General features: G+C 71.9%; 50 protein-coding genes and 2 pseudogenes (1 of these 52 running past the window's edge). 24 read left to right on the top strand and 28 right to left on the bottom strand.

Annotated features, from left to right (window positions below; translation table 11 throughout):
• Both ACH4S8_RS22820 and ACH4S8_RS22815 read left to right on the top strand, forming a co-directional pair.
• On the top strand, positions 1–216 hold the 3' end of the coding sequence (locus ACH4S8_RS22820; RefSeq protein ID WP_398397355.1) for a PP2C family protein-serine/threonine phosphatase. It extends 948 nt beyond the left edge of the window; the window shows 216 of its 1,164 coding nt (coding positions 949–1,164); the start codon falls outside the window, past its left edge; its stop codon occupies positions 214–216.
• A 188-nt stretch (positions 217–404) separates the two neighbouring features.
• Complete coding sequence (locus ACH4S8_RS22815; protein WP_398396817.1) at positions 405–1,649, top strand: hypothetical protein; 1,245 nt, start codon at positions 405–407, stop codon at positions 1,647–1,649.
• Between the two features lie 57 nt (positions 1,650–1,706).
• Here the strand turns inward: ACH4S8_RS22815 and ACH4S8_RS22810 are convergent, their stop codons facing one another.
• Both ACH4S8_RS22810 and ACH4S8_RS22805 read right to left on the bottom strand, forming a co-directional pair.
• Positions 1,707–2,954 (bottom strand): amidohydrolase, encoded by a 1,248-nt coding sequence (locus ACH4S8_RS22810; RefSeq protein ID WP_398396815.1) that lies wholly within the window; start codon positions 2,952–2,954, stop codon positions 1,707–1,709.
• Between the two features lie 73 nt (positions 2,955–3,027).
• Positions 3,028–3,201 (bottom strand): hypothetical protein, encoded by a 174-nt coding sequence (locus tag ACH4S8_RS22805; protein WP_398396813.1) that lies wholly within the window; start codon positions 3,199–3,201, stop codon positions 3,028–3,030.
• A gap of 151 nt (positions 3,202–3,352) precedes the next feature.
• Between ACH4S8_RS22805 and ACH4S8_RS22800 the strand changes: the two genes are divergently transcribed.
• The gene (locus ACH4S8_RS22800; RefSeq protein WP_398396811.1) at positions 3,353–4,696 is read left to right on the top strand and encodes a tetratricopeptide repeat protein; all 1,344 of its coding nucleotides are present in this window, start codon (positions 3,353–3,355) and stop codon (positions 4,694–4,696) included.
• Between the two features lie 73 nt (positions 4,697–4,769).
• Here the strand turns inward: ACH4S8_RS22800 and ACH4S8_RS22795 are convergent, their stop codons facing one another.
• The gene (locus ACH4S8_RS22795) at positions 4,770–5,546 is read right to left on the bottom strand and encodes a L,D-transpeptidase (RefSeq protein WP_398396809.1); all 777 of its coding nucleotides are present in this window, start codon (positions 5,544–5,546) and stop codon (positions 4,770–4,772) included.
• On the bottom strand, positions 5,536–6,093 hold the full coding sequence (locus tag ACH4S8_RS22790; RefSeq protein ID WP_398396807.1) for a SigE family RNA polymerase sigma factor: 558 nt from the start codon (positions 6,091–6,093) through the stop codon (positions 5,536–5,538). The genes ACH4S8_RS22795 and ACH4S8_RS22790 overlap by 11 nt, the downstream gene beginning before the upstream one ends.
• 111 nt (positions 6,094–6,204) lie before the next feature.
• On the opposite strand from ACH4S8_RS22790, the gene ACH4S8_RS22785 reads away from it, so the two are divergent.
• The 3 genes from ACH4S8_RS22785 to ACH4S8_RS22775 all read left to right on the top strand — a co-directional run bounded on the left by ACH4S8_RS22785 (position 6,205) and on the right by ACH4S8_RS22775 (position 8,571).
• On the top strand, positions 6,205–7,158 hold the full coding sequence (locus tag ACH4S8_RS22785; protein ID WP_398396805.1) for a L,D-transpeptidase: 954 nt from the start codon (positions 6,205–6,207) through the stop codon (positions 7,156–7,158).
• A 124-nt stretch (positions 7,159–7,282) separates the two neighbouring features.
• Positions 7,283–7,903 (top strand): hypothetical protein, encoded by a 621-nt coding sequence (locus ACH4S8_RS22780; RefSeq protein ID WP_398396803.1) that lies wholly within the window; start codon positions 7,283–7,285, stop codon positions 7,901–7,903.
• A 446-nt stretch (positions 7,904–8,349) separates the two neighbouring features.
• Entirely contained in the window at positions 8,350–8,571 is a 222-nt protein-coding gene (locus ACH4S8_RS22775) for a hypothetical protein (RefSeq protein ID WP_037614735.1), read from the top strand.
• 93 nt (positions 8,572–8,664) lie between these two features.
• On the opposite strand, the gene ACH4S8_RS22770 is transcribed toward ACH4S8_RS22775, so the two are convergent.
• Entirely contained in the window at positions 8,665–9,513 is an 849-nt protein-coding gene (locus tag ACH4S8_RS22770) for a hypothetical protein (RefSeq protein WP_398396800.1), read from the bottom strand.
• A 199-nt stretch (positions 9,514–9,712) separates the two neighbouring features.
• On the opposite strand from ACH4S8_RS22770, the gene ACH4S8_RS22765 reads away from it, so the two are divergent.
• Both ACH4S8_RS22765 and ACH4S8_RS22760 read left to right on the top strand, forming a co-directional pair.
• A complete protein-coding gene (locus ACH4S8_RS22765) occupies positions 9,713–10,027 on the top strand; it encodes a MerR family transcriptional regulator (RefSeq protein ID WP_398396798.1) in 315 nt (104 codons plus the stop codon).
• 302 nt (positions 10,028–10,329) lie between these two features.
• Positions 10,330–10,533: a cold-shock protein gene (locus ACH4S8_RS22760; protein WP_053661143.1), complete on the top strand. Its 204-nt coding sequence runs from the start codon at positions 10,330–10,332 to the stop codon at positions 10,531–10,533.
• Positions 10,534–10,695: 162 nt separating this feature from the next.
• Here ACH4S8_RS22760 and ACH4S8_RS22755 read toward each other — a convergent pair whose 3' ends face one another.
• Together ACH4S8_RS22755 and ACH4S8_RS22750 are read right to left on the bottom strand one after the other, a co-directional pair.
• Positions 10,696–11,118: an ATP-binding protein gene (locus tag ACH4S8_RS22755; protein WP_398396795.1), complete on the bottom strand. Its 423-nt coding sequence runs from the start codon at positions 11,116–11,118 to the stop codon at positions 10,696–10,698.
• Positions 11,119–11,309: 191 nt separating this feature from the next.
• Positions 11,310–11,768, bottom strand: coding sequence for a cupin domain-containing protein (locus tag ACH4S8_RS22750; RefSeq protein ID WP_398396793.1), 459 nt, complete (start codon positions 11,766–11,768; stop codon positions 11,310–11,312).
• Between the two features lie 81 nt (positions 11,769–11,849).
• Between ACH4S8_RS22750 and ACH4S8_RS22745 the strand changes: the two genes are divergently transcribed.
• A complete protein-coding gene (locus tag ACH4S8_RS22745; protein WP_398396791.1) occupies positions 11,850–12,782 on the top strand; it encodes an FkbM family methyltransferase in 933 nt (310 codons plus the stop codon).
• 96 nt (positions 12,783–12,878) lie between these two features.
• On the opposite strand, the gene ACH4S8_RS22740 is transcribed toward ACH4S8_RS22745, so the two are convergent.
• The 3 genes from ACH4S8_RS22740 to modA all read right to left on the bottom strand — a co-directional run bounded on the left by ACH4S8_RS22740 (position 12,879) and on the right by modA (position 15,904).
• Positions 12,879–13,961 (bottom strand): ABC transporter ATP-binding protein, encoded by a 1,083-nt coding sequence (locus ACH4S8_RS22740; RefSeq protein WP_398396788.1) that lies wholly within the window; start codon positions 13,959–13,961, stop codon positions 12,879–12,881.
• Positions 13,958–14,839, bottom strand: a complete 882-nt coding sequence (locus ACH4S8_RS22735; RefSeq protein WP_398396786.1) for an ABC transporter permease — start codon at positions 14,837–14,839, stop codon at positions 13,958–13,960. Before ACH4S8_RS22735 ends, ACH4S8_RS22740 begins: the two co-directional genes overlap by 4 nt.
• A gap of 213 nt (positions 14,840–15,052) precedes the next feature.
• Positions 15,053–15,904, bottom strand: coding sequence for a molybdate ABC transporter substrate-binding protein (gene modA, locus ACH4S8_RS22730; protein ID WP_398396784.1), 852 nt, complete (start codon positions 15,902–15,904; stop codon positions 15,053–15,055).
• A gap of 217 nt (positions 15,905–16,121) precedes the next feature.
• Between modA and ACH4S8_RS22725 the strand changes: the two genes are divergently transcribed.
• Complete coding sequence (locus ACH4S8_RS22725; protein ID WP_398396782.1) at positions 16,122–16,619, top strand: molybdopterin-dependent oxidoreductase; 498 nt, start codon at positions 16,122–16,124, stop codon at positions 16,617–16,619.
• 22 nt (positions 16,620–16,641) lie between these two features.
• Here the strand turns inward: ACH4S8_RS22725 and ACH4S8_RS22720 are convergent, their stop codons facing one another.
• The 6 genes from ACH4S8_RS22720 to ACH4S8_RS22695 form a co-directional block, all read right to left on the bottom strand.
• A complete protein-coding gene (locus ACH4S8_RS22720) occupies positions 16,642–17,037 on the bottom strand; it encodes a molybdopterin-binding protein (RefSeq protein WP_398396780.1) in 396 nt (131 codons plus the stop codon).
• Between the two features lie 107 nt (positions 17,038–17,144).
• Positions 17,145–17,735, bottom strand: coding sequence for a hypothetical protein (locus ACH4S8_RS22715; RefSeq protein WP_398396778.1), 591 nt, complete (start codon positions 17,733–17,735; stop codon positions 17,145–17,147).
• Positions 17,736–17,793: 58 nt separating this feature from the next.
• A complete protein-coding gene (locus ACH4S8_RS22710; RefSeq protein ID WP_398396776.1) occupies positions 17,794–19,152 on the bottom strand; it encodes a dipeptidase in 1,359 nt (452 codons plus the stop codon).
• Between the two features lies 1 nt (position 19,153).
• Positions 19,154–19,591 (bottom strand): hypothetical protein, encoded by a 438-nt coding sequence (locus tag ACH4S8_RS22705; protein WP_398396774.1) that lies wholly within the window; start codon positions 19,589–19,591, stop codon positions 19,154–19,156.
• Entirely contained in the window at positions 19,588–21,057 is a 1,470-nt protein-coding gene (locus tag ACH4S8_RS22700; protein ID WP_398396772.1) for an APC family permease, read from the bottom strand. The genes ACH4S8_RS22705 and ACH4S8_RS22700 overlap by 4 nt, the downstream gene beginning before the upstream one ends.
• Positions 21,058–21,285: 228 nt before the next feature.
• A complete protein-coding gene (locus tag ACH4S8_RS22695; protein WP_398396770.1) occupies positions 21,286–22,818 on the bottom strand; it encodes a hypothetical protein in 1,533 nt (510 codons plus the stop codon).
• Between the two features lie 317 nt (positions 22,819–23,135).
• On the opposite strand from ACH4S8_RS22695, the gene ACH4S8_RS22690 reads away from it, so the two are divergent.
• Positions 23,136–24,419 (top strand): molybdopterin-dependent oxidoreductase, encoded by a 1,284-nt coding sequence (locus tag ACH4S8_RS22690; protein WP_398396768.1) that lies wholly within the window; start codon positions 23,136–23,138, stop codon positions 24,417–24,419.
• Between the two features lie 349 nt (positions 24,420–24,768).
• On the opposite strand, the gene ACH4S8_RS22685 is transcribed toward ACH4S8_RS22690, so the two are convergent.
• From ACH4S8_RS22685 to ACH4S8_RS22675, 3 genes and pseudogenes are all read right to left on the bottom strand, one after another.
• Entirely contained in the window at positions 24,769–25,746 is a 978-nt protein-coding gene (locus tag ACH4S8_RS22685) for a class I SAM-dependent methyltransferase (RefSeq protein WP_398396766.1), read from the bottom strand.
• Between the two features lie 428 nt (positions 25,747–26,174).
• A pseudogene (locus ACH4S8_RS22680) lies at positions 26,175–26,777 on the bottom strand (DUF2064 domain-containing protein); the annotation flags it as partial.
• Between the two features lie 2 nt (positions 26,778–26,779).
• Positions 26,780–27,574, bottom strand: a complete 795-nt coding sequence (locus ACH4S8_RS22675) for a glycosyltransferase family 2 protein (RefSeq protein ID WP_398396764.1) — start codon at positions 27,572–27,574, stop codon at positions 26,780–26,782.
• A gap of 307 nt (positions 27,575–27,881) precedes the next feature.
• Here ACH4S8_RS22675 and ACH4S8_RS22670 point away from each other — a divergent pair, with 307 nt between their 5' ends.
• Both ACH4S8_RS22670 and ACH4S8_RS22665 read left to right on the top strand, forming a co-directional pair.
• A complete protein-coding gene (locus tag ACH4S8_RS22670; RefSeq protein ID WP_398397353.1) occupies positions 27,882–28,700 on the top strand; it encodes a response regulator transcription factor in 819 nt (272 codons plus the stop codon).
• 14 nt (positions 28,701–28,714) lie between these two features.
• The gene (locus ACH4S8_RS22665; RefSeq protein WP_398397351.1) at positions 28,715–29,809 is read left to right on the top strand and encodes a sensor histidine kinase; all 1,095 of its coding nucleotides are present in this window, start codon (positions 28,715–28,717) and stop codon (positions 29,807–29,809) included.
• Between the two features lie 584 nt (positions 29,810–30,393).
• On the opposite strand, the pseudogene ACH4S8_RS22660 reads toward ACH4S8_RS22665, so the two are convergent.
• The 3 genes and pseudogenes from ACH4S8_RS22660 to ACH4S8_RS22650 all read right to left on the bottom strand — a co-directional run.
• Positions 30,394–31,386: pseudogene (locus ACH4S8_RS22660) on the bottom strand (NAD-dependent epimerase/dehydratase family protein); the annotation flags it as partial.
• Positions 31,387–31,476: 90 nt separating this feature from the next.
• On the bottom strand, positions 31,477–31,821 hold the full coding sequence (locus ACH4S8_RS22655) for a hypothetical protein (protein WP_398397349.1): 345 nt from the start codon (positions 31,819–31,821) through the stop codon (positions 31,477–31,479).
• A 313-nt stretch (positions 31,822–32,134) separates the two neighbouring features.
• Entirely contained in the window at positions 32,135–32,479 is a 345-nt protein-coding gene (locus ACH4S8_RS22650) for a MerR family transcriptional regulator (protein ID WP_398396762.1), read from the bottom strand.
• 585 nt (positions 32,480–33,064) lie between these two features.
• Between ACH4S8_RS22650 and ACH4S8_RS22645 the strand changes: the two genes are divergently transcribed.
• The gene (locus tag ACH4S8_RS22645; protein WP_398396760.1) at positions 33,065–33,718 is read left to right on the top strand and encodes a hypothetical protein; all 654 of its coding nucleotides are present in this window, start codon (positions 33,065–33,067) and stop codon (positions 33,716–33,718) included.
• Between the two features lie 66 nt (positions 33,719–33,784).
• Here the strand turns inward: ACH4S8_RS22645 and ACH4S8_RS22640 are convergent, their stop codons facing one another.
• Positions 33,785–34,450: a DUF4142 domain-containing protein gene (locus ACH4S8_RS22640; RefSeq protein ID WP_398396758.1), complete on the bottom strand. Its 666-nt coding sequence runs from the start codon at positions 34,448–34,450 to the stop codon at positions 33,785–33,787.
• Positions 34,451–35,102: 652 nt separating this feature from the next.
• Here ACH4S8_RS22640 and ctaD point away from each other — a divergent pair.
• Positions 35,103–36,887 carry a cytochrome c oxidase subunit I gene (ctaD, locus tag ACH4S8_RS22635; protein ID WP_398397347.1) on the top strand — a complete coding sequence of 595 codons (1,785 nt, stop codon included), beginning with the start codon at positions 35,103–35,105 and terminating at the stop codon, positions 36,885–36,887.
• A 3-nt stretch (positions 36,888–36,890) separates the two neighbouring features.
• Positions 36,891–37,466: a hypothetical protein gene (locus ACH4S8_RS22630; RefSeq protein WP_398396756.1), complete on the top strand. Its 576-nt coding sequence runs from the start codon at positions 36,891–36,893 to the stop codon at positions 37,464–37,466.
• Between the two features lie 146 nt (positions 37,467–37,612).
• Here the strand turns inward: ACH4S8_RS22630 and ACH4S8_RS22625 are convergent, their stop codons facing one another.
• Complete coding sequence (locus tag ACH4S8_RS22625) at positions 37,613–40,690, bottom strand: FG-GAP-like repeat-containing protein (RefSeq protein WP_398396754.1); 3,078 nt, start codon at positions 40,688–40,690, stop codon at positions 37,613–37,615.
• 453 nt (positions 40,691–41,143) lie between these two features.
• On the opposite strand from ACH4S8_RS22625, the gene ACH4S8_RS22620 reads away from it, so the two are divergent.
• The 3 genes from ACH4S8_RS22620 (at position 41,144) to ACH4S8_RS22610 (ending at position 45,551) form a co-directional block, all read left to right on the top strand.
• Positions 41,144–42,493: a hypothetical protein gene (locus tag ACH4S8_RS22620; protein WP_398396752.1), complete on the top strand. Its 1,350-nt coding sequence runs from the start codon at positions 41,144–41,146 to the stop codon at positions 42,491–42,493.
• 94 nt (positions 42,494–42,587) lie between these two features.
• Positions 42,588–43,127: a hypothetical protein gene (locus ACH4S8_RS22615; protein ID WP_398396750.1), complete on the top strand. Its 540-nt coding sequence runs from the start codon at positions 42,588–42,590 to the stop codon at positions 43,125–43,127.
• A 426-nt stretch (positions 43,128–43,553) separates the two neighbouring features.
• Positions 43,554–45,551, top strand: coding sequence for a hypothetical protein (locus tag ACH4S8_RS22610; RefSeq protein WP_398396748.1), 1,998 nt, complete (start codon positions 43,554–43,556; stop codon positions 45,549–45,551).
• Positions 45,552–45,790: 239 nt separating this feature from the next.
• On the opposite strand, the gene ACH4S8_RS22605 is transcribed toward ACH4S8_RS22610, so the two are convergent.
• Together ACH4S8_RS22605 and ACH4S8_RS22600 are read right to left on the bottom strand one after the other, a co-directional pair.
• A complete protein-coding gene (locus ACH4S8_RS22605; RefSeq protein ID WP_398396746.1) occupies positions 45,791–47,365 on the bottom strand; it encodes a cation acetate symporter in 1,575 nt (524 codons plus the stop codon).
• Positions 47,366–47,391: 26 nt separating this feature from the next.
• Positions 47,392–47,853, bottom strand: a complete 462-nt coding sequence (locus tag ACH4S8_RS22600; protein ID WP_398396744.1) for a DUF485 domain-containing protein — start codon at positions 47,851–47,853, stop codon at positions 47,392–47,394.
• A gap of 437 nt (positions 47,854–48,290) precedes the next feature.
• On the opposite strand from ACH4S8_RS22600, the gene ACH4S8_RS22595 reads away from it, so the two are divergent.
• Positions 48,291–48,719 (top strand): hypothetical protein, encoded by a 429-nt coding sequence (locus ACH4S8_RS22595; protein WP_398396742.1) that lies wholly within the window; start codon positions 48,291–48,293, stop codon positions 48,717–48,719.
• Between the two features lie 247 nt (positions 48,720–48,966).
• On the opposite strand, the gene ACH4S8_RS22590 is transcribed toward ACH4S8_RS22595, so the two are convergent.
• Together ACH4S8_RS22590 and ACH4S8_RS22585 are read right to left on the bottom strand one after the other, a co-directional pair.
• Positions 48,967–49,461: a hypothetical protein gene (locus tag ACH4S8_RS22590; RefSeq protein WP_398396740.1), complete on the bottom strand. Its 495-nt coding sequence runs from the start codon at positions 49,459–49,461 to the stop codon at positions 48,967–48,969.
• A gap of 216 nt (positions 49,462–49,677) precedes the next feature.
• Positions 49,678–50,466, bottom strand: a complete 789-nt coding sequence (locus tag ACH4S8_RS22585) for a calcium-binding protein (RefSeq protein ID WP_398396738.1) — start codon at positions 50,464–50,466, stop codon at positions 49,678–49,680.
• Positions 50,467–50,807: 341 nt separating this feature from the next.
• On the opposite strand from ACH4S8_RS22585, the gene ACH4S8_RS22580 reads away from it, so the two are divergent.
• The 4 genes from ACH4S8_RS22580 (at position 50,808) to ACH4S8_RS22565 (ending at position 55,832) form a co-directional block, all read left to right on the top strand.
• Complete coding sequence (locus tag ACH4S8_RS22580) at positions 50,808–52,289, top strand: hypothetical protein (RefSeq protein WP_398396736.1); 1,482 nt, start codon at positions 50,808–50,810, stop codon at positions 52,287–52,289.
• A gap of 1,081 nt (positions 52,290–53,370) precedes the next feature.
• A complete protein-coding gene (locus tag ACH4S8_RS22575) occupies positions 53,371–54,165 on the top strand; it encodes a calcium-binding protein (protein WP_398396734.1) in 795 nt (264 codons plus the stop codon).
• Between the two features lie 515 nt (positions 54,166–54,680).
• Entirely contained in the window at positions 54,681–54,962 is a 282-nt protein-coding gene (locus ACH4S8_RS22570) for a hypothetical protein (protein ID WP_398396732.1), read from the top strand.
• Between the two features lie 207 nt (positions 54,963–55,169).
• Positions 55,170–55,832 (top strand): hypothetical protein, encoded by a 663-nt coding sequence (locus tag ACH4S8_RS22565; protein WP_398397345.1) that lies wholly within the window; start codon positions 55,170–55,172, stop codon positions 55,830–55,832.
• The last annotated feature ends 96 nt before the right edge of the window (positions 55,833–55,928 follow it).

Below are 55,928 nucleotides of genomic sequence, written 5' to 3'. Positions count from 1 at the left end.
GACGGGGTGACCGAGGCCCGTGACGCGGCGGGCGAGTTCTTCCCGCTGCGCGACACCCTCATGAGGGCCCTGGCCCGGGACCCGCGCACCGCCGACCCGCAGCGGCTCGTCCGTCTCGTGCGCGACGGCACGCTGGACCACTGCGGCGGACGGCTCGCCGACGACACGACGATCTTCGCCGTACGGCGCCGGGCGGGCGAGGGCCGCAGGACGTAACCGGGGCGGCGGACGGGGTCCGAGAGGCCTCCGGCCGGGATCCGCCCGCTCCGAAGCCCTGGGCCGACCAGGGCGTTCGCCCGCGTCGAGGCCTTCGGCCGGACAGGGGGTCCGCCCTCTTCGCGTCCCCTCTTTGCATGCGCAGCCGTTACGGTGCTGCTGTGTCGGATCGATGGGGGAGGGAACCTGTGCCCGGAACCGTGCTGCTCCTCGCGGCCTCGCCGGTGGGCAAGGGGTGTCTGGTGGACGCGGCCTCCGTGCTCCCCGTGCTCGCGGCCGTCGCTCCGCCGGTGCTGTCGGGCACCGACACCGCGAACGTCGTCGAACTGGCCGACCCGCTGGAGCCGCAGGCCGTGCTGACCCGGCTGCGCGCGGCGGCGACGGCGTCAGGACCGCTGACCATGTTCGTGACGGGACAGCTCCAACTGGACCGCCGCCAGCGGCTTCCGCATCTCGCGCTGGCCCGCACCACCCCGGCGACGGTCCGGTACACGGCGTTCCCCTGGCGGTGGATCGCCGATGAACTCCGGCTGCGTCCACCGGGTTCGACGACCGTCTTCGTCGACCTCCACGCGGACACCGACACCTGGGAGTTCCTGGCCGGGCAGCCCCTGACGGCGGGCCCGTCGGCCGAGCTGTACGGCCGGGTCGCCGCCCCGCCGCCCCGCCGTACGGTGGCACAGCCGACGTACATGAGAGCCGTCGCCACCTTGCTCCGCAGCGGCCACCGGCCTTCGCCCGCCCAGCTCCATCAGCGGGCGCTGACGAGAGTGCCCGGCGAGGAGAGCGCCCGGCCGGGGACGGCGGACCTCGTGCTCGCGCCCGGACACGCGTGGGCCGGGCAGCCGTGGCCCCCGGCACCGGAGTTCACGACTGTCACGGCTCCACCGGCCGCCGCGCCCGCGCCCCCGCCGGCCGCCGTGCCCGTGCCGCTCCCGCCGGCCGCGGTACCCGCGTCGTCCGTGCCGCTCCCCGGCCAGGCGGATCAGCGGAGCGGCCGGCCGTCCCCCGCCGATCCCCACGGGGAGATCACCGCGGCCGTCCGGGACGGGCGCCACGACGACGCCCTCGCGCTGGCGGCACGGTGGGAGCGGGGGGCGCTGCGGACCCACGGGCCCGGGTCCGAACAGGTGCTGCACTGGATGGAGGTACGGGCGGACCTGGCGATGTTCGCGGGGGACGCGGAGCGCAGCTGCCGTGGCTGGCTCGCCCTCGCCGCGACCCGGCTGGACGCGGGGCAGGCCCCGGACGCCCCGGAGGTGGAGTCGGCCGTGGACCGCGCGCACCACCAGTGGGACCGGATCGAGGACCCGGTACGGGCCCGCGAACTCGGCGCGGAACTGGCCGGGTTGAGACGGCGCGTACCCGGACGCCGGGAGGGCGCGCTCGACCATGTCCAGCGCCAGCTGCGCCAGTTGCAGACCCAGACCTGAGCCGGCGCCGCCGCGTCCGCGCGCCCGGTCCGGGGCGGTCCCCCGGTCCGGGGGAGGTCAGCCCCCGGCCGACAGGGACGCCAGGGCCCCCGACACCAGGGTCCGTACGCCCGGCGCGACCGTGGACAGGTCGGGGGCGAAGCGGGGACTGTGGTTGCTGGGCACGGCCGCGAGCCTGGTCATGAGGTCGTCGCCGCCCGGGGCCGCGTTCCAGACGTCGGCCGGGGTGCCGGTCACGAACCAGTAGGAGTAGGGGATCCGGCCGTCCGCGAGCCGGGGGAAGTCCTCGCTGGCCATGGCCGGACCGGGGTCGAGGATCGCCGCGGCGCCGAAGACCTCGCCGTGCACGGCGGCGATCCGGCGGTCGGTGTCGGCGTCGTTGACGGTGACCGGGAAGTCGTCGCCGACGGTGACCGTGGGCTCGGCCGGGCAGCCGGCGGCCGCGCACTCGCCCGCCGCGACCCGCCGCACGGCGGCGATCATCCGCTCCCGCACGTCCGGCGACTGCGTCCGCAGGTTCAGGGCGATCCGGGCCTCGGACGGGATGATGTTGTGCCGGGTGCCGGCCTCGATCCGCCCCACGGTGAGCACGGCGGACTCCCGGGCCGCGATCTCCCGGCTGACGACCGTCTGGAGCCGCGTCACGATGTACGCGGCCGTCACCACCGGGTCGACGGTCGTCTCGGGCCGAGAACCGTGCCCGCCCCGCCCGTGCACGACGATGTCCAGGTCGGTCGAGGCGGACATGATCAGACCCGGGGAGTGCGGATACAGCCCGGCGGGGCCGGGCACCACGTGCTGGGCGAGCAGGACGTCGGCCACCGGGAAGCGTTCGTGGAGGCCGTCCGCGACCATGCGGGCCGCGCCCCCGCCGGTCTCCTCGGCGGGCTGCCCGACCAGCACCAGCGTCCCGGACCAGGTGTCCCGTCCGGCGGCGAGCGCCCGGGCGGCGCCCGCGAGCCAGGTGACGTGCAGATCGTGGCCGCAGGCGTGCATGACCCCGTCGGTCTCCGAGGCGTACGGCAGCCCGGTCTCCTCGGCGACGGGCAGCGCGTCCATGTCGGCGCGCAGCAGGACGGTGGGCCCGTCCCCGTTGCGCAGGACGCCGACGACGCCCGTACCGCCCACGCCCTCGGTCGTGTCGTACCCGGCCCCGCGCAGCCGCTCCGCGAGGGCGGCGGCCGTACGGTGTTCGCGCAGCGACAGTTCGGGATGCCGGTGCAGGTCCCGGTAGAAGTCCTCCAGGGCGGGGACCGGGAGGTCGGCGGTGAGGTCCAGCGCGGTGCGAGCGGCGGCAGAGGTCACGCGGTCACCGTAGCCGCCGTGGCCGCCGCGTACGGGGGACTCGCCGCTGTCGTATCGACGGCCGGGGAGCCCGTCACCGGCCCGCGGGGAGAGCCCGGTGCCCGGCCGTGCCGACGCCGGTGTGGGCCGCGGGGGTCTGTTCGGCCGCTCTCGCCGGGCCGACGTTCGCCGCCGTGACCAGCGCGGCGACCGCGATGACGGCGGCGAGGAGCCCTCTGGAGTAGCGCGCGGAAATACGTCGGAGCACGGTGACCTCGCAACAACAGCGGCGTATTAAGCATGCTTAATCCGGCGCTTAACGTAGAGGCTTCCGGGCTTTTGTCGCAAGAGGGCCCGGGGGATCGGACAGTAGTCAAAAGCCGGACCGGCTCAACTCGGCTTGATGGCATGCTTAGCCCATGGCGGAGCGGGACGACCCTGAGATCATCGGGCGCAGGGTGCAACAGCTGCGCACAGAACGCGGTCTGACGCAGAAACAGCTGGCGGAGCCCGTGTACACGCCCGCGTACATCTCCACCCTGGAGGCCGGCCGGGTCCGGGCCTCCGAGCCCGCGCTGCGGCACATAGCCGGTCGGCTCGGGGTGGCGTACGAGGAGTTGGCGACGGGGCGGCCCGCCCATCTCGCCACCGACCTGCGGCTGCGGCTGACGGACGCGCAGCGCACGCTGTCCACCGGAGAGGCCGAGGTGGCCGCCGGGACGTACGCCGCCCTGCTCGCCGAGGCGGAGGACCACGGGCTGGTCGCCGAACAGGCGGCGGCACTGCTCGGACTCGGCGAGTGCGCCCTGGACACGGGGGACCTGGAGACGGCGCAGCGGCGTTTCGAGGAGTCGGAGCAGCGGCTCGGGGACGCGCCGCTGCCGCAGCGGGTGCCCGCCGTGCGCGGCCGGGCGGTCTCCCACTACCTAGCCGGTGAACTCCGTTATTCCTGCTACCTGTTCGAGTCGGCCCTCGACGAGCTGAACCGGACGGGCCTGCACGATCCCGAGGCGCTGCTCCTCCTCTACACCGGGGTCATCGCGCCCTACATGGACATGGGGGCCCACGCCCGGGCCGCCCAGGCCGCCGAGTTCGCGCTCGCCCTCGCGCCGCAGGTCCAGGACCCGGCCCTGGTGGCGCGGATGCACCGGTCGGTGGCGCGGACGATGATCGCCGAGGGGCGCATCGCCGAGGCCGACGTGTCCCTCGCCAAGGCCGCCGAGCTGTACCGGCAGCTCCAGATCCGCACCGAGCTCGCCAACTGCCACTGGATGCGCGGGTACCTGTACGCCCAGAACGGCGAACTGGAGCGTGCGGAGGACGAGTTGCGTGAGGCGCAGGCCATGCTCTCGGCGAAGCGGGCCGCCCTCTACACCAGCCAGGTCGCGGTGGAACTGGCCGATGTGCTGCACCGGCGCGGCAAGTCCGACGAGGCCGGCGAACTGCTGCGGCGGGTGCTCGGCGACCTGAACTCCGAGCGGGGCGCCATCCACGCGGCCGCGGCCCACCGCCTGCTCGGGATCATCGCGGAGGACGCCCGGGACACCGAGGCGGCGGAGGAGCACTACGTACGGGCGATGAGCCTGCTGGAGCGGGCGGGAGCGGCGGGCGACCTCGCGGACCTGTGCCGGCTGCTGGGCGATCTGCTGCGTCGCACCGGCCGCGTGGAAGCGGCCCTGGACGCCTACCGTACGGGCCTCGGCCACCGCACCGCCCCGGGCACCACGACCCTCGGCCCGGCCCCGGCCCAGCCGCCCCTTTGACACCGGACGGGCCCCGGAGGGGGTGGTCTCCCCTCCGGAGCAGGCTAGAGCCGCCCGAGCCGCCCGAGCCGCTCTAGCCGCCCGAGCCGCCCGGGCCGCCCGAGCCCGAGCCGCCCGGGCCGCCCGAGCCCGAGGCTCCCGAGCCGGACGTTCCCGCGCCCGGGGCCCCCGTGCCGGCGACCGAGCCCGCCGTTGCCGTGCCCCTGTTCACCGACGCGGGGGGAGAGGCGTTGACCGAGGGCTTGATCTCGACCACCGCACCTGGCGGGAGCCGGTCGTACAGCTGCTTGGCATCGGTCATGTCCAGGCCGATCCAGCCGTGGTCCGGGTCGGAGATCTCCTTGCCGCCGGAGTCCATGGAGCCGACGTAGTCCGTCGTGCCGTCGGGCGCGGTGAGTTCGACCACCCAGGACGCCTTGAACGAGTAGCCGCCGGCGAAGCCGATCGTCTGGGAGGAGACCATCCTGACGGCCTCCTTCGCGCTGACCGTCGTCCGGACCGTCGGCGTGTATCCGGGCATGCTGTCGGAGTGGAGCGTCAGGCGGTGGCCGGCCACGGAGATCACCCGCTTGCCCAGATCGATCGTGGCGTCCGGCGGCGCGAGCGGCGGGCTCGGGGCGACGGTGGGGCTCGCGGCCGGCGGGGGCCTGTGCTGCGCCCCGCCGTCCAGGCTCACCGCGACGACCAGGGCGAGGGCGCCCGTGACACAGACACCGGCCGCGGCCAGAGCCGTACGGCGGCGGCGCCGGCGGCCCCTCGCCCGGCCGCGGATCTCCGCGCCGCTCAGCGCCGGAGGCCTCTCCGCATCGGTCGCCAACTCGCGCAGGGCGGAGGTGAGTTCATCGGACACGGTTGTCCTCCCTCTCCCCTGCGCCCGGCCCGGCCGCGGAGCCCGACGGGCGCGCGGAGCCGGCCAGGTCCGCCGAATCCTCCGAGAGCACCCGCGCCAGCGCCGCCCGGCCCCGCGCGAGCCGGGCCTTGACCGTGCCGACGGGAGCACCGGTTTCGGAGGCTACCTGCTCGACACTCAAGTCGCACAGATGGTGCAGAACGATCGCCATCCGCTGCGCCTCGGGCAGCGTGCGCAGCGCGGTCACGAGCGCGGTGCGCTCGGGCCCGGGGCCCGGCGTGTGGCCGGCGGGCGGGGTGCGCCGCACCAGCTCCAGCCAGCGGCGGGCCCGGCGCCAGCGGCTCACCGCGAGCCGCGTCGCCACCGTCCGTATCCACGCCTCGGGAGCACCGTCGGCGAGGAATTCCTGCCGCCGGTCCCAGGCGCGGACGAACGCCTCCTGGACGACGTCCTGCGCCTCGCCGTGGTCCCCCGTGAACGCGTACAACTGGCCGGTCAGCCGGGGGAACGCGGTCGCGTAGAACGCGTCGAACTCTTCCTCGGTCATGCCCCCCGCCCGAAGGTCCGCGGATTTCCCGGCCGGATGCAACCGGGCCGTCCCCGCCGCGCGTACAGGTCCCGTACGTCGCACATCGAAACACACCACAGGGGGATCACCATGACCACGGGACTGCGAGGCCGCAGAGGCCGGTTGGCCCGCGCCTGGAGCGCGGCGGCCGTGTGCGCGCTCGCGCTCGCCGGGTGCTCGGCGCAGGCGGCGGCCGACGGCGGGGGCGAGCGGACCGGGCAGGGCGGCAGGCCCGCCGCCACCGGAACCGCCGGTGCCACGGGCACGGCCCGGCCGAAGCCTTCCGCCACAGCGCCCGAGTCTTTGCCGGGCGCGCACGTCAACATCGCCGACGGGCAGACCGTGGGGGTCGGCATGCCGGTCTCGGTGACCTTCGACCGTCCGATACCCGTGGCCGAACGGGCCCATGTGGAAAGGCAGTTGAAGGTGACGGCCGATGTCGAGGGGTCCTGGGGGTGGGTCAAGGACCGTAACCTCGCCGACGGGCAGCGCGTCGACTTCCGGCCCCGCACGTACTGGAAGCCCGGAACGGCGGTCACCGTCCGGGCCGGAGCCGGAATCACAAGGCATTTCACGGTGGGCCGCTCCCTCGTCGCCACAGTGGATGTGCGTACACACTTCATGACGCTCGAAACGGCCGGATCGTCGCGCCGCGTCCCCATCACCGCGGGCGCGCCGGGCATGGACACCTGGAACGGCACGATGGTCGTCTCCGACAAGGCGTCGAAGGTCTTCATGGACTCGAGGTCGGTCGGCTACGGCGACCAGTACCACGGTTACTACTACTACGCCGTCCACCTCACCACCTCGGGCACCTACCTCCACCAGAACCCGAAGGCGAACACCTACGGCGGCCGTCAGAACGTCACGCACGGCTGTGTCGGACTCGCCACCGGCGGCCCCGCGAAGCGGTTCTTCGACGAGGTCATCCCCGGCGACGTCGTCAAGGTCACCGGCTCCAAGGAGACGGTCGCCGTCGGCAACGGATACGGCGACTGGAACCTGGACTGGGACCAGTGGCGGGCGACGAGCGCGCTCGCCTGACGCCCGTCCCCGCGGAACGTCCCCGGCCGGTGTCGTCCGGCCGGCGGGCGCCGGGAGTCTCCACGGGGGAGCGGCGCCCCTGCACCGTCCGAACACCGTCCCCATCACGAGGAGTTGTCCGTTCATGGCAGGTATGAAGAAGTGCGTGGCGGCCGCCGCGGTCGCCGTCGCGCTGCTCACGGCGCCCACGGCGGCGTACGGCGCCCCGGCCCGGAAGGCGGCGCCCGCCGCCGCCCGCACGGCGGCCACCGCAGCCCGGTCGGCGCACGTCAGCGTCCTCTCGGCGCACGCCCGCGCCCTCCCGGTCGCCAGGACCGCGCCCACGGCCCGGATCGTCGCCCCGGGCGAGCACGTCGAGGAGCCCGGCGGCGCCGAGTTCTGGCTGACGCCCGAGGGCAAGCACTGGACGACGCCCGACGACCCCGATCCCCGGTTCAGGAGCGTGGTCGACGGGAACATCGACCTCGGCACGCCCGGCGTCTCGGCGCAGACAGAGGGAACCGCCCAGGGGCACTACACGCTCTCCGGTCTGTACTACGGCGGCAAGGGCACCGCCTCGCGCGTCACGGTGCGGACCACGGCCGGGACCCTGCACGCCAAGCTCCTGGAGCTCGCGGGCGACCCCGGCTGGGGCGTCTGGTACGTCAGCACCGACCTGTCCGCCCCCGGCGAGGACTTCGCCGTCCACCACGTCGTCGTCCGCGACACCGCGGGCCAGGTCTACTCCCGGCTGGACCTGAGCTGATCCGATCCGAGCCGATCCGAGCCGATCCGAGCTGATCCGAGCCGGGCCGATCCGAGCCGGTCCGGGCCGATCCGGGCGCACGGGCGCGGGAGCCGGCCGCTCCGGCCGGCTCCCGTACCGGGAGTGCGCCGGCGTGCGCCCCTGGTGGCCGCGGCCGGGGCGGCGGCCCGGCGGTCCCGGGCCCGGCGATCCGGGCTCGGGACGCGCCGTCGTGGCTTGTCCGGTGCGCGACAGGCTCGCCCGGCGGACGGCTTCGCACACCGGAAAGATCGAGGAGTCGGCGCCCCGACGGCTGACCTCGGTGAACGCGCTGCCGGCCCGGCAGGGACGGCGCGAGAGGGGGCCGGCCCGCCGTGTTCCGTAGTCCCCGCGGACGCCGAGTCGGAGTGCGATCGAGACCATCGAGCCCTACCGCCCGCCGGAATAGGGCCCATACTGGATTCACGATGAGTAAATCCTCTGCGCCCCGGCGCCACCTGCCCACCAGCCCCTTCGCTGCACCCGTCGTCCCCGTGGCCAAGGAGTTCAGCCTCGGAGACCGCGTCTCCCACGACCAGTACGGCCTGGGCACGATCGTCGGCGTCGAAGAGGGCATCGCGATGCTCGTCGACTTCGGCGCCCGCCAGGTCCGCGTCCTGAGCCCCTACACCCGGATGGACCGGCTCTGAACCGCACACACTGACACCGCCGGCCCGCGGTAGCCGCTTCTTCGCAGGCTGCCCGGGCCGCGGTGTGTCCAGGGGGCCCGCGGGCGTCGTTCCTCAGCCCTGGGTCGGGGCGGGCGACTTCCCCGCCAGGACGTCCTGCAGCCGCTTCGTGCCCGCCTGGACCGCCTGCTCGGTGGACTGGTGATCGGTGCCCGAGAGTCCGCCGTTGGTGAGGGACAGGGCGCTGTCGCCGACCCGCACCGCCGCGAAGTCCAGCGTCAGCGTGTCGGGGTCGCCCTCCAGCTCACCGCTCATCGTGACCCGCAGACCCTGGCGGGCGTCCCCCGCATCGGGCAGATGCGTCTCGATGACCTGCACGGTCTGCCGGTCGCCCTTGCCGTTGACGGCCGTGAACTGGTCGCACACGTCCGGCAGCGTCGCCAGCCACTTCAGCTGGGCGTCCAGGGAGCTCTTCCCGTACGAGGCGACCTCGTAGCGCATCTGCGCGTCGTTGGAGCTGTCGTCGAAGCCGGTGACGGCACCGGCGCCCTGCGGCGTGCCCAGCAGGTCCTCCTTGTACAGGCCGTCCAGCAGCTTCTGGCACTGCGCCGCGTTCCCCTTGTCCGTGACGAACGCCGAGGCGTCGACCTTGCTCTTGAGCAGCACGTCGTGCCAGGCCGCCACGCCCTTCGACTCGTCCCACTGCGACCCCAGGTCGGAGTTGGTGATCAGCGCCGTCTGCGCCTCGCTCCTGGTGAGCGTACGGACGGACGCGGAGGGTGAGGGGGACGCGGCGCCCGGCTCCTCGGCCACGGGAGAGGCCGGGACCGTGGACGCGGGCGACGCGGGGGAGTCCGTACGGCCCGAGCCGCTGCCGTCGCCTCCGCCGTTCGAGCAGGCGGCCGTCGAGAGCAGCATCCCCGCGGTCAGGGCGGATGCGAGGAGACAGGACGGACGGATCATGCGAGGGCCTCCCGAGGACGGTCCCGAGGTCGGGCTGTGTCCCTCCACGCCACCACCGGCCACGGTCCCTCACCAGCCGCACCGGGCCGTCCGGGTGAGTGCGGAGCGCGGAGCTCACCGGCCCGGTGCCCGGATCCAGGCCGCCACCGGCCGGGATCTGCCAGAGTGGGAGGTGATGCATGCGCCCCAGGGAAGCACCATGAGCCCCACCGACCGGTTCGAAGACGACGACTACCCCGCCTACACGATGGGTCGTGCGGCCGAGCTGATCGGCGCCACCCCCGCGTTCCTGCGGGCGGTCGGTGAGGCCGGACTGATCACCCCCCTCCGTTCCGAGGGCGGCCATCGCCGCTACTCCCGCAACCAGCTGAGGGTCGCGGCCCGCGCCCGGGATCTCGTCGACCAGGGCACGCCCGTCGAGGCCGCCTGCAGAATCGTCACGCTGGAGGACAGCCTGGACGAGGCTCTGCGGATCAACGCGGAGCTGCGCGGCTCGACACCGCAGGACGCCTGAACAGGCCCTCAGGGGCCCACCGGGGGCGTTTCCCGGGCGTCCTCGAATACCTGCACCGGTCGACGCCGGAATATCTGTACCGGCCGGTGCAGAATTTGCTGCGCGAGCCCGCGAGGTTTTGGTATTCCCCATGGCGGGGTGAGATAGTGCGCCCGCTTCGAGACGTTCAGCGTGCTACTGTCGATTTCAGTTGCAGTTGTGGTTCCCAAAGATTTTCCGGTGCATTCCGGTTGGGGCTTCATTGCGGCGACGCGGGTCCGCGCAGTGTGGACCTTCGAGCTTAGCCCCCAAGGAGATTTGACATGGCTACTGGCACCGTGAAGTGGTTCAACGCGGAAAAGGGCTTCGGCTTCATCGAGCAGGACGGCGGCGGCGCCGACGTCTTCGCCCACTACTCGAACATCGCCACTTCCGGCTTCCGTGAGCTCCAGGAAGGCCAGAAGGTGAGCTTCGACGTCACGCAGGGCCAGAAGGGCCCGCAGGCGGAGAACATCGTCCCCGCCTAGTCAGGGACACCGGATGGCCGGGGTCCGCACCGCAAGGTGCGGGCACCGGCCATCCGTTTTTTGTGGTCATTGAAATTCCGATGAATTTTCGGTGCCCATTCCCCTTTTCGGTGACGCCAAACCCGGATCAGCGGCGTCAAACCCGGATCATGGGACGCCCCGTCACCGCACCGCCAGGACCGCGCGCACGGTCTTGCCGCCGAAACCCGTGCTGACGATCTCCAGGCTGTGGGCGAGCTGCTGGACCATGGCCAGGCCCCGGCCGCTCTCCGATTCCGCGTCCAGCGCCCCGATCCGAGGCCGCCCGGGACTGTCGTCGTGCACCTCGACCGTCACCCGCCCGTGTCCCAGCTGCAGCCGCAGCCGGCATCCGCTGCGGCCGTACCGCACGGCGTTGGCGACGAGCTCGGAGGCGATCAGTGTGGCGTCGTCGACCTGGTCCGCGGTCGGCGACGCGAGCCGCGGCCGTGGCCGGGTCAGGAACGCCGTCGTCAGCTTGCGGGCCCTGCCCGCCGAGACGGCCGTACGCGGCAGTGTGTACTCCACGCGGGCGGTCGGCCGGACGGTGCGCTGGTGCGCACGCATGACTGACACCTCTCTTCCCCCTCCCAGGACGACCGGTACCCGGCCGGCGGCTCCGTCCCCGCGGCCGGGACCCCGCGCTCGACGGTGCGCGGACGGCCCTGCTCTCGGGTGATGCCCCACCGGGGCGATCGGCAACCAACGACCTGCGTCACAAAGCCGCCACGGGATCCCCGGGGCGGCCCGACGGACCGTCAGCGCCCTGAGTCCAGAAGCCGGAAGTCGTCGTAGTCGAAGCCGGGCGCCACCACGCAGCTGACCAGAACCTCCTCGTCACCGGCCGGCCGGGCGGACTGCCAGACGCCTCCGGGGACGAGGACCTGGGGACGCTCCCCCGCCTCGACGCGGGGGCCGAGGCGCACGACCTGCGGGGTGGACTGGGGACTGTCGCCGTCGCCGCCGAGCAGGACGTCGAGCGGACCGCCGCGGTGCCACAGCCAGAGCTCGTCCGAGCGGACGGTGTGCCAGGCGGAGGTGTCACCGGGCGTGAGAAGGAAGTAGATGGCGGAGGCGGCGGCGCGGGGGCCGGGGTAGCCGTCGGGCAGGAACGCCTGCGGCGCGGTCCAGGTCTCGACGAACCAGCCGCCTTCCGGGTGGGGGCTCATGCCCAGTGCGGCGGCCAGTTCCGGGATCCCGGTCTCAGGAGAAGTCACCCCCTGCCTCTATCACGCGGCTGAAGGGCGGTTCAACCAACTGCCGGTGGACGCGCGGGGATGTCTGACAGGGTGTGGTTCATGGCGACCCTTCACAGAAAGCTGCTAGGTCTGCTTCCCCGGGTCGGGGTGCAGGTGCTGGACCTCGGATCGGGAGCCGCGGTGGTCTACCGGCGCGGGGTGCGCAGACGCGTCGCCCTGGGCAAGGGCGCCGATCTGGTGCTGCGCGGGCGGACGGCGGCCTGGAAGCAGGTGCCGCTCGGGGGCACCGGTGCCCGTCTCCTGCTCGACGAGAAGGAGACGGCGGCCGACGAACGCAAGTTCCAGCTCTCGGCCGCCTCCTATCTCTGCGGGCAGCACGTCACCGCCCTGCTGGACCGGTACGCGGTGAACTGCGTCCTCGACGTCGGCGCCAACTCCGGTCAGTACGGGCGCCAGTTGCGCCGCCTCGGCTACACCGGCCGGATCGTCTCCTTCGAGCCGACCGCGGAGGCCTTCGAAAAGCTCCGGCAGGCCGCAGAGGGCGACCCCGACTGGCAGGTGCACCGGATCGGTCTCGGCCGGGAGGACACCACCCAGTCCATCCACGTGGGCTGGAACACCATGAACTCCCTTCTTCCGCCCAGTGATTACGGCAAGGGCCGCTACAAGCGCTTCGCCAGGACCCGTACCGAGGAGATCGAGGTCCGCCGTCTCGACGGGATGATGGACACGGCACTCGCCGGGATCACCGACCCCCGTCCCTATCTGAAGATGGACACCCAGGGCTACGACCTGGAGGTGTTCGCGGGCGCCGGGGAGCGCGCGGCGGAGTTCGTCGGGATGCAGTCGGAGGTCGCGACGCTGCGGCTGTACGAGGGCAGTCCCCGCATGGGCGAGGCCATCGCCGTGTACGAGGAGCGCGGCTTCGAGATCACCGGCATGTACCCGGTGTCGCGGGAGGAGGCGACCGGCCGGGTGGTGGAGTTCGACTGCGTGATGGCCCGCGCGACGGCCGTCCCGGCGGACACGTAGCGGCGCACCGACGGGTGCGGCGGCGCGGGCCGCCGGTCCCGGTGGCGGGCGGCCCCCGCGAGGGGCGGACGTCGCGCCTGCCGCGGCACCGGCCTCCTAAGCCGGATAGGCGTGTGTCTGGGCCGCCTTCACCGTGGCCCAGACGGGCGAGCCCGCGTGCAGGCCGAGTTCCGCCGCCGCGACCGTCGTCAGGTCGGCGGCGAGCGGGAGTTCCCCGGTGAGGGCCACCCGGATCTGGTCCCCGTGCGTCTCCAGCCCCGCGACCCGGCACTGCCACAGGTTGCGGGCGCTGGAGCCGGTGGGGCGGTCGCGGTGGAGCGTCACGGCGCCCGGCGGGAACGCCACGAAGACGGGCCCGTCGAGCCGCTCGGTCGTGGTGATCGCGGGGCCCGCCTCCAGCCGTACGGTGTGGCCCCCGGCCTCGCCCCGGTAGAGGTTGAGCCCGACGAGCTGGGCGATGTAGTCGGTGCGGGGCCTGCGGGCGATGTCCGAGGGGCCGCCCTCCTGGACCACCCGGCCGTCCTCGACGACCACGAGCCGGTCGGCCAGCACCATCGCGTCCAGCGGGTCGTGCGTCACCAGGACGGCGACGGCCTCGAAGTCGGCCAGATGGTGCCGGAGCTGGGCCCGCACGTCCAGCCGCGTACGGGCGTCGAGCGCGGCGAGCGGTTCGTCGAGCAGCAGCAGCCGGGGGCGGGTGGCCAGGGCGCGGGCGACGGCGACCCGCTGCGCCTGTCCGCCGGAGAGCCGGCGCGGCCTGGTCCCGGCGAACTCGGCGAGGCCCATGCGCTCCAGCCAGACGGCCGCCTCGGCCCGGGCCCGCGCCTTGGGCACGCCCTGGCAGCGCGGCCCGAAGGCGACGTTGTCGAGCGCGGACAGATGCGGGAAGAGCAGGTAGTCCTGGAAGACGACGCCGACGGGGCGTGATTCGGGCGGCGTACGGTCCAGACGGGCGCCGTCCAGCCGCAGCCGGCCGCCCTCGGACAGCGGGGTGAGCCCGGCCAGCGCGCGCAGCGCGGTCGTCTTGCCCGCGCCGTTCGGACCGAGCAGGGCCACGACCTCGCCGGGGGCGGCGGACAGTTCGATGTCGAGGACGAACGTGCCGCGCCGGACGACGAGACGGGCGTCGAGACCCGTACCGGACGGCTCCGCGGTCGTGGCCGGCTCCGCCCCGCTCATGAGGCCGCCGTCATCCAGCGGTCCCGCAGTCCGGCGAGCACCGCGACGGACACCAGGAGCAGGACGAGACTCAGGGCGATCGCGGCGTCCGGGTCGCTCTGCAGGGCCAGGTAGACGGCCAGTGGCATGGTCTGGGTGCGGCCCGGGAAGTTGCCCGCGAAGGTGATCGTCGCGCCGAACTCGCCGAGGGCGCGGGCCCAGGCCAGGACGGAACCGGCGGCGACGCCCGGTGCGATGAGGGGCAGGGTGACCCGGCGGAACGCGGTGAAACGGGAGGCGCCGAGGGTCATGGCGGCCTCCTCGTACCGCGGGTCGGCCGCCCGCAGGGTGCCTTCCACACTGATCACCAGGAAGGGCATGGCCACGAAGGCCTCGGCCACGACCACCCCGGCCGTCGTGAACGGCAGGGTGATCCCGAACCACGCGTCGAGGAGCCTGCCCACGACGCCGTTGCGGCCGAGGGCCAGCAGCAGGGCGACACCGCCGACGACCGGGGGCAGGACGAGGGGCAGGGTGACCAGGGCCCGGACGAGTCCGCGCCCGGGGAACTCCGTGCGCGCCAGCAGCCAGGCGAGCGGCACCCCGAGCACCAGGCAGACCGCGGTGGCCGCCGTGGCCGAGAACAGGGAGAGCCGGAGGGCCTGCCAGACCTCGGGCTTGGCGAGCTGGTCCGGCAGGCTGCGCCAGGGCGCCCGTACGAGCAGCGCGAACAGGGGGAGGAGCAGGAACGCGAGCCCGACGAGGGCGGGCAGCAGCAGGGGAAGCGGTGTCCCGCCCCGCACCCGGCCCGGCGTCCGGCCGCGCCCGGGCCGCGGCCCACCCGTGAGGGTGTCGGCCGCGGCGGCGGACGTGTCGGGCGAGGTCACGGGATCACTCATGGCTTCAGGAGACGGGGTTCGGGCGACCGCTTCAAGAGGGCGGGCCGCACGGGACGGGTGCCGTGCGGCCGGCGCCGGGAGGCGGAGGGACGGAGAGGACGCGCGCCGGGAGACGGACGGCCGCGGCGCGCGCCGGTACGGCCGGCGAAGGCGCGCGCCGGTGCGGCCGGGCGGTGACGGCGCGTGCCGGGACGGGCGTACCGTCCGGTGGGGTCAGGACGTGGGCTTCAGGAAGCCGGCGTCCGTCAGCACCTTCTGGCCCTCCGCGGACCGCACCAGCTCGATGAACGCCTTGGCCGCGGCCGTGTTGGGAGCGTCCTTGAGCAGGGCGATCGGGTAGTCGTTGATGGCGTCGGCGGACTCGGGGAACTCCACGCCCTCCACCTTGTCACCCGCGGCCTTCACATCGGTCTTGTACACGACCGCGGCGTCGGCCTCCTTCAGCTCCACCTTGGTCAGGGCGCTCTTGACGTCCTGCTCGTAGGAGACGGGGGTGAGCTTCAGCTTGCTCGCGTCCAGCGCCTTCTGCGCGGCGGCGCCGCACGGCACGGTCTTGTCGCACAGGACGACCTTGAGGCCGGACTTGGTGAGGTCCTTGAGCGAGGCGACCTTGTCCGGGTTGCCGGGCAGGGTGGCGATCTCCAGCTGGTTGCGCACGAAGGTGGCGGGGGTGGTCGCCGCGTCGCCCTTGTCGGTCACGATGGCCATCGTCTTCGGGCTGGCCGCGGCGAAGACGTCCGCCGGGGCGCCGCCCGTGATGCTCGCCGCGAGGCTGTCGCTGCCGCCGAAGCTGAAGGTGACCTTGGTGCCCGGGTGGGCCTTCTCGAACTGCCGGCCGAGGGCGGTGAAGCTCTCCTTCAGGGAGGCGGCGGCGAACACGGTCACCGTGCCGGAGAGCTTCGGCGAGGAGGACGAGGAGGACGACTTCGTCGTGTCCGAGGAGCCGGACGACTTGTCGTCGGAGGAGGAGCAGGCGCTCAGGGCCAGCAGCGCGGCGGCACCGGCGCCGGCCAGCTGCAGGGTCCGGGTGGTGCGGCGGTTCCGGCGCGCGGGTCGGGTCGTCACGGATCTACTCCCTCGAAGACTCTGAGGCTCGCTGAAGCCTCCGTCGTGATCCTCAGTCCTGGGCTCACGTTCTGCTATGGCCTGATCATACTTCCGCATATGCAAGCTGTAGGTCTCCTGTCGCATTGCATGAGCTGTGCCCACAGGCTTCGGATGTACGCATGTGCGTTTGCCTCGGGCCGCCCGCGGGGTACGGTCCACCGGGAGGTGCTGTCCAGTGAGCCAGTCCCTGACCCAGCCGACGCCGCCGGCTCCCCCGCTCGCGGAACTCGCCCTGACCGGTGACCTCGCCCGTCCCGCCCTGCTGACCGTGCCCGATCTGTTCGCCTGGCCCCAGCACCGGGTGCGGGTCGCCTTCGAGTGCGCCACCAGCGGAGTGCGCCACCACGGGTTCGAGGGTCCGCTGCTGCACGACGTGCTCCGGGACGCCGGCCCCCGCTTCGATCCCTCCCGCCGCAAGGACCGGCTGCGCTTCCTCATCGCGGTGGCGGGCGCGGACGGCCATCACGCGCTGCTCACCTGGGCCGAGATCGACCCCGACTTCGCGGACGCCCCGGTGCTGCTCGCGGTCGGCATCGACGGCACCCCGCTGGACCGGGCCGGCCCGCAGCTCGTCCTTCCGCAGGACCGGTGCGGGGCCCGGCACATCAGCGGGATCAACACCATCAGGGTGGACGGCTGTTACCCGTCCTGGCCGGAGGGGACCACCGGCTGACCGTCGGCGGCGCCGGGCGGTCTCAGGCGCGGTCGATGTGCACGCTGGTCGACTTGACCCTGGCCGTGGCCTCCACACCGACCTCCAGGCCCAGTTCCTCGACGGCCTCCCGGGTCAGCAGCGAGACCAGCCGGTGGGGGCCGGCCTGGATCTCCACCTGGGCCGCCACGTCGCCGAGTTTGACGGCGGTGACGATGCCGGGGAAGGAGTTGCGGACAGAGGTGGAGGACGTGACGCCCTCCTCGCCACCGGTCCCGGCCAGCTCCACCGAGAACGCGGCGAGGTCGCGGCCCTCGATGAGGCGCCGTCCGCTCTCGTCCCGGTGCGTGGCCACCCGTCCGGCGTCCGCCCAGCGGCGGGCGGTGTCGGGGCTCACGCCGAGGAGCCGGGCGGCCTGGCCGATGGTGTAGGACTGCATGGGCGCGACGATAGGCAGGTGCTTCACGCCCCTGCAAGCCGAACCCCGGGCGCGGCGCGAGCCGTTGTGAACAGGGCGGAAGGCCCCGCGCCCGGTCGTGGCCGCCGTCAGCCGAGGCTCGGCGTCTCCGTGCGGATCACCTTGATGTGCCGCGCCCAGAACGCGCCGAAGGCCTTCTCGAGGATGGGCCCGGCCGTCGCCGGACGGTCGACGCCGAAGACCACGTAGCCGTGGACGTCGGGACCCACCTGGTTCAGCCGGAACCGGCCGTCCCAGCGGTCCATGTCGTCGCCGACCTCGTCGACGAAGGCCATGAGCCGCCGCTCGGTGATGTCCGTGTCGTGGATCCGCACCTTCAGCCCCTTCTCGGCGTGGGCGCAGAGGTCCGCGTCGAACGCCTTGGAAGGGATGCGGTACACGTCCACGGCGTTGTGGCGCTCGTCCACGGACACGCCGGTGTAGACGTTCTTGTGGCGTCCCTTGCCGATCCTGTCGGCGTAGGCCGCCGTCCGGAGCACCGCGGACTCCCTGCCGGGCAGCGTGTGCGCCGGCCGGGTGCCGGAGCACACGGCCGTGTGCTCCGCGACGGGTGCCCGCTCGCCCCCCGTGCCGGCGGCGGAGCCCTGAATCGCCACCAGTGCCACGGCGGTCGCCGCCACGACACCGCCGGCCGTCCTCATCCTGTTCCGTCCGTCCATGTGGTCCTCCCCGTCCGCCGTCCGGTCGGTACGGGGACGCGCGGGCCGGGGGATTCGTTCAGCGGCCGTGCTCCCCGGCGTCCGCGTAGGCGCGCAGGAAGAGCGCCTCGACATGGGCCATGTGCTCGATCTCGGCCGGGTCGACGCTCTCGTTCGGCGCGTGGATGAGGCACCTGGGCTCCTCCACGCCCATGAGGATGATCTCGGCGCGGGGGTAGGTCTCGGCGAGGACGTTGCACAGCGGGATGGAGCCGCCCTGGCCGAGGAAGGCCATGGGCCTGCCGTAGACCTCGTTCATGGCGCGGCCGAGCGCCGCGTAGGCGGGGCCGTCGGTGGCCGCCCTGAAGGGGGCGCCGGTGCTCTCGTCCTCGACGCCCACCCGCACTCCCCAGGGCGCGGCCTCGGTGAGGTGCCGGGTGAGGGCCGCGCGGGCGGTCGCCGGGTCCGTGCCGGGCGGGATCCGCAGGCTCACCCGGGCCCGTGCGGTGGGCGGTACGGCGGCGGTGGAGCCGACCACCGGGGGGCAGTCGATGCCGAGGACGGTGACGGCGGGGCGGGCCCACAGCCGGTCGGCGACCGTGCCGGTTCCGGTGAGCCGGACGCCGTCCAGCACTCCGGCGTCGGCGCGGAACCGCTCCTCGTCGTAGCCGGCGCCCTCCCAGGTGCCCTCGCAGTCGAGTCCTTCGACGCGGGTGGCGCCGGTGGCCGGGTCGCGCAGGGTGGACAGCAGCTGGATCAGCGCGGCGAGCGCGTCCGGGGCGGGGCCGCCGAACATGCCCGAGTGGATCTCTCCGGCCAGCGTGTCGACGGTGACGACGACGTCGGCGAGTCCGCGCAGGGTGACGGTGGCGGTGCCCGTGCCGACCTCGGCGTTGCCGGTGTCGCACACCAGCAGCGCGTCGGCGAGGAACTGCTCCGGGTGCTGGGTGACGTAACGCTCCAGTCCGCCCGTGCCCTGCTCCTCCGAGCCCTCGGCGACGAACTTCAGGCCGACCGGGATGTCGTCCCCGAGCGCCCGCAGGGCGGTCAGGTGCATCACGATGTTGCCCTTGCAGTCCGCGGTGCCGCGCCCGTACCAGCGGCCGTCGCGTTCGGTGAGGGCGAAGGGCGGTGTGCTCCAGGCGTCGTCGTCCAGCGGCGGCTGCACGTCGTAGTGGCAGTACAGCAGGACGGTGGGGGCGCCGGGCGGCGGCGGGCGGTGGCCGATGACGGCGTGGCTCCCGTCGGGCGTCTCGGCGAGATGGACGTCGCGCAGCCCGGCCCCGGTGAAGGCGTCCGCCACCCACTGCGCGGCCCGCCGGCACTCCTCGGGCGGGTACTGGCGCGGGTCGGCGACGGACGGGATCGCGACCAGCTCGGCCAGGTCCGTCCTGGCCCGGCTCATCAAGCCGGCGATCTTTCCGGCGAGTTCGGACATGTCACCGCCTCACCGTGTCGTCGGTCTTCAGGCTGTCGAGCTTGTCCTTGATCTTGTCCAGCTTCTCCGGGCAGTAGATCTCGATGATCGTGGCCTCCGCCCGGAGCGTCCTGCCGTCACCGATGACGGGCCGCTGTCCGACGAACGCGGCCCCGTTGGACACGTTGATCTTCCACAGCGCCGACTTGAGGGCGCTGGCCGGATCGTCGCAGACCAGACCGCCGTCGGTGCCCAGCAGGCCGGCGATCAACTCGGTGTCGGGGCGCGGGAGTCCGGCCTTCACCGCGGCGTCGGCGAGCTCGTTGGCCTTGCTCACGGCCCTGTTGTTCGTCGTGATGGCCTTGTAGCGCACGAGTCCGGCCACGACGAGACCGAGCAGTACGACGATCGCGCCGTAGTAGATCCACTTGTGCTCGGATGCGAACCGGGTGGGACTCATGCCCCCGCCTCCTCCTCGCGCGCGGCCTGTGTCTGCCAGCTCGGCTTGCGGAACTTCAGGAACGCCCAGGGGATCAGCAGACCGAGGACGCCGAGCCCGCAGCCGATGATGACGACGTACAGCAGGACGCTGTTGCTGCCGAACTGGGAGGGCGGCACGAAGCCGATGACCATGGCCGCGGCCGAGGCCAGGAAACCGACGACGCACACCAGGTTGAGGGCCGGGACGCGGTAGCCGCGCGGGTGGTCGCCCTGGTTCTTCCGCAGCCGGATCGCCGCGACGAACATCAGCAGGTAGACGATGAGGTACACCTGCGTGGTGATCGTCGAGAAGATCCAGTACACGTTGGAGACGTTCGGGATGAAGGCGTAGCCCAGCGCGATCACCGTGGTCACGACGCCCTGGGTCACCAGGATGTTCTGCTGGATGCCGAACCGGTTCAGCTGCTGCAGGTACGGCGGCAGGTAGCCCTCGCTGCGGGAGATCTCCAGCAGGCCCTTGGACGGTCCGGCCAGCCAGGTCAGCATGCCGGCCAGCGACGCGGAGATCAGCATCACCGCCGCGATGGGGGTCATCCAGCCGATGTCGAAGTACGAGAAGAACGCGTCGAACGCCTGCATGACACCGGCGGTGAGGCTGGTCTGGTCGGCGGGCACCACCCAGCTGATGGCCAGCGCGGGCAGGATGAAGATCAGCAGCACCAGGCCCATCGCCAGGAACATCGACTTCGGGTATTCCTTCGCCGGGTCCTTCAGCGACGACACGTGGACGGCGTTCATCTCCATGCCGGAGTACGAGAGGAAGTTGTTGACGATCAGGACGAGGCTGGCCAGGCCCGTCCACTCCGGCAGCAGATGGCTGGCCGTCATGGGCGCCGCCGAGGGGTTGCCCTGGGCCAGGAAGACCATGCCGAGCACGACGAGGATCGTGCCGGGCACCAGGGTGCCGATGACCAGGCCCCAGCTGGACAGCCCGGCCAGGGCCTTGGTGCCGCGCGAGGAGACCCAGACGCCGGTCCAGTACAGGACCACGATGACGATCGCGGTGTAGAGGCCGCTGGAGGCCAGGGCCGGGTCGATGATGTACGCGATGGTGCTCGCCACGAAGGCCAGCAGGCTCGGGTAGTAGAAGATCGTCATCGCGAACTGGCACCACACGGCGAGGAATCCGAGCGGCTTCGAGAGTCCCTCGCTCACCCAGCGGTAGACACCGCCGTTCCAGCCCGAGGCCAGCTCCGCCGAGACCAGGGCGGTCGGCAGGAGGAACACGATCGCCGGAACCAGGTAGAGGAAGACGCAGGCCAGCCCGTACACCGCCATCGTGGGGGCGGCCCGCAGGCTCGCGACCGAGGCGGTCGTCATGAGGGCCAGGGTCAGCCAGGTGAGCCGGGGGGCCGCCGGGACCGCCGCCCGCGTGGCCTGCGCCGCCGGCCGGGGCGCGTCCGCGGGCATGTCCATCGAGCTCATCGGACCCCTCCTTGTTCACGCGTCGAAAGCGGTGGGGCCAGCCTCCGTCCGAGTGAGCGGGGGCGCGCGGCAGGTGACCCGTCCGGGTGAGCCCCGCCACCGGCCGGCTCCGCCGCTCGACGCCCCACCGGGGCGGCCGCCGATCCCGTCCGGCGAACGCCGAACCCTGAAGCACGGCACCGGTTCACCGACGGGCCGGCCCCGGAGCATCCGGGGCCGACCCCGCGGTCACCAGCCCGTCAGCAGCAGGTGGTTGAGGAGGAGGGCCGTCGCCGCCTGGGCGATGAGCCAGGCCCGGGGACGGGGGAGGAACGCCCCGGCCGGGAGCAGCCACATCGCGAACGGCAGCCAGATGCGCTCGGTCTCCGCCTTGCTCATGCCGGAGAGATCGGCGACGAGCAGGGCCAGCAGCGCGGCGACGACGAGGACGGCGAGACGCGGGGCGGTGCCGTGCGCGGGAACCGCGGAGTTCCCGCGGGCCGGGGCCGCGGAGCTCTCGCGCGCGGGGACCGCGGAGTCCTCGTCGCAGGAGGCCGCGGATTCCTCGCCGACGGGGGCCGCCGGCTTCGGCGCGGGAGTCCCGGCCGCCGGTGCGGCCGTTGCCCGGAGCCGTACCGGCGCCGCTCCCGTCCGCACGGCCGCCGCCGCGATCCCCGCGGCCGCCGCTCCCGCCCGGCGCAGTCCCGCCACGGTGGCCGGTCCCGCGATCAGCACCGTGCAGGCGAGATTCGCCCAGACCCAGTAGCCGTACGGCCGTACACCGCCCGCCCCTTGGTAGTAACGGGTCACCAACAGGCGGTACGCCTCCCACCAGTCGAAGCCGAGCAGGGTGAACACCGTGGGTACGACGGCGAGTCCGGCCAGGGCGTACGGGAGCGGGCGGGTCACGGAGCGGCGGCCGAGCAGCAGGACGGCGCAGGCGATCACACAGACCAGGGTCAGGCCGTACGACAGGTACGCGGTGAGGCCGAGGAGGAGACCGGAGGCGAGGCCGGCCGTCCGCGGCCGGTGGCCCGTGACCGCGAGGGCGAGCAGGGCCAGGGCCCAGGCGGCGACGGCCGCGAAGTAGCCGTCCGCCGAGGTGCCCATCCACACGGCCGCCGGGGCGAGGGCGAGGAAGGGGGCCGCGCGCCGCGCGAGGTCCTCCCCGGCCAGGACGCGCACGGTGACGAGGACCGCCACCCCGGCCGTCGCGCCGACGGTGATGCACCAGACGCCCGCCCAGGCCCCGCCGCCCAGTCCGATCCGGTCGAGGAGGACGAAGGTGAGGGTGGCGGCCGGCGGGTGGCCGGCGATGTGCGCGGGCCAGTGGCCGGGTGAGTGCAGCAGGATGTGGTGGGTGAAGTCCCGCAGGGCGGCGGGGATGTCGTGGAAGCGGTTGACCGGCGTGATGACCTGGAGGTATTCGTACCGCGTGGTGAGGCGCCGGGCCACGCCCCGCTCCCAGCCGTCGATCAGCGCGAGAGAGAACGTCCACACCGTCGTCGTGCCCCATACGGCGGACAGCAGCCGTCGCCAGGGCAGCCGGGCGGCGAGCAGAGGTCCGTACGCCACCACGGCGACCGCGACGGCGACCGCGGCCGGGGTGCCGGGGCCGGTGTGCGGCCCCCAGTGCCCGTACAGCGGAGCGGCGCTGACGAACAGCGTGCCGTCGCGGTGCTCGACGACGTAGCCGACGACCGCCGCCGTCAGCACGAGCAGCGCACCGGCCAGGGCGGCCGCCAGATCGCGCCGCACGGCCCGGGGCCGTGCGCTCAGCAACGAGCGCGAGAGGCCCGGGGATCCGGCCCGGGACCGGGCCCGGGACAGCACCGGTGACAGGCCCCGGCGAAGTGCCCGGGAAGGAGTCGTGCGGGAAGACGAGCGGGAAGACGTGGGGGGATCCGGTGGGGGATCCCCTGCACGGGCCCGGGAAGGGGCTTCGGGGCGGTCGGGGATCAGCTCGCGGGGGAGTTCGCGGTTCACCCTCGCACGCTAGGCCGGAAGGCTCCCGTGAAGGGGGCCACCGAGGTGGACGTCAGAGTTTCGTCATGGTTTGAGAACCCGTTCGGAGGGTGCCCCGGGCCTACGGTCGGGGCATGCCACGGTCTCCCTCGTCCCCCGCGTTCTGGCGCAGCCCGCTGCGCGGCCCCTGGTTCACCTCCGTGCTCGGCGTGGTGCTGCTCGGCGGCATCACGGTGCTGTTCGTGACGGGGCTCCTGTCGTACGCGGCCTACAACCCGGACCTCTCGCCGGTGAACGACAAGACCCCCGACAAGGGGATCCTCGGGTTCTACCTCTTCTCCTGGCCCACCGGTCCGGTCTGGCTGTACCGCCTCACCCAGGGCGTCCACGTCACGCTCGGCCTCGCGCTGATTCCCGTCCTGCTGGCGAAACTGTGGTCGGTCGTGCCGAAACTGTTCGCGCTGCCGCCGGCCCGCTCGCTCGCGCACGCCCTGGAACGGCTCTCGCTGCTGCTCCTGGTCGGAGGCGCGCTCTTCGAGTTCACCACCGGCGTGCTGAACATCCAGCTCGACTACGTCTTCCCCGGCTCCTTCTACACCCTGCACTTCTACGGAGCCTGGGTGTTCATCGCCGCGTTCGTGGCGCACGCGGTGCTGCGGACGCCGACGGCCGTGCGCAACCTGCGCCGCATCCGCACTCCCGGCGCGCGGCCCGGGCCGACGGTCGCGTCGCCCGGCGCGGGTGAACCGGCACGGCCCGAGGACGAGCTGGTGTCCCCGGACCCGCTGCCGCCCACCGTCTCGCGGCGCGGGGCCCTCGGGTTCGTCGGAGGCGGTTCCCTGCTCCTGGCCGCCACCACGGCGGGCCACAGCTTCGACGGGCCGCTGCGCGACACGGCGCTGCTGGCACCGCACGGCGGCGCCGAACCCGGCTCGGGACCCAACGGATTCCAGATCAACAAGACCGCCGCGGCACGGGGAATCACCGCCGTGGAGACCAGCGACGAGGTCTGGCGCCTGATCGTCACGGGGAAGGGCCGGACGGTCCGGCTGAGCCGCGCCGAACTCGAGGAACTCCCCTTGCACAGCTCCGCGTTGCCCATCGCCTGTGTGGAGGGCTGGTCGACGTCCGACCAGTGGTGGCGGGGGGTTCGGCTGCGGGACCTGGCGGGGCTCGTCGGCTACGAGGGGGACGCAGCCCCCGACGTGCTCGTGGAGTCGTTGCAGCGGCACGGGGCGTTCCGGATGGCCGCCCTGCGCGACAACCAGGTGCGCGACCCGCGTTCGCTGCTCGCCCTGTCCGTCAACGGCGAGGACCTCTCCCCCGATCACGGCTACCCGGCGCGGATCATCGTTCCGGCCGCGCCCGGGGTGCTGAACACCAAATGGGTGGCCCGGATGACGTTTGGAGACCTGTGATGCGACGTCTTGAACCGAGAGGGGCCAAAGTGCCTGCGACCTGGCGGGACCGGATCGGCAGCCCTCTCCAACTCCTCCTGCTGGCCTGCTCGTTCGCGCTGGCCGCCTACGCGGGGGTGCGGCTGCTGTCGGCCGAGTGGTCCCGGGTGGCGCTCTGGTTCGTGGGCGCGGCGGTGCTGCACGACCTGGTGCTGGTGCCGTTGTACGCGGGTGCGGACCGGGCCGTCTCGAAGGCGCTGGACGCGAGCGGCCACCGGGACCGGACGATGTACGTCCGTGTTCCGGCGGCCCTCTCCGGTCTGCTGCTGCTGGTGTGGTTCCCGCTGATCAGCGGGCAGGTCGCCGACCACTACCGGTCGGCGACCGCCCTGCCGGCCGACGGCTTTTCGGCCCGCTGGCTGCTGATCACGGCGGCCCTGTTCGCCGGGTCCGCGCTGCTGCTCGTCCTGCGGTCCCTCCGGGCGTCCCGCGGCGGTCCCTTGCGCAGGGCGACGAAGGAACGTCCGCCCGCCGCCCACTGAGCGTCGGTGCGCCATCCGGCGCGTGCCGCGTGCCGGAGCAGGGCGGGGGTTCCGAGCCGGGCCCAGGGAAAGGCGGCCCGGTCGCCGGACGCGCCCCGGTCCCCGCCCCCGCCCCCGCCTCTGCCGCCGGTCGTGTGCCCGGCCGCACCGGCCATGCCGATGTCGTCGCTCTCGTCGCTCTCGTCGTCGTGGGCGGTGCTGACGATACGGACGTCGACGCGTTCGTCGACGTCCGCGCCCGCCACGGTCTCGGCGATCAACAGGCCTCCCGGGGCCAGCAGTTCGGCCGTACGGCGCAGGAGTGCCGCCGGGTCTCCGCCGATGCCGATGTTGCCGTCGACGAGGAGGACGGTGCCCCAGCGGCCCTCGCCGGGCAGGGGCTCGAAGACCGACCGGTGCAGCGCCTGGCCGCCGAGCCGTGCCGTGTGGGCCACGGCGGCCTCGCTGACGTCGATGCCGAGTGCGGGCCTTCCCCGTGCCGCGAGTTCCGCGACCAGGCGGCCGGGCCCGCACCCCACGTCGAGCACGGCACCCTCGCAGCGCGCCAGCACCTGCAGGTCGACCGCGTCGGCGCGGGCGCACCAGCGTTCCACCTCCAGCGGGAGCAGCCAGCCGTCCGTCCGCCGCAGGAACAGCGGCCCCCGGCCGGCGCCCAGCGCGTCGGCGTAGGGATCGGCGGCCCACGCGTGCGCGGCGCGCCCGGGCAGGGCCTCCGTACGGGTGCCGCCGCCGGGTCCGCCCGTATCCCGCGCGGCCGTTGCCCGCGCGGCCCTTTCCTGCGCGGCCGTTCCCCGTGCGCCGCTCATCGCCCCGCACCTCGCCGCCCGGCGTCCGGGCCGGCGTTCGGGCCGTCCGGCCCCGTGCCGGCCCGGGCGGCCCGGACGGCCTTGAGCCCGGCGACGAACCCGGAGTCCTGCCCGGTTCCGTGTCCGGTGTCCTGGCCCGGCACCGTCCCGGCGCTCCGCGCGGAATCCGGCTGCCGGGCGGGACCGGGTTCCTGCCCGGGGACGGCAGGGGGCACCCGGCCCGGGACCGGACGGGGTTCCTGGTCCGGGGCGGTGGGGGGTTCCTGTTCCGGGACCGGGCGTGTTTCCTGGTCCGGGGCGGTGGGGGGTTCCTGTTCCGGGACCGGGCGTGTTTCCTGGTCCGGGGCGGTGGGGGGTTCCTGTTCTGGGGCCGGACCGGGTGTCCGGTCCGGCGTGTGCCGGTGCGTCCGGCCGGTGCTCGTGGCGGCCGCCGGCGTGAGCCGGTCCAGTTCCGCCGCGAAGACGCTCGCGGGCGCCGCCGTCGCGACCGCTCTCGCGTCCGCGGCCGTGTCCACGTCCCGCAGACGGGGCAGGTCCCGCACCCTCAGTCCGGCGCCGACGAGCCGGTCCCGTTGCACGGCGCCCGTCGTGTGCGCCGACATCGGCACCCCGCGCAGCAGTTCCGGGTCGGGTTCGGCGAGACCCAGCGACCAGAAGCCGCCGTCCTCGGCGGGCCCGAAGTACGCGTCGCAGTCCGCGAAGTCCACCGTGAGCAGGGCCGGTGTCACCTGAGGCGTGTCCATGCCGATGAGCAGGGCGGGCCCGTCGCAGCCCGCGAACGCCGCGGCCAGCCGCTCGTCCAGGCCGCCGCCGCACTGCCGTACGACGTCGAAACCCGCCGGGAGCCAGGGACCGGGCGTCCCGTCGAGCACGAGGACCCGGCGCCGTGCGGGTGCCGCGGCGACCGCGCGCAGGGTGTCCACGAGTGCCGCCTCGGCCAGCGTCGCCGCTTCCTGGGGGGTGAACGGCGGTGTGAGCCGGGTCTTGACCCGTCCGGGGCGCGGTTCCTTGGCGATGACGAGCAGGGTGATGCTCACCGGACGGTTCCTCCTCGGGACGGTGCGAGAGCCGACTCCCCGGCCCCGGCCGCGGCCGGGGCCGGGACCTGGGTTCCGGTCCCCGCCACCGCCCGGGCGGGCGAGGGCGGTTCGGCCAGGACGCGGCGCATGTCCCGAACCGCCTGCCAGGTGCCGCGCCAGGTGCCGGTGACCTTGGAGACGCCGGTGCGGGCCAGGTACGGCACGTCGTGTTCGGTGACGCGCCAGCCGGCGTCGGCGGCGCGGACGACCATCTGCAGCGGGTAGCCGCTGCGCCGGTCGGTGAGGCCGAGGCCGAGCAGCGCCTCACGACGGGCCGCGCGCAGCGGACCGAGGTCGCGCAGACGCAGACCGGTGCGGCGCCGGAGCATCCGGGCCAGCGCGACGTTGCCCGCACGGGCGTGTGCGGGCCAGGCGCCGCGCCCCCGCGGCCTGCGCCGCCCGAGGACGAGGTCGGCCTCGCCGGCCCGGACCTCGGCGACGAACGGCAGGAGCAGGGCCGGATCGAGGGAACCGTCGCAGTCGCAGAAGCAGACGATGTCCGCGGTGGCGGCGGTCAGTCCGGCGTGGCAGGCGGCGCCGAACCCGCGGCGCTCCTCGCGTACGACGGTGGCGCCGAGTGCGCGGGCGAGTTCCGCCGAGCCGTCCGTGGAACCGTTGTCCACCACCAGGGCGCGCCAGCCGGACGGGATCCGGGAGAGCACCCAGGGCAGGGCGCCCGCCTCGTTCAGGCAGGGGAGGACCAGGTCGACGTCCGGGTCCGGTACGGGAAAGGTCGTCACGGGCTTCACCTTACGAACACGAAAGGGAAATAACGGACTTCGGCTCCTTACGAAACTCGGACGTCGGTGCCGGGGCGCCGCGCGGGACCCGGCCGGGTGGGACGCTGGATCCATGCATCGAGCGCACGAATCCCCAGGTGCCGGACCTGCCCCGAGCGCGAACGGGGGCCCGGGACCCGCTCCGGAACCGGACCCGGGGACGGCTTCGGACCTTCACCCGGGTCCCGCCGCGCCGCCTCCCCGGGAACCCGCCGCGCATTCCCTCCCGGCGTCCGTGCCGAACTCCCTCCCGGCCTCCGCCGGAGGCCCGCGGCCGGTGCCCGCTCCGGGCCTTCCCGGAGAGACCGCGGCGTCCCCTCGTGAGGCGGTCACCCGGGTGCTCGTCGTGGACGACGACCCGACCGTGGCCGAGGTCGTCTCCGGGTACCTCGGCCGCGCGGGACATCTCGTGGACCGGGCCGCGGACGGCGTCGCCGCGCTCGCGTGTGCCGCCGCGCACCGGCCCGACCTGGTGGTGCTCGACCTGATGCTGCCGGGCATGGACGGCCTGGAGGTGTGCCGCCGGCTGCGCGCCCAGGGCCCCGTTCCGGTCATCATGCTCACCGCGCGCGGCGACGAGGACGACCGGATCCTCGGCCTGGAGGTCGGGGCCGACGACTACGTCACCAAGCCGTTCAGCCCGCGGGAACTGGTCCTGCGGGTCGAGTCCGTGCTGCGCAGGACCCGGCCGGTGGCCGCCGCCCGCCCGCTGCGCGCCGCCGGTCTCGCGGTCGACCCGTCGGCCCGCCGCGCCACCAAGGACGGCGCCGAACTCGCCCTCACCCTGCGTGAGTTCGACCTTCTCGCCTTCTTCCTCCGCAACCCCGGCCGGGCGTACGCCCGCGAGGACCTGATGCGCGAGGTGTGGGGCTGGGACTTCGGCGACCTGTCGACGGTCACCGTCCACGTACGCCGGCTGCGCGGCAAGGTGGAGGACGACCCCGCACGGCCCCGGCTGATCCAGACGGTGTGGGGCGTGGGCTACCGCTTCGACGACACGGAGGCGGCGGGCCGGTCCGCCGGGGCCGGACAGAGCCGCTTCGTGCCCGGGGCCGGACAGAGCCGCTTCGTGCCCGAAGGAGAGGCCCGATCGTGAACGACATACTGGTCATGGCCCTGTTCGCCTTCCTGGGCGCCGCCGCGGCCGGCCTGCTCGGCGCCGGCGCGCTCCGGCTGCTGCGGCGCCGCTCGCTCACCGCGTCCGTCGCCGTCGTCGCGGCCGTGGCCGTGGGCGCGATGCTCGCGGGAACGCTGGCGGTGGCGTGGGCGATGTTCCTGTCCCCGCACGACCTGAGCGTGGTCACGACGGTCGTCGCCATGGCGGCCGTCGTTTCCCTGGCCACCGCGCTGCTGCTGGGCCGCCGGGTCGTCGCCCGCAGCCGGGCGCTGACCCTGGCAGCCCGTTCCTTCGGCGACGGCGGGGACTTCGCCGCCCCCGACGGACCGGCGACCGCCGAACTGTCCGCGCTCAGCCGGGAGCTGGAGGCCACCAGCCGCAGACTGGCCGAGTCGCGCGAACGCGAACGGGCCCTGGAGACCTCACGCCGCGAACTCGTCGCCTGGATCTCGCACGACCTGCGCACCCCGCTGGCCGGGCTGCGCGCGATGTCCGAGGCGCTGGAGGACGGTGTGGCGGCGGACCCGGACCGCTATCTGCGCCAGATCCGTACGGAGGTCGAACGCCTCAACGGCATGGTCGGCGACCTCTTCGAACTCTCCAGGATCCACGCGGGCGCCCTCGCCCTCTCCCCCTCCCGCGTCTCCGTGTACGACCTCGTCGGTGACGCCCTCGCGGGCGCGGACCCGCTGGCCCGTGAGCACGGAGTGCGTCTGGTCGGGAGCCGTATCGAGCAGGTGCCGGTCGAGGTGGACGGCAAGGAGATGAGCCGCGTGCTCGGCAACCTCCTCGTCAACGCGATCCGCCGTACGCCCGCCGACGGCACGGTCGCGGTCGCCGCCGAACGCTCCGCCGCGGGCGTCGTCCTGTCCGTCACCGATGGCTGCGGAGGCATCCCGGAGGAGGACCTGCCGAGGGTCTTCGACACCGGCTGGCGCGGTACCCACGCCCGTACGCCGCCCGCCGGAGCGGGCCTCGGCCTCGCCATCGTCCGCGGCATCGTGGAGGCCCACCGGGGCGTGGCCGCCGTCCACAACGTCCCCGGCGGCTGCCGCTTCGAGGTCACCCTCCCGACAGCGGGGGCGTGAACGGCACCGAGGCCCCCGGGCCGGTGGTGCCGGGGTGTCCTGGCAGCGGACGCCAGGGTTCCCCGGGTCGGGGCTGCCAGAGCCCCCTTGGCCAGGGGACGCCAAGGTTCCCTGGGTCGGGGCTGCCAGGGCCCTCGGACCGGGACCGCAAGGGTTTCCTGGGCCGGGGTCGCCCGGGTCGGTGGTGCCGGGTCTTCCGGGCCGGGACCGGCGGGGTCCGCTAGGGCCTGTCGTCACATTCCCGTCGTCGCCCGGAGGGCGGCCTCGCGGCGTCTGGTGCGTGCTCTCGGCGTGCCGGGTGGAAGCCCTCGTACTGGACGTACTTGGGCTTTCGCCCGGTGCGGCGAGTGGGGGCCCCTGCTCGAAGAGCTCGGGGGAGCGTGCCAGGCGTTGCGGGGCAGACGGGAATGTGACGACAGGCCCTAGGCCGGGGGTGCCGGGGTCTTCCGGGTCGGGGACGCCAGGGCGGCCTGGGCCGGGGGCACCGCGGTCTCCTGAGCCGGGACCGCCGAGGTCGCCCGGGCCGGTGTGTGCGCGTCGGCGGCGGCCGGGGCCGGTGTCGGCGCCGGCCGCCGGATCGTTCGTTCCCCGCCCAGCGGCGCCGCCGCGAACTCCCGCATTCCCTCGGCGAATCCGATCTCCGCCCGCCATCCCAGCCCGGCCCGCAGCCGGGCCGAGTCGGCGGTGATGTGCCGTACGTCGCCCAGCCGGTACTCCCCGGTCACGACCGGATCGGGCCCGCCGTACGCCTCCGACAGCGCCCACGCCATCTCGCCGACCGTACGGACCTCACCGCTGCCGGTGTTGTAGACCGTGAGCGACCCGTCCGGTGGACTCGCCTCCAGCGCGGCCACGTTGGCGGCGGCCACGTCCGACACATGGACGAAGTCCCGCCGTTGTCCGCCGTCCTCGAAGACGCGCGGTGCCTCGCCGCGGGCGAGCGCGGACCGGAAGAAGGAGGCGACGCCCGCGTACGGGGTGTCGCGGGGCATTCCGGGGCCGTAGACGTTGTGATAGCGGAGCGACACCGCGGTGCCGCCGACCGAACGCGCCCATGCCGCCGCGAGGTGCTCCTGGGCCAGCTTGGTCGTCGCGTACACGTTGCGCGGGTCGACGGGCGCGTCCTCGCCCACCAGGCCGGGCGTCAGTTCCGCACCGCAGCGCGGACACCGCGGTTCGAAGCGTCCGGCCTCCAGATCGGCGACGGCCCGCGGACCCGGCCGCACCACCCCGTGCCGCTCGCACGCGTACCGCCCCTCCCCGTACACGACCATCGATCCGGCGAGCACGAGCCGCCGCACGCCCGCGTCCGCCATCCGGGCGAGCAGCACGGCCGTGCCGAGGTCGTTGCGCGACACGTATTCCACCGCGTCGGCGAACCCGGTGCCGAGGCCCACCATCGCGGCCTGATGGCACACGGCGTCCACACCGTCCAGCGCGGCCGCGACGGCCCGGGCGTCCCGCACGTCGTCCTCGTGCCGCAGGTCGAACACGACCGCCTCGTGCCCCCGCGCGCGCAGCGCCGCGACGACCCGACCTCCGATGAACCCGGCTCCGCCGGTGACCAGTACACGCATGGGACGCACGCTAGAACCGCCGCACCGTCCGGCGGCATCACCACGCCCGCCATGTCACCGCACCGTAAGACCCGGGGCGGTGTCGCGTGTTCACATGCGCAGCAGCCGCTGGGTGATCTCGCGGTACTGCCGCAGCGCGTGGCGCAGTTCCTCGCCCTGGGTCTCGGGGTCCTGGCCGTGCCAGCCCTCGTGGAGCGCGCGACGGCGTTCCGTGAGGGCGCTCATGAGCTGGGCCGCGGCCTCGTCGAACGCGGTCTCGGCCTCTTCCAGCGCCTCGAGCGGGCTGTGCGCGAACGTGTTGAGCGCGTGGTGGAGTTGCTGGGTGACACGGGCGCGTTCGTCCGCCCCGAGCAGTGGTTCCGGGCCCGGCACCCGGCGCCCGGCTGAACCGGGCTGCCTGTCCGGGGGCTGCTGGGCGCGTGACTGGTCGTACATCATCGTGTGCCACTTCCTGTGCGTCGTACCGGCCGGGCGCGCAGGGCGATCCGGTGGCGACGACCGGTGGTGCCGATCGGGGGTGCCGATCGGGCGGGGCGTTCCGGAAGGGCGTCACCGTGGTGATCACGGCCGCCACGGGCACCGGAGGAATGGGCTGTACACCGTCTGTCAGTCAACGCTGGGCGACCCCTCGTGTCAACGTGATCCCGGCCGGGGCACGGACGCACACGGCCCACGCGTGCCGATCGGGGGTGACGGCCGGGGACGCGGGTTCGCGCGGGCGGGACGGCCGGTCCGGCCGCGGGCGCGGTCAGCCGGCGTCGGCTCCCTCCGGCGCCGCCTGCGCGGCGCGCCGGTACTCGGCGTTGATGCGCTGGGCTTCCTCGAGCTGGTCCTCGAGGATGACGATGCGGCAAGCGGCCTCGATCGGGGTCCCCCGGTCGACGAGTTCCCGCGCGCGGGCGGCGATCCTCAGCTGGTAGCGGGAGTAGCGGCGGTGGCCGCCCTCCGAGCGGAGCGGAGTGATCAGCCGGGCTTCACCGATGGCCCGGAGGAAGCCGGGTGTGGTGCCGAGCATCTCGGCGGCCCTGCCCATCGTGTACGCGGGATAGTCGTCGTCGTCGAGACGACCACCGAGTGGAGTGTCCGCTGTCATTTCACCTCGTCGTGGCACGCGTCGAGGGGCCCCGTTGCCGTACGGCACCAGGGCCCCGAAGGAGATTGAACACCATCTGCCGGCTCCGTTGCGGAGCCGACCTTCTGTTTCCGCTACCGGGCCCGACTGCGGGGCGGGTGAGCGGGGATCGTGTGTGCCGTGACCGGGAACCACCGTCCATTCCGGGTTCTTGCGTACCCGGCCGTGATGCTCCGGGGCCGGGCGATCCTGATGGCGTCTGCTTCCTCCGTTCTTGGCTCGGAGTCGATCTCTCGCCGGACCGGGAGTGAACTCCACCGAGCCGACGAGGTCTGTACAAGAAACCCTAATCATGCCGACGCTCGATGTCTACCGTGACAAAGATAGATTTCGCGACGCACCGGAATCAGATTTTCTGCGCCGCGCAGCGATCCTCGCGACGATCGTCGGAAGGGGCGACGCGGTGGGCGACGGGCGGCCGGCGTCGCGGGCGCCGGCCGGAATTCCGGATGCGGAATCGAGACCATCCCGCATCCTTCAACCTGCAACTATCGGGCGGCCCCGAGCTGTCTGTGGGGCAAAGTCGTCGAGAGCAAGCGAGGAGACATGTCCGGTCTCAGACGTACGTCGGTGCTGGTGCTGGTGCTGGTGCTGGTGCTGGCCGGCGGGATCATGTTGCTGACGGGGTGTCAGGACACGGTGGGCACAGGCTCCGCCGCGGGCACCGGCCCGTCCTCCGCGAACTCCGCGAACTCCTCGGCCCCGGCGGCCGTGGGGACGTCCGCCCCGGCCACATCCCCCTCGGCGGGCCCCGCCGGCACCTCCACGCCGTCGCGCGGCCCGGCCACCGGCTCACCGGACGGGGCTTCCGCCCCGGCGGGCCGTTCGGCCACGCCCCTCGCGGGCTGCCGCAACCTGGCGGCCGGCGACGGGGTGAAGGCCGAGGTGACCCGGGTGTACCGGCACGACGTCACCCACTTCGAGCACATCGGACCGGTGCCGCACCTGTTCTTCTACGGTCGCTGCGGCACCGTCCGCTACGCCGCCACCCGCTTCCAGCCCGTCGCGGGTGCCACCCAGGCGGAACTCGTGGGCATGCAGGACGAGGGCAGTGTCACCAAGTACTTCCGGGACACGGGCGCCGGCTGGGTCTACGTCGCGACCGACGGCCTCCCGCCGGGTCCGCACGGCTGCGGCGACATCCCGGAGATCCCCCACGCCCTGGCCACCGCCTGGGGGAACTGCTCGATCGCCCGCTGAACCGTCCGCCGCGCCCTCGGACACGCACGTCCGCCGCGCCCCGACGGTGCGGGGCGCGGCCGGTGCTCACGACGCGGCCGGCGCCGGAACCTGCGTCGGTGCCGCGGCCGGAGAGGCCGTCGCGTCGTGCGCGACGGTGCCGAAGTCGACGTATCCGGTCTTCTCCAGCGCGGAGAGGTGGGCCAGCTCGGTCCGGTTGGTGACCGTGGCCAGATCCCGTATCAGCGTGTTGCGGGTGGTGCTGCGCACCTGCGCGAGCTGCTGGAAGATCCTGCCGTGCTCCTCGCGCAGCAGGTTCGCGAACTCCCGCCGGTACGCGTCGCCCTGGGCCGCCGTCAGCTGCGCGAGCCAGCCCTGCTGCTCCGCGGTCGGCTGGGTCGGCAGCGTGATGGCGAGCTTGGCCGCCACGGTGCGTACGCGCTTGTCGAGATCGGTGTGGCCGGTCACCAGCTCGTCGCCCGCCTCCTTGACGGCCTGTGTGGGGGCCCGGTCGGCCGCCTGCCGGCCCGCGGAGATCTCCCACAGCCCGTCCACCTCGACCTGTGCCACGAGGTCGCGGTCGGCCGTGCTCAGCGGTCCCCACGGTGTGTTCACCACGGGGCCGGGGTCGGCGACGGCGGCCTTCACCGCGTCGAAACGGTGGGGGTAGGAGTAGAAGACCGGGTACGCGAGTGAGCCGATCGTGGCGCCGATCGCCAGCACCAGCAAGATCGTGACGAAGCTGCGCCGCAACTGAGCCTCCCTGAGGACCGGCTGTTCATCGGCAACCTTCACCAGGCCGGTGCGGTCCGTACCGGCAGGAGCCGTTCTTGGCGCGTACCGAGTGCTCCGGCCCCTTTCCCGCACGGGGGGAACGGGAGTCGTGTGGGCGGGGGCACCCGGCCGCCCGGCCAGAAGATCACTTCGCCGCCCCGGGCCGATAGGGCCGAACGGCCCAAGGAACCTGGGCCGGAGGGACACCCGGGCGACCACCCGTCCGGGTGGTCCCCGCCCCCCTTCCGTCCGCTCCGCCCTCGCCTCACCTCCGCGCCGCCGTCCGGCAGTTGCCGGGTCGGGCGCCGAACCCGGGCTGCTGTCCGGTCCCGTGGGCGAGGACCCCGCGCAGGCGCCGGCACGGGGCCCGTCGGCCACCGGTCACGGGGAAAGAGGGGGCCGTTGGGCCCTTCCGGCAGGGCCTTCGCGGGGGCTGTTCGGCCCTATCCGGCCCCCGTGCCCCCGCGCCGATCATGAGGCGGCGGCCGGGAAGCGCCACCGCGTCCACCCCGTGCGCGCCCGCTTCCCGGGCCGCCGACGCCATGAACGGGACGTGTGCCATGAGCGGGACACGCGTCAGGGGCGGGACATGAGGAGAAGGGGAGGGAATCGTCCGGTGGACGAGGCACAGATGCACCCGGTGGAGGCGGCGCGACCGCACGCCACGGTCTCCGCGGCCGAGGAGAACGCCGCGGCCGACGCGGCCGACGCGATCGTCCCGGCCCAGGCCGGCGAGGCGTCGGCGGCCGGCCCGGCTCGTACGGCCGGCGAGGTGGCCGGGCGGACCGGCGGGACGGCCGCCGGGAGCCCCGCCCGCGCGTCGTGGGTGGAGTGGCTGACGACCACCGACCACAAGCGGATCGGGACGCTGTACCTGGTCACGGCGTTCGCGTTCTTCCTGGTCGGCGGTGTCATGGCGCTGCTGATGCGCGCCGAACTCGCCCGGCCCGGACTGCAGATCCTGTCGAACGAGCAGTTCAACCAGGCGTTCACGATGCACGGTTCGATCATGCTGCTGATGTTCGCGATGCCGCTCTTCACCGGCTTCGCCAACTGGATCATGCCGCTGCAGATCGGCGCGCCCGACGTGGCCTTTCCCCGGCTGAACATGCTGGCCTACTGGCTGTTCCTGTTCGGGTCCTCGATCGCGGCGTTCGGCTTCCTGACCCCGGGCGGGGCGGCCGACTTCGGATGGTTCCTGTACGCACCGCTGTCCGACGCCGTCCACTCGCCGGGGCTCGGCGCCGACATGTGGATCATGGGCGTCGCGCTGTCGGGCTTCGGCAGCATCCTCGGCGCGGTCAACTTCATCACGACCATCGTCTGCATGCGCGCCCCCGGTCTGACCATGTTCCGCATGCCGATCTTCACCTGGAACGTGCTGCTCACCGGCCTCCTGGTCCTGATCATCTTCCCGGTGCTGGCGGCCGCGCTGTTCGCGCTCGAGTGCGACCGGAAGTTCGGCAGCCACGTCTTCGACCCGGCGAACGGCGGCGCGCTGCTCTGGCAGCACCTGTTCTGGTTCTTCGGTCACCCGGAGGTGTACGTCCTCGCCCTGCCGTTCTTCGGCATCGTCTCCGAGGTGATCCCGGTCTTCTCCCGCAAGCCGATGTTCGGCTACATGGGCCTGATCGGCGCCACCATCGCGATCGCCGGCCTGTCGGTGACGGTGTGGGCCCACCACATGTATGTGACCGGCGGTGTGCTGCTGCCCTTCTTCTCCTTCATGACCCTGCTGATCGCGGTGCCGACAGGGGTGAAGTTCTTCAACTGGATCGGCACCATGTGGAAGGGAAGCCTGTCCTTCGAGACGCCGATGCTGTGGACCGTGGGCTTCCTGATCACCTTCACCTTCGGCGGGCTGACCGGGGTCATCCTGGCGTCACCGCCGCTGGACTTCCACGTCTCCGACTCGTACTTCGTCGTGGCGCACTTCCACTACACCGTCTTCGGCACGGTCGTGTACGCGATGTTCGCCGGGTTCCACTTCTGGTGGCCGAAGATGACGGGCAAGATGCTCGACGAGCGCCTCGGCAAGATCACCTTCTGGACCCTCACCGTCGGCTTCCACCTCACCTTCCTCGTGCAGCACTGGCTGGGCGTCGAGGGCATGCCCCGCCGGTACGCCGACTACCTCGCCTCCGACGGCTTCACGGCCCTCAACACCCTTTCCACGATCGGGTCGTTCCTACTGGGACTGTCGATCCTGCCGTTCCTCTACAACGTGTGGAAGACGGCCAAGTACGGCGAGAAGGTGGAGACCGACGACCCCTGGGGGTACGGCCGTTCGCTGGAGTGGGCGACCTCGTGCCCGCCGCCGCGGCACAACTTCACCTCGCTGCCGAAGATCCGCTCCGAGTCCCCGGCCTTCGACCTGCACCACCCGGAGATCGCCGCGGCCGAGGCGGTGCACTGAGCCATGGCGCAGCCCGTTCTGGCGCTGGGCGCCGCCCTGCTGACGGTGTCCGGCAGCGTCTGGTACGTCCCGGCCCTCGCCGATCTGCGCGCGGGGGCCGACCGCCCCCGCTCCCGCCGGGACGCGGCCGCGGCCTGCGTGAGCGGGTGGGGCACGGCCGGGACGATCGCCGTCCTGCTCCTGGTGACCGGGACATGGACGGTCCTCGCCCTCACCGCCGCGGCGGGTACGGCCGTCACCCTCGGTCTGCGGACCCGTGCGGCCGTACGCCGCCGGCGCGAGGCCGAGGAGGCGGCGCGCCACTGGGCACAGCTGAGGAGCGGGTCCGCCGCCGTCGAGGACCGCCCGCGGAACGGCCGTACCGCCTTCGCCGTCCTGGCCGGCAGCGGACTCGCCGTCGGCGTGACCACGGCGGTCCTGCTGCTGACCGGCGGTGTCACCGGCGGCCCGTACCCCTGGCTGACGGCCGCCGTTCCCGCCGCCCTGGTCGGGCTGTTCCTCCTGATCGCGGCCACGCTGACGGACACACCCGCACACGCCCGCACCGGCCCGCGGGACGTCCGGAGCCGCACCGGCTGATCCGCCGACCCTCCGGCCGCGCGCACCGGCCCGCCCCGGCAGTCCTCGGCGGGTGCGGCGCGGTCCGCGGAAGGTCCCGCCGCGTCGGCCGGGAAGCAGCGAGCCCCCTCCCGGTCGGGAGGGGGCTCGCTGTGGCGCGGGCGGGCTCAGAACAGGCCCTTGTACCCCTGCCAGCCGGTGGCGATCTTCGTACGGCCGCCGAAGGAGCCCTTGCCGTCGCCGCTGTTGCGCCAGACGGTGCCGGAGGTGTCGCGGGAGACGAGGTCCGCCCTGCCGTCACCGGTGACGTCGCCCACGCCCACGACCACGTCGTACGACGAGCCCCAGCCGGCGAAGACCTTCACGCGGCTCCTGAACGTGCCGGCCCCGGTGCCGGCGTACCGCCACAGCACGTTCGACCTGTCCTGCGCCAGCAGGTCGCCGTGACCGTCGCCGTCGAGGTCGCCCGCGCCCACGATCTTCTTGTAGCCCGTCCACTTGGAGGCGATCTTCACCCGGGTGGAGAGCTTGCCCGTGCTCGTCGCCTTGTAGAGGTAGACGTCGCCGGTCGAGGACTGGCGGGCGATCAGGTCGGCCCGGCCGTCACCGCTGAGGTCCCCGGGCGAGGTCAGCACGTCGTACTGGTTCCAGCCCGTGCCCAGCGAGGTGTACGCGGTGGACGGCGTGACCGCCGCTCCGCACGCGGGCCGGTAGGCGCGCAGGGCGCCGCTGCCGAACCGCACCAGGACGTCGTTGCAGCGGTCACCGCTCAGGTCGCCGAAGGGCACCGCCTTCACGGTCGTCGCCCAGCCGGAGCCCGTCAGCTTCCCGGTGAACGTTCCCTTGCCCGTCCCGTACTGGTAGGTCAGCCCGCCCGAGCCGTTCAGCGTCAGCAGCTCGCCGAGGCCGTCCGACCCGACGAAGTCGCGGTGGACCGCCGCGGCCCCCGTGACCTTGACCGTGCCGGTCCTCGTCAGCGCCGCGCCCTGCCCGTCCGCGGGTGCGACGGTCAGCTTCCAGGTGTGGGCCCCGTTGGGCACCAGTCGGCCGGAGCCGTCCTTGCCGTTCCAGGACGGGCTCACCACACCGCGCGCCGGACCGCCGGAGAGCGTGCGCACGGCCGTGCCCGCCCGGCCGGCGATCTCCAGCTTCCAGGAGGCCGCCGGCTTGTTCGGCCACCACTTCGGACCCCACGGCGCGGCGCCGCCCTTGACGTCGGCCGAGGCGGCGACGCTCGCGTCACGCAGGACGAGGGCGGAGACGGGGACATCGCTGGAGGTCAGCCGGATGCTGTTGTCCGAGCGGAGCTGGGCGATCACGCCGGTGTACGGGTCGACGTCCCAGGCGTTGCCCTCGAACGCCCCGGCGGTGTGCGACACGGCCGTTCCACCGCGTACGTCGATCACCTCGAGCTTCCCGGCCTCGACCGTCGCCACGAAGCCGTCGCCGAGCTGCGCCTGCTCCCAGCCGGAGCCCTTCACGAGCGTCAGGTTCCGTTTGGTGACGGTGTCGTAGACGCCTTGGCCCTCGGAGCCCAGGACGCAGTTCCACAGCAGCCACCGGCCGACCGCCTGGAAGTCGTTCAGCAGGCAGCCGCGCCCGAACCACACGGGCTCGCCCTGCTGTCCGGTGAGCAGGTCGTAGGGGACCACGGTGTCGTTGCCGGACATCACCCACGCGGTGGTGCCCCAGATCGCCCGCACGGTCTGCGTCGTCGTGAACACCGTGCGCCCGGAGTCGATGTCGACGATCCGGGTCTCGGACACGTCGTTGCTGTCGTACGGCCCGACCAGGGCGGCGAAGCGGCCGTTCGCGGCGGTCGCGGTCCGGTAGGTGCGGGAGCCGTCGATCCGGGTGCCGGGCATCGACCGGTCGGCCGCGAGGACCTGGGGCTGGTCGCCGGCGGTCGGGCCGTATTCGGGGTCGGAGCCGTAGCCGGTGACGACGGTGCGGCCGTCGCCGGTGTCGAGGAGACGCGGTCGGCCCTGTGTGTAGTCCTCCATGACGACGCGGCCGCGGTCGGTGCGCGCCCCTGCCGTGAGGGAGCCGGACACGCTCGTCTCACGGGTGTGCAGATACGTCCAGTCACCCACGGGATCCAGCTCCATGGTGGTCAGCAGGCCCTGGGCGAAGGTCAGTCCGGTGACGGTGTGGACGGTCTTGCGGGGGTACGCGTTCGCGATCTTGCGTACGGTGACCCCACCGCCCGCGGCGGCCTCGACCAGGGAGACGCCCCAGTGGTCCGTGTCGGTGCCGCCCGGCACCAGGAGTCCGCCGTCCGGGGTCGGCACGGCCCGTACCGACGTCCGGGCCAGCAGCGTCCGCGGCGCGGAGCCGTCGAGCGGGACGGCCTCGACCCGCTGGACCGCGCGGCCGGTGTCGCTGCGGCCGAGGGAGGAGTCGTACCGGGCCACGATCACGGTGTCGCCGACCAGGCCCATCACCTGCGAGATCTCGCCGACCCGCACCGTCCGCACGGCGGCACCCGGGTTCTGGCGGGAGGCGACGTGCAGGACGCCGTCGTAGCACCACACCAGGTGGGTGGGGCTGAGAGCGACCATGTCGTACCAGGGCAGCACCTCGTACGGCAGGGCGGTGAAGCGCGCCTGCTCGACGTCGAGCCACCCCGTGACCTCGTCGTCGCCCTTGCGGTACCGCACCACCTGTCCGCGCGCGTCGCCCAGGCCGGCGGCGGACTCCGTGTAGACGCCGGAGGGCACGCCCTCCACGAGGCGGTCGGAGACGGAGCCGTCGGCCCGGGTGTCCAGCAGGTGCCACAGCGAGTCGCCCGGGGTTCCCGTCGTCGTGACGACGGTCGACCCGAGCGTGCTGAAGTACGCGTACCCGTCGGGCAGCGGGACCGTGTCGGTCCGGCCGGACGTCATGTTCCGCAGCGTGACGGTCCTGGTGGGGCTGTCGTAACGGGCGACGACGTCCGACCCCGCGCCGGCGCTCGTGACGCTCGTGACGCCGTACGCGTCCGTGCCCGAGGCGTCGACGACCGTGTCGGCACCGTCGTACGTCGTCCACAGCTGGCCGCGCCCCTCCTCGTACCGGAGGAATCCCGAGGGGCCCGCGCTCAGCAGGCCCGTCCGGGGGACCAGGGACGTGGCGGCCGGCACGACCACCTCTCCGGTGACCGTTGCACCGTGCGCGGTGCCGGCCGTCAGCGGGCCGAGCCCGAGGGCGAGCGTGAAGGAAACAACGGCGGCGGTGGCGCCTCGTACGAGCGCACGTCTGCCCATGCAGGATCTCTCCGGGATGTCAGGCGAAGGCCCCGGGAGATGCGCGCGTGCGTCATCGCACCGCAGGTCACAGACGTGCGGAGCGGTTGACGTTCAGTCACCCCCCAGGCGAGTGGCCGGATCCTAACATTTTACTTGCGCATGACCATTCGGGCCGGGAGGGGCGCCGGTGGCCCGGCCGTTCGCTCAGGTGCGGTGAGGAGGCGGGCCGGGCGGGCTGCCGGCCCTGATCTCCGAGCGCCACCCCGACGGGAAGCGAAGCCTTCGTGCCGTCTGCCGCACGGGTCACTGCTGACGTGGGCGTTCTCATCTCTCCGACGTGACGCCCGCGGGATCACGCTCATCGCGAGTGCCGTACAACCGTTCGGTGTCATGCGGTGTCTGACGCGGCGGAACTGCTGTTTCCGGCAGTTCGCCCGGACGCCTCCGTCGCTTTACCGCAAGGGATCCCCCATGCTCCGCACTGTTGCCGACCGCGGCCGCCCGCTGCGCAGAATCTCCGCCGTGATCGGTGCCGTCGCCCTGGCCGCCCTGGCCGCGGCGCCTGCCTCGGCCGACAACACCCGGCCCGGTCTCGTGCTGGGTCTCTTGAAGCCGGTCACCGGCGTGAAGCCCGGCGGCAGCTTCGAGACGCCGGGCGCCTTCGCGAACAAGGGCACGGAGACACTCGACAAGGTCTGGCTGTCCTACAGCTTCAGCCGCGGACTGACCCACCAGGAACTGCCTTCCAACTGCGAACGTTCCCGTAGGGAGACCCCGGGTGCCCCCGCGGTCCCCAGCGACGAGGAAGGACTCCCCGGCAAGTACAGCGTGACCTGCGAGTTCGACCAGCCGGTGGAGGCCGGCGCCGTCTACGCGCCGGAGAAGACGCTGTCGCTGGACGTCCTCGGCCACGCACTGTACGAGTACGTCTCTGTACTGGTCAGCGACCACGACCCCCGTTTTTCCGAGAGCGGACCTGTCGACGACGTGCCCGGGACCGGACCCGCGGTGAAGCTGGTCGAGCTGCCCTCGACCACTCCTTTGCACGACTTCGGGCCGGTCAAGAACCCCGCCGATGACTATGCAGGTTTCCCGGTGACGGCGGTGAACACGGCCGACTTCCAGGTGGCGGCACAACTGACGCGCCGCGTCGGGCAGATGGTCACGCTGGAGGCGAAGTTCACCAACGCGGGACCGGCCTGGGTGATGCCCGACAACGGCGAGAACGGCGCGGTGACCCATGTCCTGGTCAAGATGCCCGCGGGAACGGTCGTGAGCCAGAAGCCCGATTACTGCAAGAAGGTCGACGTCGGCAGCTACAGCTGCATTCCCAGCAGCGTCTACTGGGCCGGCGAGAACACCACGTACACCTTCCCGTTCAACCTGCGCATCGCCAAGTCGGTTCCCGGGGCCAAGGGTTCGGTGACCCTGGAGGCGAAGGCGCGCCCGTTCGACAAGAACAAGAAGAACGACACGGCCGTGTTCCTCCTCGACGCCGACGGCAACGGCTCGACGGGAGGCAACGGCTCGACGGGCGGGGCAGGTTCCACGGGCGGCGGCTCCGCGGGAGGTGCCGGTTCCACGGGAGGTGCCGGCTCGACGTCCTCCACCGGCGGCTCCGGCACCACGTCCACGGGCGGCACCACGTCCACGGGCGGCACCGCGTCGGCGGGGTCCTCGGGCTCCTCGTCCACCGGTGGCGGCCTGGCGAGCACCGGCGCCGGTTCCGCTCTCCCCCTCGCGGGCGCGGCCGCCGCGGCCCTCGCCGCCGGTGCGGGCACGGTCCTGCTGATCCGCCGCCGCGCGACCCGGCGGTTTTAGGGCAGTTTTAGGGGACTTGCCTGCACGGCTGTCCGCTACGGGACACCATGGGGAAGGCGGGCTGCACAGGGCAGGCGGACCAGGGGGCGACGTCTTGGTGTTCAATCTCGTGGCCACCGGACTGTCGGCGGTGGCGCTGTTCGTCACGTTGTGTTCGGCCGTCTCGCAAGCCGGTCTGCAGCGCCGGAGCAACCAGCTGCCGGCGTACGTCGACCTGCTCGCGGACTTCCGCTCGGTGGAGTTCCACGACCGCTACTGGTTCGTGTCGCGTCGGCTGCCCGTCGAGTACGACCCGGCACTGGGTCTTTCCGGGCTGCCTGAAGACGTACGCCGCCAGGTGTACGACATCGTGTACTACTACCAGAACATTGCGGTGCTGCGGCTGGTCGACATCGTGGACGACGAGATGACGGCGCTGCTGCGGAGCCGGGTGGTCAGCGTGTGGGAGGCGGTTGCGCCGTTCGTGCTGCGTGAGCGCGAGATCATGGGCGCGGAAGGGCGGCAACTGCTGCGCGGTCTCGAGGACTTGGCGCACGACGCACAGCGCATGCCGCACGCCCTCGTCGACCGGCTCATGCGCCTCAGCCGGACCCGGCGTGCCTGGCGCCGCCGCCGCACCGCCCTGCGCGGCTGACCCAAGAGCCCTCATCCCTCCGGGCGGCGGCTCAGGCGAACCTCCAGCCGACGGCTCGGGCGAAAGCAGCCGGCCCGCGAACGGCTGGACCCCGTCCGCGGGCCGGGCGCGCGGTTCCGGCTGCGACGGGCATGTCCCCATCCGTATCGGTACAACCGTCCGGTGCCGTCGAGTGTCTGACAGGACGTCACTGCCGTTCCACCGGCATCGAACAGCCGTGGACGTCGCGGCCGTTGCCGTCCATCGACGGTGGCGGAGCAGCCTCAGGCCTTCCCGAACAGAAGATGAATTTTTTCTATAGATCGGGTGTACAACTCTTTACGGTCTTTCCGAGTCGAACTGGCATACAGGTCGCCCATCGGGGCGAACGTCTCGGATGAGGAAGTTCCGCCCATGGTGATCCGTCGGTTGTGTGGAGTCCTACGTGTGCGCGGGGTGATCGACCTGCTTCTCGTGCTCCTGCTCGGCGCCGGTTTCGTCGCACTGCCGGTTGTCGCCCTGCTGCCGTCCCTGTGGGGCTTCGCGGCGGCGTCGGCCGTGACGTACGCGGTGGACGAGGTGCTGCACGCGCGCGCTCCGAGTTTCGTGCGCCGACTGGCGGCGCTGCATCTCGATCGGACCATGCGGTTCGCGGTTCGCACGGTGATGCTGCTCGCGCTGGCCAGCCGGATGGGCGCGCCGGGCGTGTGGCTGGTGACCGCCCTCGTGGTCGTCAGCGGTCACTTCGCGATGATGATGCTGTACACGGCGGTACACCATGCCATCCGCCGGCGCCGGGTGCTGCCGCTGATGGTGCGCAACCTCGACCTGAGCGCGCTGCCGATACCCCGGCAGCCCCCCGCCGTCCTGTTCAGACGCCACGTGCGCAAACTCCTGCACCTGGACCTGCCGGCCCACGTCGGGCTCCTCGCCGCGCTCGTCGCAGGCACCTGGGAGCCGGCCTACGCGGGCTTCGCGCTCACCGCCGGTGTGACCACGGTGGCCGTCCTCGCGCTGCTGGGCCAGTACCGCAGGGCGCGCCGGATGCCCGTACGGGACGAGGTGTTCGCCGAGGTCAACCGCCAACTGGCGGAGTACCGGCCGGAGGTGGCGCTCTACTTCAGTTTCGCGGCCGTATCCCGCGACTTCATGTACCAGGTCAACATGTGGATCGAGACGTTGGAGCAGCTCGACCTGCGTCCGGTGATCATCCTTCGGGAGAACGCCTCGTTCCGCCACCTGAGCCGTACCTGGATCCCGGTCGTCTGCGTACCGAAGGCCGACAACCTGGCCGAGCTCGAACTGTCCGGCGTCCGGGTCGTGCTGTATCCCGGCAACGCGGGCAAGAACGTCCACATGCTCCGCGTGGCCGAGGCCAAGCACGTGTTCATCGGGCACGGCGACAGCGACAAGCTCGCCAGCAGCAACCGGGTCAGCAAGGTGTACGACGAGATCTGGGTGGCCGGCCGCGCGGGCCGGGACCGCTACCAGCGGGTGCGGCACGCGATCAGTGACAGCGCGATCGTGGAGGTGGGGCGCCCGCAGTTGTCCCCGATCCGCCCGCACGCCGAACACGTCCCCGGTCCTCTGCCCGTCGTCCTCTACGCGCCCACCTGGGAAGGCTGGAGCGACGACGACTGCCACACCTCTCTGATCCCGATGGGCGTGCCCCTGATCGAAAAGCTCCTGGCGGAGAACGTACGGATCATCTACAAGCCGCACCCGCTCACCGGCAAGCGCTCGGCTCAGGCGGCGGAGGCCGACAGGACGATCCGCGCGCTGCTGCGCGCCGACAACGAGCGGCGCGACCCCGCGCAGGCCGAGGCCGCGACCCTCGCCGTACGGCCCCGTCTGCAGGAGATCCGGGCCCGCCTCGACGAACTGGCCGGCCGGCTCCGCGGTGACGCCGCCGAACAGATGCGTGAGGCCCGGGTTCCCGACCGAGCCGGAGCGGCCGAGTGGCAGGAACTGCGCGCCGAGTGGCACCGGATCTTCTGGGAGAGCCAGGGCGCCGTCCGCCACAACGTGATCCTCGGTCAACTGCCGAACCTCTACGAGTGCTTCAACCAGGCGGACATCCTCATCAGCGACGTCTCCTCGGTGGTCGCCGACTTCGTGGCCAGCCTCAAGCCGTATGTCCTCACCAACGCGCACGACCTGCCCGACGACGAGTTCCGGGCCGCGTACACCACCGCGGGCGGCGCCTACCTCCTCGACCGCGACTGCGCCCGTCTCCCGGAGATCCTCGACTCGGTGCGCGCTCCGCACACCGACTCGATGGTCCTCGACCGCCGGACCCTGAAGGAGTACGTCCTGGGCTCCGACCGCCCCACCTCCATGGAGCGCTTCAACGCCGCCACCAATGCCCTGGCCGCGAAGGGAGAGGCGGAACAGGCCGAAGCCGCGATGACGGCGGACCAGGGAATCTCCGCGACGGCGCTGTAGCGGACCGGACACGGATCCGGCACGCGGCGAGTGAGCACGGTGGGTGGCAGCAAGGCCCGGGTCTGTGACCCGGGCCTTGTCCATGGAGCGGGTGACGAGAATCGAACCCGCGCTCTCGGCTCGGGAAGCCGCGGGCGTCCGGGGGGTGCTCCGAGGCTGACATGCGGCCGGGTCGTACCGGCGCCCGGGCACCGGCCGTGCCGGTGCCCGGGCTGCCCGGACGGTGCTTTCGGCGCGATTCAGCTCTTCTGTCTCGCCGACCCCGCCAGAATCCGTACCTCGACCGCCTCGTACTGCCGGCGCTGCTCCTCCGCCTTCTGCCGCCCGGAGATCTTTGTCCCCGCCCAGCCGAGAGCGAAGCCCAGGGGTATGGAGACGAGGCCGGTGGTGGTGAACGGGAACCAGTTGAAGTCGGAGTCCGGGAAGGCGGAGAAGGGGGAACCGGAGACGAGGTTGGTGCCGGTCATGAGGACGAGGGTGGCGAGCGTGCCTCCGATCAGGGTCCACAGCAGACCCGTGCGGGTGTAGCGGCGCCAGAAGAGGCTGTAGACCAGTGCCGGTGCGAGTGCGGACGCACCGATGGAGGCCGACAGCAGAGCCAGCGGCTGCAGATTGTGGTGCTGGACGAGGGTGGCCAGCAGGATGGTGGGGGCGCCCACCGCCAGGGCGGAGATCCGGGCGATGGTCATCTCACGACGGGGAGTCGCCTCGCGGGGCGTGAGCAGGTCGTGCGCGAGGGTGTTGGCGCAGGCCAGGATCATGCTGGCGACCGATGCGAGCAGGGTGAGGAAGAGCGCCGTCGTGACCATGGTGAACAGGAACGTCTCGGACGTCGAAATACTCGTTCCGAGCGCGGCCCGTGAGCCCAGCAGATACGCGGTCCTGCCCGTCGGGTCGGCGCCGGCGATCGTGGTGCGCCCGATCAGCGCCGTTGCCCCGATGCTGACGACCGTGCAGATCAGCATGAAGAGCGCCACGCACGACACCGCCCAGGACATCGACCGGCGCACCTGACGCGCACTGGTCGCGGTGTACATGCGCATGGTGACGTGCGGCAGGCAGGCGCCGCCGAGGATCACGGTGAGCTCCGAGCTGATCATGTCGAGCCGGGGGCTGGGGCCACCGGCGAACTCGAGACCGGAGTGCAGGAAGGACGACCCCACACCGCTGTTCGCCGCCGCGGCGGCGAACAGCTTGCCCAGGTCCCAGTCGAACTGCCGCAGGATCAGCGCGGCCACGACCGCGCCGGAGCCGAACAGCATCACGATCTTCAAGACCTGGATGAGGGCGGTGCCCTTCATGCCGCCGATGGCCGCGTAACTGATCATCAGTGCGCCGATCCCGATGATGCATCCGGTCTTCAGCGAGTCAGTGGAGAAGCCGAGGATGAACGCCAGCAGATCGCCGGTGCCGGCGAGCTGGATGAGCATCATCGGCAGCAGGGCCGCGATCGTCGCCACACACGCGGCGATGCGCACCTTGCGGCCGGGCATCCGCCGCGCGAGCACGTCGCCCATGGTGAACCGGCCCGCGTTGCGCAGCGGTTCGGCCAGCAGGAACATCAGCAGCATGAGGGAGAGGGCTATGCTCAGCGCCAGGACGATGCCGTCGTACCCGTCGAGCGCGATCACCCCGCCCGTGGACAGGATCGTCGCCGCGGAAATGTAATCCCCGGCGATGGCGAGGCCGTTGCGCATCGGCGACAGCGATCCGTACCCGGTGTAGAACTCGTCGAGGTCGTCACCGTCAGGTCCTGTCATCACGCACAGCAGCAGGATGATCGTGGCGACCGTCGTGAAGGCCACCAAAGACATCGCCTGAGTGGAACTGCTGAACCCGCTCACTGTGCCACTCCCCGCTTCACGGTCGACTCGGCCAGCTCGGCCTGCTTGCGCATGCGGTCCGCGATCGGGTCGACCCTGCGGCGCGCGGTGTGCTCGTACAGCCCGACCGACAGGCAGGTGACGGGTACCTGGAGCAGTCCGAGCAGCAGACCCGTGGACAGGCCGCCCGAGACGGTGCCCGTCATCAACGACGGTGCGAACGCGGACAGCACGAGGAAGAGCGTGAAGTATCCGAGCGCCGTGAACGTCGCCACGCGCCGCTGGGTGCGGTAGGCGCGGCGCAACAGACGCAGGTCGCTGTGGTGACCGAGTCCCGTACGAGGCGACGTCGTCCCACGGTCGAACTCCTGATGCGGCTGCCACGTGTGGATGACATCGGAGGAGGAATGAGGCGCGGGGTGGTACGGCGCCCCTGGCCGGTGCGGCTGGTACTCCGGGTACGGGAACGGATCTGGCATCCCGTTTCTCCTCATGCGACTCATGGACCCATACGGGGCCGAAGGGAAGCGGGGGGTGAGCGCACGCTACCCATCAGTTATGGACCTGCGCCAGACTCTGGCCAAACTGAACAGTCGGTATGCAGAAGATCGATGGCTGTATCAAGTACTTCTGTCCGGCGCCGGGGAATCACGGGCCGACGGAGCCTGGGGGCGGGCGGAGAAAAGCCGGCGTGGTGCCCTTCTACGCGTGGCGATCTCGTGAGGGGCGATGCGCCGGGAAACGGTCCGGTCCGGCCGAGGCCGGGCACCGGGCAGTGCGGTAGGAGACCGCGGTCCCCCATGGCGGGTTGCAGTCGCGGCCCCGAAGGATCGCGGCGATCCTGGCAGGAGAGCGTGGCCGGCTTCGCGCGGGCGCTGTGCGCCGGCGACCGCGCTGGACAGGAAGGCAGCGGCCCATGACAGCAGTTCCCGAAGAGACACGGGGAGGGCGTGGGGGACCCGACAGCGGCAAGATCGGCGGACCGTCCTTGTTCGCCGGGGCCGTTCTCATGCTCAGTGGGCCGCTCAGCATTCTCATGGGCGTGTCCGGCACCGCACAGGACAACCTGTTCTCCGCCTCCAGCTACACCTACCAATTCGACCTGGCCGCTTGGGGCTGGATCCACCTCGTGGTCGGAGTGGGGCTGGTCATCGCCGGTCTGGGGGTCCTGACGAACAGGAGCTGGGGTCGTGGGGCCGGCGTAGTGACGGCAGGGATCAGCCTGATCACCCAGTTCATGTTCGTTCCGTACTACCCGGTGTGGTCCATCTCCGTGATGGCGCTCGACCTCCTGATCATCTTTGCGCTGACGAGGTTCCATGGCGGAACCGGCGACGGTCGGTGAACCCATGCGGGACCATGGCCGGCGGGAACCATGGGGCGCCGGCATCGGGGTGGACTCGGTCCGGCCGGTCGGACCGGATGGGCTGATCCGCCGTGTCCGGGAAGCCGAGGCAGGCGACCCTGACGGTCGGCGCCGGCCGCGGGGAAAAGCGCAGGGTGACGGGACGGTCCTGCATGGGGTCCTGTCGTAACGCTGCGTCCTGTGGACGATGGCGCGCGCGGGTCCGTGGTGCGGGCGGCGATGCCGCTCATCGTGGGAACGAGGACTCCCCGCCGACGGCGGCGAGGAGTTCGAACGGGAACTCTCTGTCGGCCTGCCCGATCGTGAGCCCGAGCCAACGGCCGGTGGACGGTATCCGCCATGCCAGCAGGTTGGCGGCGAGGCCGCACAAGGAGAGCAGAGGCTCTGGCGCGGGCTCGGTGTCGGGGTAGTCCGGGTCGTCGAGTCCGAGATACGGCCACAGGTCGACCGTGGTCGGATCTCCCCAGCGCCCGGTCAGAATGCCGGCCAGCGCAGTGAGGTCCACCTCCAGCTCCTGTACCGCCGGCTCGACGATTTCGGGGCTTCGGTCCTCCCAGAAATCCTGGGTCTCCCGCAGGACGGCCATGTGGAAACCGGCCCCGCTCCAACCGTGTTCCGTCTTCACGTCCCCCTTCCCCTCGGGGAACGGCTGGGCGATCAGGGTGTCGATGATCGACAACTGCTCATCGGCAGAGCCTGCGGGCTGGTTCCGGTGCGGCATGGGGCTGGAGTGTAGGGCGGCAGCACAAAGGGGCGGGGCCCGACGGCCCGGTCTTCGCCGAGGAGGAGGGAACTCCCGTCCAGCGCAGCACCTTCGGCAAGACGCGGAGAAGGGCACGGGCCCTGGCCGGTCGGTACGAAGCCTTGACGTCGAGCCGGAAACCGAGACGGCTCGACGTCGACCCCACCGCGGCGATCGACCCGGCTTCGTCGCCGGTCACCTCACGTCGACGAGGTCACCGGCGGAGTTGACCGCCGGCGTAGTCGATGTGCCGGCGAAGGAGTAGCGGTAGTACCCGTCGACCGAAGCCTTCACCGTGCTCTTGACTGTGCCTGTGGTGCTTGTGGTGACGGTCTTGACCGTGCTGTAGGTGGTGCTGCCCTTCTTGCGGAACTGCAGCTTGACCAACTGGCCCGAGTAGCCGGCGTACTTGTGCGTGTCCCAGTTCGCACGCGAGAGCTTTCCCGCGACCGTGACGGTCTTGCCCTTCGTCACTGGCTCGGGTGCGGCATCGACGGTGAGCCGGGAGGCGCGCTGCACCTTGACAGTGCCGTAGGACTCTTCCGAGGACTGGACCCGGGCGCCGGAAAACGCGCTCGCGCTGACGTGCCAGGTGCCGGCGAACGCGTTGGTGACTTCGTTGGTCCAGGCCCTGGCATTGGCTTTGACCTGGAAGGAAGACGTACAGGCGGTTGTGGTGGAGCTCGATGTGGTGCACCTGAGCTCGCCGGAGCGGGCGATCCCGCCGTCGTGGTCGTCGTAGGAGCCGCTGCCGTGCCAGAAGTCGAGCCAAGCCTCCTTCACGCCGGCAGGGTCGGAGGCGGTCACCGTCGCGGTGAAGGACGTGGCGGCGGTGGGGCCCACCACGATGTTCTTGCCTCCGTTGACCACCACTTCGGTGATCTTCGGCCCATTGCCGGTCGCACTTGCGTCAGGCGCCGCGAGTCCGCCCAGAGCCAGGGAACCGCAGACCGCCACAACTGCGGGCGTGACCCGTCTGTACATGTGCTTCCTCAAGTGGGACGAGGGCCCGTCGTGCTTTTCTCCGCACCGGACCGAGCGATTCGATCAATCTCTTGACCTGCGTGAACAGACGGCCGGCGCAGCGGGATGGTTGTACGGCGGCAGACGCGTGCCTTGTGGCCGACCAGGGGTGGTGGGGTCCACGACGGGTGTCCTTCTTCCTGCCGATCGGCAGGAACTCGAAGACACGTACCGGCTCGGCCGAGCTCCTCGATCTGTGGCAGTCGCGTACAACCTTGCGGCGTTCTCGCGGGTCAAGTGAGGGGCTCGAGCCTGAAGTTATGCAGCTCTCGCCTCCCTGTCGTCCCGCATGAGGAGTTCCGTTGCACAGAGCAGTCACGGCCATGGCCGTGCTCGCCCCCCTCTTCGCCGTCACTCTCACTCCGGCGACGGCTTCGGCGACCGCTCCTTACAAGGGTGCCAACACCGCCGCTGTCCAGGACGACTTCAACGGTGACGGCTATCGCGACCTGGTCGTGGGCGCCCCCGGGGCCGCCGACGGATCGGTGGAGGGAGCCGGTGCCGTGGTCGTCCTGTACGGGGCGGCGTCATCCGTGAGTGCCACGCGGCGGACCGTGATCACGCAGGCGACGGCCGGGATCCCCGGTACACCCGAGGACGAGGACGGGTTCGGCTCGGCGGTTGCCGGCGCCGACCTGGACCGGGACGGATACGCGGATCTGATCGTCGGCACTCCCGACGAAGACGTCGACGGCAAGAAGTCCCGGGGCTCCGTGACCGTCGTGTGGGGCGGGCCCCATGGCCTGCAGGGAGGTTCGAGCATCTCCGCGCCCTCCGGGTTCGGGGACGGCATGACCTACTGCGGATTCGGGATGTCCCTGGCCACGGGAGACATGAACGGGGACGGCGCCCCGGAAGTGGGCATCGGTTCGCGCTGCGAGGCGTCCTCCTACACGGGCCCCTTCACCCGCACCGGCAAGGCCGCCACCCAGTACCAGGAATGGCGCGCCAACTCCCGCAGTCTGGTGATGGGCGACGTGAACGGCGACGGCAGGGCGGAACGGTTCTGGCTGCCCGGCCCCTCGGACGACGACGTCCGCGGATCCGTGCTCGTCGACAACGGCCCGATCGGCGACGACCCCATGACGACCTGGCCCACGAAACTGCCGTTCGCCGACGGCTACGCCGGCCAGATCGGCGACATCAACGGCGACGGCTACGGTGACCTCGTCACCGGCATCGCGGATGACGAATCCACGATGAACATGCCCGGTGCCGCGCACCGCGGCGGCGAGATCCAGGTTCTCTACGGAAGCGCGAAAGGCATCACCGCCGACCAGCGGCCGAAGATCTTCCACCAGGACACGGCGGGGGTTCCCGGCACGGCGGAGAACGGCGACCGCTTCGGCCAGTCGCTCAGCGTCGGCGACATCAACGCCGATGGCTACGCCGATGTCCTCGTCGGTGTCCCCGGTGAAGGGGTCGGTACGCACGAGGCGGCCGGCTCGGCCGTCCTGCTGCGCGGCTCCGCCACGGGTCTGACCACGACCAAGGCAGTCGGATACACCCAGAACACAGCCGACGTGCCCGGCACCGCTGAGACCGGCGACGAGTTCGGAGCGTCGGTTCACCTCGCCGACCTCGACAAGGACGGCAAGCCCGAGACGGTCGTCGGCGTTCCCACGGAGAACAGTGACGGTTGCCTGTGGATCGCCCGCGGCTCGACCGCCGGCCCCGTCCTCAGAGGTTCCACCAGCTTGTGCGGCAAGAGCGCCGGCATCACCGTTCACGGCGTGAAGGGCTACTTCGGGGCAGCCCTGACGAGTCCTCACATCGCTTTCTAGGGCTTTCCGCAAGAGGAGGGTGAACGGCCGAGCATGGCCGCTCACCCTCCTTTTCTGCACGTGCCACGAGGGCGCGCACGATTCCGTGGCTCCCTGTTCGCCGTGCCGTGCTTGAGGAGGGCTGCCTGACGGCCGACGAGAAGGGCAGCCGGCCGGTCCTTGTGGTGCGGTTGCGGCGCGCGCCCGTTCATTGGTGAGGCCCTTGAGCCGGTCCCGGACCGCGACACCCGACGGGCCGGGCACCACGAACGACGCCCCCACCGACCTCAGATCCCCCAACCCGCTCACCCCAGCCCCGTCCGGCCCGAACAGCCCGTCACCCATCCAACGACCATCGGCCACAGAGGTCACGCATTCGAGAAAAGAACTCCCGTTCCCTCCCACGTCTCATACGAGCGGAGACCGTTGACACTCGCTCACGCACACCAGAACACGCTTACACACAGTCAACGGGCAACAGTTGCCAACCCCGGGTCATCGACCTGGGGGTTTCACATGGAGCGGGTAACGAGAATCGAACTCGCACTCTCAGCTTGGGAAGCTGAGGTGATCTAGGGCTTGCTCCGAGGCTGACCTGCTGCTGAGTGGTGTCGGCTCCTGGGGCAAGGTCGGCTTGGTTCCCCGGTGTTCCCCGCACGATCCGGCATGGGTCTGGCGGCACGGCCTCTTCGTCCCGGCCTCTCGGCTGAGAGGCCACTGCGGTCAGGTGGGCGGCCAATCGGCCGTTGTGGCGTGTTGGCGGTAGCCTGCGGTCACTGCGGCTGCTCGAGGCGAACACATCAGCGGCGAATCGGGCCAACGTCGCCCGGACACAGTGCAGTTCACGTGCTTCCATACCCGCCACGCTCTTGGCCGGCACTCATGGGAAGACCGGCCGGGGTCCTGGCAAGCGGTGTCAAAAAAGATCTCTCCGCGGTACAACTGTCCCGGGGGTTCGGCAGTCGTCCTCGGTGCCGTCCGGCATCCGAGGCGGATCAGGCCGCCCTCACCCGGGCGACCCGACCTCCCCCGCGCCGGATGCGCCTCGCCAGCTTTGGCCTCGGGTGTCTCGGGGTCACCAGAGTGTGGGGGAAACACACTTATGCGTAAGCGCTCCACTGTGGCCGCCGTTGCCGGTGCCCTGGTCCTGTCCGCGTTCGCCGTTTCGGGCGCCGCTCAGGCGGACGAGGCCGTGGGTGACACCAAAATCACCAAGGTGGTCGTCAACGGCGGGTCCGACATCGTCCTGGGCACCACGAACCCGAAGACCTTCACCATCGCGGTGACCGCCACCGACGACTCGGGCATCAAGGAGGACTACACCTTCCCCGTGCTGTGGCACGGGCCCGGCCAGGTCATGCCCGACGACCCTTACGGGCTCGTGGTCCCCGACGACGTGTCCGGCGACTGCGTGGCCCACAACGCCACCACGACCACCTGCACCTTCACCCTGACCATGAACCCGCGGATCGATCCCCAGGACAACACCACGGCCGGGACCTGGAAGGTGAGGGCCAGTGCCAGCGGCAACGACTGGGACTACGTCAGCAAGGACGTCGCCGCCACGGTGCAGGTCAAGCGTTACGCCAAGCTGACGGTCAACGCCTCGCCGGAGCCGGTGAAGAAGGGCAAGACCCTCACCGTCAGCGGCAGCCTGACCCGTGCCGACTGGGAGACCTACAAGTACGCCGGCTACACCGGCCAGCCGGCGAAATTGCAGTTCCGCAAGAAGGGCACCAGCACCTACACCACGGTCAAGACGGTGACCACGGGTGCCGGCGGTGCCTTGAAGACCACCGTCAAGGCCGCCGCCGACGGCTACTGGCGTTGGTCCTTCGCCGGCACCTCCACCACCAACACCGCCACCGCCACCGCCGACTTTGTCGACGTGCAGTAAGCAGTGATGCAGCATCCACGGCGCGGATCCTGTGAGGCCGGGGCCCGCGCCGCGTTGTCTCCGCATGGCCCGTCGGCCAAATAGACCGGCTCACGGAACGCTTGCGGCGCGAATAGTTCCGGCACCGATGCCAGATCCGGGCATCAAAGACCCCCAGCCGTGATCGGCTGGGGGTCTTTCCCGACGAGGCGCTGACGGTTCCGAACCGCACACATCCGCCTTGTAAGGGCGGACGTGCTCTTCAGCGTGTCCGCCTAGGTCACTACGGCTGTAGCGGCAGCCCAGATAATCGGTGCTTCTCGACTGCTACGAGCCGTTGTTGACCGTGGCTGACCGCACGATGTGGCACGGCAGTGGCACGGGGACTGCTTCGTCCCGAAGCAAGTCGGGTGGAGACGCTGCCTTGGGTTGGTGTAGCGCTCACCTGCGTTGAAAGTCCATACACGTCCGTGCTCGTGTCGGTGTGCATCGGCGTTGTCACACCGTCAGACAGGCGCTCGTGGAAGTCTGGTCCCATGAATGGCACGACGAACCCCGGTAATCCGAACGACATCCAAGTAGGTGACATCTACGAGGACTGCTCGTTCCATCCAGTCCTGTGCACTGCGGTGGATGAGGTAGCGGGTGTGGTGCTCAGCGGCGTCTCCCTTATCGACGGCACCTTCCCCCGCTCCTGCGACGCCCTGCACTGCGGGCCTATCCGCATCCGCGTCGAGGACATCATGGCCATTAAGCAAGACTTTGACGGCTACGCCCGCCGGCGAAAGACAGAGCTACGGGCCAGTGACAACATCTGATCCGTAGCTTGAACGCAGGCTTTGAGGCGTGGCCTCATCTTTAAGACGTCGCTTCTTATGGCGGTCCCCGGGACCGCGGGTGATTGAGCGTGAAAGTTTACTCTTGAGGACGCTTGTTGGTGGGGGCCCATGTACTGGGCCGCAAAGGAGCGGGCGGGCTTCCGCCCGAGGTGCTACCAGACCTCGCCCGTAGACTCCGGCACCATGATGGCTGCCAACCCCGTATCGCCCGTCCCGGTTGCGCCGGCCGGTTTGACCCGCAGGGCCAAGGCGTTCGTCGAGTCGGAAGGCATCCGTGTCGCCCGGCAGGACATCGGGAGTCTTCGCGACGCCTGGATCGAGCACGGCGTCCCGGCCGCGGAGATCGATCGCGCGGTGGCTTTCGACGACCGTTGGGGCGGTCTCGCGCTGCCGCCGGCACCGTTTTACGAGAGCGGCCCACGCGTCCTGGGCGCGGACCTTCCCGAGGGCACGGCCACTGAGGGCTGGTGGATCCCGGCCGGGGACTGCCGATATTCCATGGCCTACGGATTCATGATCAGCCCCAGTGGCGAGTTCGGGATTCATGGCTATCGCTGGGCACCGCTGCATGCCAGTACCGAAGGCTGGGTGGAGTCGTTGGCACTGGCCAGCCACGCGAGACGCTGGGCCAAAACCATCACGAGAATCACCGGCGAGGCCGTCGACTCCCTGGACCTCGAAGGGTACGAGCCGGTACTTGAGGTGCGGGGCTTGACCGACACCTGGTGGCGGGGCAAGGACTCACTCATCGCCCTTTACCGCGGCGAGGCCGTCAGCATGGACGCCCCGGGAGGCATTGAAGCCCATGTCTACGGTGGCCTCGACGAGTGGGGCCTCCACGGCGGCTGATCGCTAGTGTGATGCGCCAGAAATCCTGATGCTTAGTTCTGCTCGGTTTTCTGGCCGGTGGTTCCGACCTTGGTGAGGTAGTCGGCGAGGGAGTTG

Origin of the sequence: Streptomyces sp. NPDC021080, from assembly GCF_044333225.1 — a bacterium.
Taxonomy (GTDB): domain Bacteria; phylum Actinomycetota; class Actinomycetes; order Streptomycetales; family Streptomycetaceae; genus Streptomyces.
The sequence above is the reverse complement of the archived record's forward strand: the minus strand, read 5'-3'. Positions and strand labels throughout refer to the sequence as shown.

What these genes read in the sequence shown, in the direction of transcription:
- ACH4S8_RS22800 (WP_398396811.1), top strand. Translation starts at nt 3,353, where the DNA reads ATGGCGGAGCGGGACGACCCTGAGATCATCGGGCGCAGGGTGCAACAG.
- ACH4S8_RS22790 (WP_398396807.1), bottom strand. Translation starts at nt 6,093, where the DNA reads ATGACCGAGGAAGAGTTCGACGCGTTCTACGCGACCGCGTTCCCCCGG.
- ACH4S8_RS22785 (WP_398396805.1), top strand. Translation starts at nt 6,205, where the DNA reads ATGACCACGGGACTGCGAGGCCGCAGAGGCCGGTTGGCCCGCGCCTGG.
- ACH4S8_RS22780 (WP_398396803.1), top strand. Translation starts at nt 7,283, where the DNA reads ATGGCAGGTATGAAGAAGTGCGTGGCGGCCGCCGCGGTCGCCGTCGCG.
- ACH4S8_RS22775 (WP_037614735.1), top strand. Translation starts at nt 8,350, where the DNA reads ATGAGTAAATCCTCTGCGCCCCGGCGCCACCTGCCCACCAGCCCCTTC.
- ACH4S8_RS22770 (WP_398396800.1), bottom strand. Translation starts at nt 9,513, where the DNA reads ATGATCCGTCCGTCCTGTCTCCTCGCATCCGCCCTGACCGCGGGGATG.
- ACH4S8_RS22765 (WP_398396798.1), top strand. Translation starts at nt 9,713, where the DNA reads ATGAGCCCCACCGACCGGTTCGAAGACGACGACTACCCCGCCTACACG.
- ACH4S8_RS22760 (WP_053661143.1), top strand. Translation starts at nt 10,330, where the DNA reads ATGGCTACTGGCACCGTGAAGTGGTTCAACGCGGAAAAGGGCTTCGGC.
- ACH4S8_RS22755 (WP_398396795.1), bottom strand. Translation starts at nt 11,118, where the DNA reads ATGCGTGCGCACCAGCGCACCGTCCGGCCGACCGCCCGCGTGGAGTAC.
- ACH4S8_RS22745 (WP_398396791.1), top strand. Translation starts at nt 11,850, where the DNA reads ATGGCGACCCTTCACAGAAAGCTGCTAGGTCTGCTTCCCCGGGTCGGG.
- ACH4S8_RS22740 (WP_398396788.1), bottom strand. Translation starts at nt 13,961, where the DNA reads ATGAGCGGGGCGGAGCCGGCCACGACCGCGGAGCCGTCCGGTACGGGT.
- ACH4S8_RS22735 (WP_398396786.1), bottom strand. Translation starts at nt 14,839, where the DNA reads ATGAGTGATCCCGTGACCTCGCCCGACACGTCCGCCGCCGCGGCCGAC.
- ACH4S8_RS22720 (WP_398396780.1), bottom strand. Translation starts at nt 17,037, where the DNA reads ATGCAGTCCTACACCATCGGCCAGGCCGCCCGGCTCCTCGGCGTGAGC.
- ACH4S8_RS22715 (WP_398396778.1), bottom strand. Translation starts at nt 17,735, where the DNA reads ATGGACGGACGGAACAGGATGAGGACGGCCGGCGGTGTCGTGGCGGCG.
- ACH4S8_RS22710 (WP_398396776.1), bottom strand. Translation starts at nt 19,152, where the DNA reads ATGTCCGAACTCGCCGGAAAGATCGCCGGCTTGATGAGCCGGGCCAGG.
- ACH4S8_RS22705 (WP_398396774.1), bottom strand. Translation starts at nt 19,591, where the DNA reads ATGAGTCCCACCCGGTTCGCATCCGAGCACAAGTGGATCTACTACGGC.
- ACH4S8_RS22700 (WP_398396772.1), bottom strand. Translation starts at nt 21,057, where the DNA reads ATGAGCTCGATGGACATGCCCGCGGACGCGCCCCGGCCGGCGGCGCAG.
- ACH4S8_RS22690 (WP_398396768.1), top strand. Translation starts at nt 23,136, where the DNA reads ATGCCACGGTCTCCCTCGTCCCCCGCGTTCTGGCGCAGCCCGCTGCGC.
- ACH4S8_RS22685 (WP_398396766.1), bottom strand. Translation starts at nt 25,746, where the DNA reads ATGAGCGGCGCACGGGGAACGGCCGCGCAGGAAAGGGCCGCGCGGGCA.
- ACH4S8_RS22665 (WP_398397351.1), top strand. Translation starts at nt 28,715, where the DNA reads ATGGCCCTGTTCGCCTTCCTGGGCGCCGCCGCGGCCGGCCTGCTCGGC.
- ACH4S8_RS22655 (WP_398397349.1), bottom strand. Translation starts at nt 31,821, where the DNA reads ATGTACGACCAGTCACGCGCCCAGCAGCCCCCGGACAGGCAGCCCGGT.
- ACH4S8_RS22650 (WP_398396762.1), bottom strand. Translation starts at nt 32,479, where the DNA reads ATGACAGCGGACACTCCACTCGGTGGTCGTCTCGACGACGACGACTAT.
- ACH4S8_RS22645 (WP_398396760.1), top strand. Translation starts at nt 33,065, where the DNA reads ATGTCCGGTCTCAGACGTACGTCGGTGCTGGTGCTGGTGCTGGTGCTG.
- ctaD (WP_398397347.1), top strand. Translation starts at nt 35,103, where the DNA reads ATGCACCCGGTGGAGGCGGCGCGACCGCACGCCACGGTCTCCGCGGCC.
- ACH4S8_RS22630 (WP_398396756.1), top strand. Translation starts at nt 36,891, where the DNA reads ATGGCGCAGCCCGTTCTGGCGCTGGGCGCCGCCCTGCTGACGGTGTCC.
- ACH4S8_RS22625 (WP_398396754.1), bottom strand. Translation starts at nt 40,690, where the DNA reads ATGGGCAGACGTGCGCTCGTACGAGGCGCCACCGCCGCCGTTGTTTCC.
- ACH4S8_RS22620 (WP_398396752.1), top strand. Translation starts at nt 41,144, where the DNA reads ATGCTCCGCACTGTTGCCGACCGCGGCCGCCCGCTGCGCAGAATCTCC.
- ACH4S8_RS22605 (WP_398396746.1), bottom strand. Translation starts at nt 47,365, where the DNA reads ATGTCTTTGGTGGCCTTCACGACGGTCGCCACGATCATCCTGCTGCTG.
- ACH4S8_RS22600 (WP_398396744.1), bottom strand. Translation starts at nt 47,853, where the DNA reads ATGCCAGATCCGTTCCCGTACCCGGAGTACCAGCCGCACCGGCCAGGG.
- ACH4S8_RS22595 (WP_398396742.1), top strand. Translation starts at nt 48,291, where the DNA reads ATGACAGCAGTTCCCGAAGAGACACGGGGAGGGCGTGGGGGACCCGAC.
- ACH4S8_RS22590 (WP_398396740.1), bottom strand. Translation starts at nt 49,461, where the DNA reads ATGCCGCACCGGAACCAGCCCGCAGGCTCTGCCGATGAGCAGTTGTCG.
- ACH4S8_RS22585 (WP_398396738.1), bottom strand. Translation starts at nt 50,466, where the DNA reads ATGTACAGACGGGTCACGCCCGCAGTTGTGGCGGTCTGCGGTTCCCTG.
- ACH4S8_RS22575 (WP_398396734.1), top strand. Translation starts at nt 53,371, where the DNA reads ATGCGTAAGCGCTCCACTGTGGCCGCCGTTGCCGGTGCCCTGGTCCTG.
- ACH4S8_RS22570 (WP_398396732.1), top strand. Translation starts at nt 54,681, where the DNA reads ATGAATGGCACGACGAACCCCGGTAATCCGAACGACATCCAAGTAGGT.
- ACH4S8_RS22565 (WP_398397345.1), top strand. Translation starts at nt 55,170, where the DNA reads ATGGCTGCCAACCCCGTATCGCCCGTCCCGGTTGCGCCGGCCGGTTTG.